This window comes from Oscillospiraceae bacterium (assembly GCA_015065085.1).
Taxonomy (GTDB): domain Bacteria; phylum Bacillota; class Clostridia; order Oscillospirales; family SIG627; genus SIG627.
This window is the reverse complement of the sequence record SVQW01000007.1, coordinates 57,672-108,713: the sequence shown is the minus strand read 5'-3', so window position 1 is coordinate 108,713 and position 51,042 is coordinate 57,672. Positions and strand designations below refer to the sequence as shown.

The window sequence follows — 51,042 nt, the reverse complement described above, 5'->3', positions numbered from 1 at the left end:
TTCTGCCTGAAATGGAAAAAACAGAGCTTCCAATTGGCACATCACTCACACCATATCAGACAGACGGAAAAACTTTCGTTGATTTAAAGACAGAAAACGGCTCAGTTGTAAGGCTTAATATTGATGTTTCCGATTGGCCGAGAAAAGTAAACGGTATTCCCGAAGATGAATGCTTTGAAGAATTATTATATGCGGGGTGATTTTATGAGAATGGTGAAAAATATTATGAAGCTTATGGCTATTATCACAATGTTAGCATCACTCTTTGGGTGTGCAACAGAAAAACCGCAACCGCTTGACAAAACTGGTATGGTGTATAAGGACGCGGATTACAGAAGCATATATGCAAATGTATTCGACTTTGATAATTACGATGGTCAGCCGATGTTTGCGGTGGCATTTTTAGGATATGGTGACAGAATGGAGTTCCGTCATACGTATATTGAAGGAATTTTTGCTGACTTGGATGATTTTGCCATAGAGCAGATTGGTCACATTGATTACGAGGGCGATGAATGGTACTTAATCGTGCCGAGATATAAAGAGGATGTCGATATAACAAATCTTGATACAGGCGAAGTACATACCATATATAACGGCGAAGCATTTACCGTTAAATGTAATCTGTCCGATTTGCATTCGAATATTGAAATCAGCACAGAGCTGAATTTGAGCGGACATAAATTCAGCCCTCAAATCGGCGGTGATGGAAAGCTTATTAAAAACCCCGATGTGTGGGATATAACAGATTATGGAGTAATGGATGAAAATTTATATGTCCAGGAAGGAGAATAAATTATAAGATTATTAAAAGCAGGAATTGGAGCACTTGGCGGAGCACTCGCAGACTCCTGGAGAGATTATTTTACTGTGAGAGTATGGATAGCGACACTCTTGTTGTAAATGGATACCTGAAGATCCAATTAACCCTCCGAAGTTCTGCCCTGAGTGCGGAGATGTTTTTGACGAAAGCGATAAGTAATAATATTGGAGGTACCATTATGAACTATATTGGTAAATGGCGATTTCATTCTATCGGCGTAATAAACGAGTCAGGCGAACTTATATATTTGAGCGCAGAAGAATATCTGAATTCTCCGATGCCTTATATTGACGAAACAGATGAAGATGCAGTTGCCGATGAAATGCGTGAAAGAAAGCAAATTACAAGTTCGTTGATTGAAATTTGCGATAACGGAAAGCTCTTGATGCTTATTCCTATTCCAAAAGAAGAATATGAAAGTTATCTTGCTGAATTGGAAAGCGGAGGAGAAAAAGAACTTCGCCCCGGTATGATTTGCATGAGCTGTTCTGCTTGGGAAGAAAGAAACGGAGAGTTGTGGTTTGATTCCGGTATTGAAGGCGAAGCATTTGGTGAGGCTACGGATACTTGGGCAAAAGCTATTGATGAAAACGGACTATTCACATTTATGACAATGCGATATGAAAAGGAGTGAAAAAGTTATGGGTATTTTTGATTATTTAAAAAATATAGCTGAAAGCACAATTCGCAAAGAAACGACAAAAGTTGTAACTAATGCGGTAAATTCTATCGGCAAAGGTAAAAACAGGTCTGAATGCTTTAGCTTTACTGCTATTCCACAAAATTTAAGTGAGCTTCAGGCTCTTCCCGAAGCAACGCTTGATACCCCTTTCAAAACTGCGGCACTTACTGTACTTGCATTGTGCTTGTATAAAGATAATCCCGACATCGTTTTAGAAATGCTTGACTTTCTCAAAGGTCCCGAAAGCGTAAGTCCTTATGAAAAGCAGTTTTATAAAGACAGGCTTTATGAAAAAGAATATATACCATTTTCATATTTTGACGGTGCAACACCTGACAACGGTTATACTCCGTCTCAACCTATGACAATAGCAATATATGAAAATCCGTATTCCTTTGATAATGAAAATTGGGCAACCCTTTGGGTTAAAAGTGGCGGTGCTGACAATATGCGTTCTGTAAAGCTTCGTCAGAAGCCTTCAACCGGACAATGGTTTTTAAACGATATTCAGTGTCTTTCTGAAATCAGACTTCCAAAAGAAGCTGATCCGTGGGCATAGCTATGGATAATAAACTTATCGGATGTTGGGTAAGCGCAGAGCTGTCCTTTTGTGCATATAATTTTCTGTCTGAAGGAAAAGGCTTTTATTCTTTCGTTTATGCAAAAAAAGAATTTACATATACAGATAACGGAGATAGTGTAACAATTCATTTTTCAGGTGATTTGATGCCGAGCACATTCAAATATTCCATATGTGAAAATATATTATCTATCGAGGACAGTTTTGGGAATCTTGTGAGATACAAAAGAAATAAGGAGTGATTTCAATAATGAAAAAATTTTTGGGTGTTTTATTAAGTTTAATAATGATGCTGTCATTGGTTCCGGTGATGGTTTCCGCAGAATCGGAATACATAGAGGTCGGCACAGTCGAGGACTTTAAAAACATTTTAGCAAGCAACGGAGACAAGAACATTATCGTTACCCGTGACATTATTTACACTTGTCAGGTAAAAGATGCAGGGTCTTACTGGATAACGCTCGGCAGTGGTGAAAAAACTTTAAATCTGAACGGCAAATCCGTTGAACTCAATGCCGAAACAGGTGTGGAAACCACTATGATAAGAGTCCCGAACGGTGCATCGCTCGTTATCAATGACACGAGCGGAGATGATTCTGGTAAATTGTTCTGCTATGGAAGAATGGAAACACCCAGAACTGATATGGGTCCAAGATATTTTAACGATACTGTAAAACACAGAAATGTTTTGGAAGTTGACGGCGGTGCCGTAACAATCAACGGCGGTACACTTGAGGCAGGCCGTTCAAAAAAGATGTGGATATATGACGGCAGAGATGTCTATGATTTAAGGCATATGCTTGATTATACTATACAGTTCGGAGTTCTGGGATTGGCAATCGGTGCAAGATTTGACGGATATGCATGGCAACAAGTAAACGGCGACTGCATCACAGTAAAAGACGGAAGTCTTTTGATAAACGATGGTATTTTCCTCGGCAGAGGTTTTTCAAGTCTTGAAACATATGTCAAAGATAACGATAACGATGTGGACGTTGAATTTGGACGCTCTGCGTGCTTAAGACTTCTGGGCGGTAACACAAACATCAACGGCGGTACATTCCACGGCAAAGGAAATGCTGATGTTCTCGGAGCCACAAAAAATGCCAATGTAACAGTTAAAGGCGGAACCTTCAGCACAAATCACCTGCGTGTTTTATTGGTTCCGACCATAAATGTTACACTGACCGGTTATTGGGAACCCTATGTTATAGGACACGCTCAAAGATATGGCTACAAGTACCATCCTGCATCTGATGTGGGAAGTGTAAGACTTACTTCTGATATGCTTGACCCGCAGAGAAATACAGCAGAGCTTAACGGTGAAACCTTACCTGTAAGCGAATGGTCAAAGCTTAATGGTACCGGAAATGACGGCCCGGCAACAGTTGTTGTCACGCACCATATGTCAAACGCCGACAGAAGAAGCTTTATGTCGGGCAGAGATGCCAGAAAAGAAATATCAAGACTTAACATTGACGGAACAAATGCTTACGGCATGACTCTTTCCCCCGATGTTCTCTCCTGCAACGCAGATGGCATCAGAAGCTATTCTGTTGAATGGTATCATAACGATGAGCCTTGCGATGATGAAACAACAATGGTTGCAGGAAAATATCAGGCAAAGGTTGAGGTAATGCTTGAAAGTGACTATGTTTTCTCCGCTTCCCCCAACTTCTCGATTATGGGCGACAGAGTAAGCGACTATGAACTTTCTGCCACAAAAAGAGCGGTAACGCTTTGGTCAAAGGTTTATAACTTAGAATGCAATCATTCATATAATGAGGACGAACACCTCCATTTTGACAACGATAAGCATTTTATGCAGTGTTCGGTATGTAACAAAATTCTTCTTAGTGAAGAACACGTTTTCCTTGACGGCGAAAAGGCAGATAACGCAATAGTCTATAAGTGCCGCACCTGCGACTTTTCCTACGGTGAGGCAGATGACGGCAAAGTCAGAATAGATCGTGTGCATATCGATATTCCGAACCCTAAAACAGGATATTCACCTGAATACTTCGGCTTAATCAGCGGAGAAGGCATAAGCTTTGCCGATGGCGGTGATGAATTTACAAAGAACGGTATCCGCTGGGGACTTTACGCAAATGACTTCGGAGTTGCAGAGGACACCCTTCTTGCAAGCGACAGCGCATACCGTGTCACAATCTTCCTCAGAGCAGAAGACGGTTACACCTTCAGTAAAGATCATAATGCACAGTATAACCCTGTTGTAATTGTAAACGGTGAACAGGCAGAGTATGAAACAGATGGTACTCTTATGACCGTAAAACACATTGAAAGAACATCAGCAGTTACCGTTTCTTCCATAACTATGACAGGTCTTGATTTCCCCGAAGCCGGAAAGAAAGCAGACAGAGAGCCTGTATCTTCAGAGCCTAACTATTACGAATGCGACAACATCAGCTGGTACGAAGACGGCGAATATATGGGCTATGACGACACCTTCAAGGAAGGCAAGGCTTATACAGTAGAAATGTATATAGATACAATCCGTTCGGGTTGGGATTATACTGCAAAATTTGCTGAAAGTGTGAGTGCATCGGTTGATGGATTTTACGTAGAGAGTGATGATATCGAACGGTTCCACGATACCTCCGTTCGTATCAGCTACACATTCCCCATCCTTGAGGAAGAAAAAGTAGAAGAACCGGAAAAGCCTACACAGACAGATAAAACGCAGGAGACAAAATCCAATCCTTTTGTTGATGTGATAAAGGGGCAATATTACTATGATGCTGTTTTGTGGGCAGCAAAGGAAGGCATTACGGGAGGGACAAGTGCAAACACATTCTCACCGGATGCAAATTGTTCAAGAGGTCAGGTTGTTACTTTCCTCCATAGAATGATTGGTTCACCCGAGCCTGCGGCAATAACTTTGCCGTTTGTAGATGTAAAAACAAGCGATTATTTCTACAAACCTGTAAAATTGGCATTCGGCAGTAAAATAACCGGCGGTACAAGTAATACTACTTTCTCTCCTGATGAAACTTGCTCAAGAGCGCAGGTTGTTACTTTCTTGTGGCGAACAGCTGGTCAGCCTGAACCGAACGGAAAAAATAATCCTTTTGCCGATGTGAAGTCAGATAGCTATTATTACAAAGCTGTTCTATGGGCAGTAGAACAAGGTATAACCGGCGGAACAAGTGCCACTACCTTTTCACCTGACAACAACTGCACAAGAGCACAGGTCGTAACATTCCTTTATCGTTTTATCAATCCGGGTAAATGAGAGGTGGTAATATGTCACGAATTATAACAAGTATTATCTTGCTTATGACAATGGGATTTTGCGGATGTGGATTGTTCCGACGTAATACCGACAATATTGATGGTGGTGTTGTAACACGCAATTCAGGCGATGATTCACCAAAGGTTATTGAATCAACTGAAATTATAAGCTATGGTTCCGAGTTTTCGTTTATATCTTCATTTTTTGATGAAGAAAGCGAGCTTGCAGGCAAGGTTTATAAGTTGAGCGCTGTGATGGAAGATGATACAGTAAAAGCAAAATTTGATTGGCACGATCGAGCCGGAAACGGGGATAAATATGAGTTTCAAACAGACTCCTCTTTTATGACAAAACTTCAGGAAATCGTGTCAAAATATGATTTGGCAAAGCATAATGGATATACCCACCATGTATCAGGACTTCCCGATATGTATGGTGAACAGATTGATATAAAATACGCTTCCGGAGAATCTATATATGCGCATGATAACCAGGATGGATTTCTTCCAATGAAAGCTATGGAAGAATTGATAGAGTTATTTTCTTCCTTTAATAATGTAATTGAATGGGAATAAAATGAAAAATCCCCGAAAGCCTTGAAAAAATCAAGGCTTTCGGGATTCTTTTTTTGTTCTGCGTACTAAAAACGTACTAATCTATGAAGCTTTCAAGCTTTTGAGCTATCTCACCTTGTTTGTTGGGATACAAGTGCGAATATGTATTAAGCGTTGTCTGAATGTCTTCATATCCCCATCTTTCGCTTATTGCAAGCGGTGCAATTCTGATTTCAATAAGCTTGCTTGCGTTCACCTTTCCAGTCGGTGTAATAAAACTTAAAAATCCAGCTTCCGCGATTACTTTTAAATACCGCCATTATAATTCTCCTTTCGGGTGTTTTGTGACGGTATTTTATCATGTAAAAAAGATTGTTTCAAGGATTTTGGAAGAAGTTGATAATAAGAACAATTGGTGGAATATATAGAATTACAAGACTTCAAAATTTAACCAATTATATTGGCCGGAATTATTTTAGCTTGCAGTACTAAACTTCATATTAGTAGAGTAGGTTTTTGTTTTTGCAGTATTGAATCGAATTGACATAGTTCTTCCATCAAAATACTCTAATAACTCAGCTTTATTCTTTATATCTTTCATTTCATCCGAGCTGAGTTTATATTGAAATGTAATGGTAACCCTTTCAACACCACCGGAAACAAGTGTTAATGGTAAATCCGGGCAGAAATATTCATGGATTCTTTCGGCATCCTTGAAGCCGCTATGAATTTTGTATAATTGTAATTTTGTCAAGGGAACAGTATGACGAGAGAGATTGGCTACAATCACTTCTGCTTTGCATTCAACTAGACTATTATCAAAATCTGTAGAAACAATTTCAATATTTTCCCCTATAACTTCTAAATTCTCTCTATATTCTAAATAATAGGTTGTAACCAAAGAAACAACAGAAACGATTAAAGCCAATATAGAAATATAAGTTTGTTTACGAGCTTCCATTTTTACCTCTCATATGTAGATTAATTTACGTAGTTACATTTTTATCGTCATTTATTAAGTGACAATTGATATCGTTTAATAATTCCGCGACAATTATTTCTTCTATAGCAATTTTTTCTTAACAAGAATAATTATACCATACAATTACTATATTTGCAATAAAACATTTTCATGATAATAACAAATAATTATAGGTGAATTTATCGTATCATGACCAACGAAAAAGCTGAGCAATGGTTGGACGATTCCATATGGCACATCTTACACTCAAAATGGACTTTTGTTACGAAAGCTCTTTTTTTCTTTTGAACTTTTTGGTTATTCATATTCCCAAATGTTAAACAGTCACAAGGACTCTTTTTTTCCTATAAGGGCGCCAAACTGTGGCTGTCGAACCGGCATGTATTTGATTGAATTTGATATCTGTCGTTCCATGCATTTCGCAGATACTATATTGCCATAGCAAAGCTCCGCAACCCAAAATCTGATCTTGCCAATTATAGTAACCCGAAATCTGTATGAAAAGATGTAGCAGAGTTTCAAAAAGGCAGGTTTCTACAAAAACAATATGTTAGTACTATCAACGGCACAAAACTCAACAAAGTTTACACCGGTAATCCAAACGATATTCCAACTGTCGCCAGTCTTTGATCAAACACCACGCCGAAGAAATAATTTCGGTGGGGGTAAATCACATAATTCAAACATTAAATGAAAACAAATGTGAGTCATAGACTATTTAATAATATTTTATGATTTATCTTTGCTTCGAAAACATAATTGACAACCATGTGGTTTTACAAAAAAAGACTCTGATCGTGTCAGAGCCTTTTTGTATCAGAAGCATTTTAAATTAATTGTATCAGAAGGGGCAAAAAAATCAGTCTTTATACCACACTCCTTCTAAAAGAGTCTTTACATCTTCAGGCGAAGCTGTCACCGTGTCAAGATAATGATAAACTGTTTGAGCGTTTTCGGTGTATTTCACATATCCACGTGCGACAATTTTGCCACCTGAAAACTTATCGGGGATATTTGTCACTACGGCAGTATATGTAAAGCTGTCTGAATCGTAATCGTAGATATTTTTACAGGGTACATCAGCAACATCCATGTCACCGCAAAGGGCATGAGTAAGATTTGTAGCGGTAAGGCTGTTATCCTCCAGTACAAAAACGGGAATTACCAGTGTGCCGAAGCTTACATTGCTTATACCATCGGCAAACACAGCGCCCAGTGTGTTATAAGTATTTCCACCTGTCAGAGAAGTAAGAAAACTATTGTTAACATTGAATTTATTACCGAAACGCAGTCCGGCTATGCCGTCGTTTCTCATCTGTGCACCAATCATTTCACCGCTTATCTTGCTTGCGCTTTTAACGGTTATTGAACCGTTTACGACATTAAAATTTACGTCTTCGTCATCGTAATTGAATGTAGAGTTCTGTACCACGGAGAGATTGATTGGGTATACTCCTGCCACAATGTTTTCCGGCACACTGAAAGTGAGTGTAACTATTGTTCCATTTTCCGTAAAATCTTCCTCAACAGTACCGTTGTTCCAATACAGAGGATAAGGGTTTGCTTTATCCTTGGGATGATTCGCGTGACCCCAAATTCCACCATCGGCAACAGCAATCAGTGTAAGTGAACTGTCAAAGCTCACATTCATTTTTGCAAAAATCAGACCGGGATTGTCAGTTACATTGATTTTAACCTCAGCGACAGTTTCGCCCTGTTGAATTTCCACTTTTTCAACCGTAATCACTCCGTTTTCGGCAGCAAACGCATGCATGCTCACCATCAGTGCGATAACAAAAATCAAAAAGGAAAGTGCTAAAATTCTCTTAAACATATTAATTCTCCTTTACTTAACATGAGGCAGGGTTTCATATCCCGGCCAGCTTGCTATGTGTCTTGATAAATCTCTTTCGTCGCGTGCAGTTACTTCGCCATCGGCATTGACATCGGCAGTATATGTATCAATATCCTCGTAACCGGGCCAACTTGCGATATGTCTGGAAAGGTCTCTTTCATCACGTGCGGTTACTTCGCCGTCTCCATTTACATCGCCTATGATTTTGGAGATAACATTGATACCGCCGTTGACGGATTCAAAGTAGACCGTATCATCTGCATAGTTGAATGTATCAGATGTGACTTCTTCTATGCTTATCGGATAGAAACCGTCGGCTACCTCACTGTCAATTTCAAATGTCAGGGTTACCGCCGTGCCGTTTGAAGTGAAATCGCTTTCAGCCGTTCCGTTATTCCAGTATAAGGTATATGGAGTTGTTTTATCCTTGGGATGATTTGCATGACCCAATATACCGCCGTCTGTAACATTTACTAAAGTAAGCTCATCACCGCATGTAACAATGAATTTTGCAAATATGATACCAGGGTTGTTCTTCACGGAAATTGTTACATCCACTGTGCTTCCTGCGCGTGAGGTTTTTTGTTCTACAACAAACTGAGGTGCATTCTCGTCAATTACTTTTGTGACTTCAAGTGTGTATTGTGCCTGAGCTGTGTTTTCGTGTTCGTCCAAGACCTCAATTATGATATCGGTAGAGCCAACCGCTTTTGCTGTGACGGTAAAGGCATTTTCGTTTGCTACCCATGCCATATCAATGATATCTTCGTCGTAATACAGGAAATACATGGATTCCCATTCTGCATTTGTAGGAAGCACCGAGCATGTAACCGTATCGGTTTCTCCAACCTTTAAAGAGGTTTTGTGAGTGCCGAGGACAATGCTTTCGGGCTTTATGTAGTTTTCTTCCCAGATTGCATAAAGTGTTGTTGATATGTTGTCGATGTATGAGCCTCCGGGCTGATATGCAACAGCACCTGTTTTGGAAATAGACCAGCCTTTGAACGTATAGCCATCGCGTGTGGGTACCGTACTGCTGAGAGTAAGTGCTTTGCCGTAAAGCTTGTATTGCGGCTCTGGTGCGCCCGTTCCACCGTTGGCGTTATAGTCAATATAGTACGATGTTCTGAATGCAAGAACTATACCGGTGTTACCTGCCCGAATTGTTCCGCTAATATTTCCGGAAGACACACCCTCGTACACCTTTCCTTTGGCGGGCTTTATATCTTCAATGGAATATGTAGAGCCATATGGATGCTGAACATAATAATCCGTTACATCATCTGCGACTTTTACTCCGCCTACGTATATATCAACAGTTCCGAAAGTGACATCGTCACTTCCAACAAGGCTACCCATGGATACATCATCAAGCATACCATTGAGACTCAAGTAATAGTTGCCGGGGCGCCATTGTGCATAAAGAGTATGATCTGCACTCGTATTCACAGTAGAACTACTTGTTATTTGTGTTCCTCCGCTCGAAGAGGTATACCAGCCGTTAAAGCTGTATCCCGTTTTTGTGGGTGTAGGCAGTGTACCATAGGTTGAAGTATACGTTACAACTTTACTTGAAGTCGAATTTGTTCCGCCATTGGCATCAAAATATACTGTCAAATTTGTTGGCAACCACACTGCGTAAAGCGTTGCGTTTGCATTGGCGGTATAGTTTGCACCTGCTCCGTATACCACAGAGCCACTTGCGGAAGTTGACCAACCTTGGAATATATATCCTGTTCTTGTAGGATAGGCGGCACTGAGAGTAAGATTTACACCATGTGTTTTTGTCTGCACAGCAGGTGCATTTGTGCCGCCGTTGGCGTTGTAGGTAACAGTATATGTGCTGGGTGTCCAGTGGGCATAAAGCGTTCTGTCACCCACTGTACTCATAGTTGTTGCACTTGTTGCCTTTGTTCCGCCGCTCGCTGCGGTGAACCAACCATCAAAGGTATATCCCGACCTTGTCGGAGTCGGTAACGTGCCATATGTTGAACCATATGTTACCGTCTTGCTTGCAGTAGGAGTTGTACCGCCGTTGGCATTAAATGTTATGGTGTATGTGTTCGGTGTCCACTGCGCATAAAGAGTATGATCTGCGCTCGTATTTACAATAGAATTGCTTGTTATTTGTGTTCCTCCGCTCGAAGATGTGTACCAACCATTAAAGGTATACCCTGTTCTGGTTGGTGTAGGGAGTGTACCATAGGTAGAACCATTGATCACCGTTTTGCTCGATGTAGGTGTCGCTCCTCCATTGGCATTAAAATAAACAGTATATTGTTCTGTACTTTCAAGCGACCAAATTTGATTAGAAGCTTTGGTCGTGCTTTTTAAATATATTTTATTGGTCGATGTATCTCTTGTAATAGAAAGATGCGTTGCATCTCCAGGGTGTATTAGATATCCATTATTACATTCTTCAAAATACCAGCGCTGTGATGGATCGTTTGTGTTGCTGTACAATGTCACCTCGTCGCCGTCTGAAGTATAAGAGTAGTTCAACCAAAATGCATTTAACACCAGATTATTTTGAGTGTATGAAGGTGCTATTTTGTAATAATTACCATCTTTGGTAAAAGTAAATTTCATGTTATTATTGATCGTGCCGTTGCTTGCGTTAATGGAATTTTGCTGTTGAGCATCAACCAACGCATTCATACGATATCCATTATTGTTGAGGTAATAATCACCTTGGACTATTGAAGAATATGTAATTGTTTGATCTGAAGAAGTATCATAATTGTAGGCGCGTACAACATTGAATGTATATGCAGAATTATTATAGTATGTTTCGTAATGATTTTGTACTTTACATCCATTGCTTGCGCTACAACCCGTTCCATTGCTGTCTAACATGCGAAATCCATTGGAATCACCGCTTATATATATAACAGAGTGTACGGATTCTCCATTTTTCCATACCCTCACATAATCCCCAGGGCGTGCAGTATTAATTAACTCTGCAAATGACAACCGTGATGAATTTACTTGATATCGGATGTTTTCCGCCTTGTCAAGCTTAAATATGTACCAAAACGCAACATTCATAAATCCATGGCAAGACCATTGTTCCGTTCCGTTTGGTATAGAAACGGTTTGTCCGGATCCTATCCCAAACATAGTTTTAAACCAATCGGTTGTAATGATGTTTCCGATTTTACAATTATCGCACGAATCGTGGCAACCATTAACGCTGTTACTGTTTGGAGATGATGACGTGCATTTTGTTTTATATCTTGTGAAATATGTTCCTTCTAAAAGTTCAGTTAATTCGTTTATCCTTTCTAAAACTTGCGACTGTGTTACAGTAGTAGCTGAAAGCGTTGCTGTCTGTTCTGCGGTTTCCGCCCAAACAGGCATGCCGATATTGACAAGCATCATAACTGTCAACACCAATGATAGAATTCTTTTTTTCATTTTTTTATTTTTCCTTTCATATTTTTTAATTTTTGAATTTTCTGAATTTCAATTTCTGTTTTGAGGTCATCTAAGATCTTTTGCACCGTTTGTTCACCAAATGACAACCCTTTAAATTTTTCAATTACACTTTGGATTCCAAAAATACTAAGTTCAACTGCCGGATTTTCAACATTCAATATTCCACCCATAAGCATTAATATGTCAGAGCCAAAAGAAAGTATTATTTTTCCAGTTTCAAGCAAATATTTTCTGAATAGATTAAAATAGTAGTTTCCTAATTGATTATTTTTCAAAAATTCCAGATAATCATATATTTCATTCCATTCAGTTTTAATTTTTGATTCTCCGGCATAATAATCTACTTGTATCAATTCTGCATTTGTACTGCACATATCTTCGAAAATATTCCAATCCGCCTCAGTTAAGATGTCTTTATATGCTGTTATTTCAAAAGATGCGTTTGTACCCATTACAGATAACGAAAGAATATAGTTATAGTAAATATCTACTATGGCTTTACACCTTTTCTGATTGCTGTCTACATTTTTGTAATAATATGCACGGTTGTTTTTTGATTGAGGTGATGCCGAAGAAATCAATTCTTTCAAACTCTCAAATTCATCGGCATCACTAACTAAACTTATATGACATAATAAGCAATCGGATAGTTTTTCCCTACGTTCAATAGCTATATAATGATTATATCCTCGTGTACGTTCCAACGATGTAATAAATTCTGACATATATTGTATTGCTATGAGATTATCATCATTGCATACGGAACCATGGGCTCTGCCCTCAAGTATAGAAATTACATTTTGCCGATATTCATTTTGATTTTTGGGATCATCGTCGATATGTGAAAACAAAAAACCTTCACTTTTAATACGATTAGCCAGATGTTGTGTAAAAGGTGTATTATGTTCATACTTATAAAGCGAGGTATTTATATATCTATCTTCAATAAGTCTACGAAAGCCGGCATCTCCAATGGATTCAAGTATGAATTTTGAATCCAATAACTGCGATTGCGAAAGAACTATACGATTGCCTAACAACAAGTTTGACATTATTGATGCTTTTGCAAAACTATGGGAATACTTGGCATTTTCATAATACTTTTTGTTAAAACGTATTGTATCCAACGTATCAAGATACATCATTCACACCCCTTTATCTCATAACAACATAATTGACATTATGTGGTTGAAGTATGTCTCAGAGGCGTTATCGAGAGATGACAAACGGTATTGTTGCCATAAAATCACATCGTCAGGGAAATATAATGCACGCAAAACAGACCAATGAAAAATTTTCTTTTCATTGGCCTTGTCACTTATTGCATTTTTATCCACAAGTCATTTCAAATATTATATCATACTTGATATTTGTTGTTTTTTGTGGGAATCTATTGACAATTATTCACTATTGTGTTAAAATATGTAGCGTGATAAGTCTGCAGAGTACAACATAATGTCAATTATGTTGTTAACACCTCAAAAGACCGAGCTTCTGTATTTGCTGTCTGTGAATTTCGCCGTTTTCCTGCGTATAAATGCGTGTAGTGTTTACGCTTGAATGTCCGAGGATATCAGCAAGTCTTACAATATCCTTTTGAATGGAATAATATGTCCGGGCGAAAAGGTGTCTTAGGTTATGCGGAAACACTTTTGACGGTAAAACCTTAGCGCTTTCACACAGCTTTTTCATATCAGACCATATATTGCTTCTGTCAAGCGGCTTGCCGTTTTTGGTAACAAAAACAGCACCGCTTTTTATTTTTTGCTCTTTTACATACTGCTTTAATACTTTGCATAGCTTGGACGGCAAAAAAATAACTCTTGTTTTTCCTTTATTGCTTAATTGCGCTTTGCCGTCAGACAGAGCTTCTACCGTTATATATTTCAGTTCCGAAATGCGAATACCGGTAGAGCATATACTCTGCATTATTAGATTTAAGCGCCAATTATTTTTGTTTTTTGCCGCTCCCAGCAAACGCTCATATTCAGCTTTGGTCAAGCTTTTATCATCATTTGCGAAAAGCTGTTTTTGGATTTTGACAGTTTTTACTTTAAGCTCCGTCCACCCCAAAAAATCAAAAAAACTATTCAGTGAAGACAGTACCGAATTTACACTTGAAGGAGCGTAATGTTCAAGCAACTTGTTTTTATACTCGAGAACCATGCTTTTTGTGATCTGGCAATTTTTATTCGAACTATAAAAACACAAAACATCTCTAACATATTTTTCGATTGTTGCCTTTGCTTTTTCATCATTAATCAAATATTGTTCATACGTTTTCACCATATCATTTGTTATAATCTTCATTTCAAACCTCTTTCAGTGTTATTAACCATCAAGAGCACAAAAAACTCCCACGGTATTTAAAATTATACCATGGGAGTTGTATCTTTATCCTTAAATTTGTCGCTTTAATTAAAAATCGATTTGATATACACCCAGAAAGTTAAGCAATTTTAGGGTGTATATTACTTGGATAAAATTCTCAAAAAACTGTTTTTATTATCTGATAAACGGCAATTTGTAATTTATTTTAAAATCACGCAATATATTACCCAAAACTACCAAAATATATCACTAATTCGCAATTTAATAAGCGTTTCACAAATGTCCACCATATATAAATACCCATTAAAAATAAACCGGACAATATTCCTGCATGTAATCCAGACAAAACTCCCGGTATCAAAGCACTAAACAAACCAAAATGACCTTCAAAACGTACCCCGCTTAGAGCATTAAAAGCGACAGTAATTATCAGATACGTAAATGATACAATATACCACATTTTAGAAGCTTTTTGAGCATAACTCATAAATTCGAATATCACCGCGTTTATAACGGATTCGACACAGCTTCTTGTGTTAAATTCACCTACTACAGCCGCTTTTTTAATGCATTTCGCAGTTTTTAGTTCGTCTACTATCAAATGTTTTAGTAGATATATATAGTGTTCCTGTGTGCAGTCGAGAGTCTATACACGCATTATCGCGTGCCGGGGTTCCTTTTTTCCATTTTTTGTTCTCGCGTCTGAATATGACACGTTATGAACACTCACACCTGTTTTTTCAGGTACTCCGGCGTTTTCATTTTTTCAAGCTTGGCAAAAACCGTTTTGTATCATAATTTCTCCATGAATATCGGGTATTACATATGTCGCTGAAGAATCTTACAATCTATTTTTTATTATATCTCTTATATATTCCAGCACAGCATCCGCAAGTTCTCGCCTATAAGGTCTTTCTTCAGAAACAACTCCTTCATATACCGGCAGAATGTTTTCGTTTTTTGCCAACCTATTCAACATCCCTACATCCATAATGACTATATTGTGTTGATTAGTTCTGCTTCTGTCAAGAGTTTCACGCATATCTCTGTATACTTCCGCTTCCATGCATTTGGCAGAATAAACCTTTAATTTCATTTCCATTTCATATATTCTGCGGTGATATTCTTCAAAACCACTCAATGCGTCGTTTGATTTCAGATCATTTATTTGTTCTGTCATATCCATCGTACAGATACAATAATATTGGTAATCAAAATAATCAGAACATCAGTGGCAATATCTTCTAAACAAAATTATTTAAGATGCAAGCCACTGCAACGAGTGGGAATAGTACTAAAAGCACTGAAACTCCAGTAAGTAAAGGATTTTTAGTGTTGATAATGCTTTTTGACAACACTGCTGTTGAATCACACATACAAAAAACGGTGAGGGAGCCTGAATAATTTCCATCCGGCAGAAAAGAACGGCGGAGAAGCCGCCGTTCTTTTTGGAATAGCGAGGACACATGCAAACGGAAACAGGTAAAAAATATCGGAACAGTGGTAAAATATTACAAAAATATTGAAAATATAAAAAAACTGTGGTATAATTTTCACAGCATAGTCGAAAGTTTTGTTTTTGATAAATACGGATGGTCAATTCTTATTTTGGAGGTTTAAATTGCATGAAAAACCTGAAAATCTTTAAAAGATCAACTGCATTGCTGCTCGCTTTTGCAATGCTCATATCCTGCTTGCCGATACCGGTACTCGGGATGATGGATGAGCTTTCAGAGGAGGCTTTAAGAGTTTCCGATGAGTTTGCCGCGCAATATCCGCACGGTCTTCTGGATATTGTGAATCAGAACACCATAACGGAGGAAAGCTCGGGCGAGATACATTTTTACGTTGCCCGTCGCGGCGGAACCGACGGCGAAGTGGATGTAAGTGTAAAAGCCATAGAAATGACCGCAAAATACGGAGAGGATTTCGTATTTATCGAGGACGGCTTTTTCTCGGAATATGAGGTGGAGAAAAAGGTCGATTCCCCTACCCTTCTGGAAAGCAGTATTGCGGATTTCGGTGACGAGCCCGTTACCGTTTATGAAGAATCTGAGATTGAAAATACCGAGGTATCAACCGACGTTTCATCAGAATACGCAGACACTCCCATAAATGAGGAGTCTGACGATGATGTGCCCGAAGCCATCGTGCCGGAAGAAGCAGACGGCTTTGACGAAAGCAGAGAATATGCTTCCTCACTTCATCAGATGCGCGATGAAATATTGAATAAAAACACAAAGTCCGAGATAAGAGCCGACTCAGACCTGACAAGGCTTTTCGAAGTGGAAGACAAGGAAAGTGTCTTGCGTGACGAGGCTATGAGTGCGGTTATGCCCGGCGCCTTTGTGAATCTGCATTTTGACGATGGCGAAAATTATAAAGTAATCAAAATAAAGATCATAGACGACAGCATCGTAGAGGCTGAGGAAGCCTTCATGTTGGGCCTTTTTGATTGTGACGGAGCGGAGCTGGGAAACAATGCAACCTCAAACGTCTGCATCGTGGACAACGAGCAAAAGACCGAAGAAACGGAGTTGTATTTCGAACAGGAATACATAAGTGCCTACGATCAGGACTCCGAAGTGCGTCTGAAGGTAGTGCGCTCCAACAATATAGAAACATATCAGCTTTTGCAGGTTCAAACCATGGGAAATACCGCAGAAGCGGATGTGAACTATTCCTCACTTGTTACCGAAGCCGTTTTGCTTGCGGGACAGGAATATAAATATATCGATATTCCCATCAAAAGAGCGGGTATAACAGAACCGCTGGATTTTGAAGTGCGCGTAAGCGGAGCAGGATGTAACGATATCTGCGCAACGGTTACGATATATCCCGACACCTCTGACAGCGGAATTGCTTTGCTGAGCAGTGATATCCGGCTCATGGCGGCAAATGATGCCCAGCCTACTGTCACAATAAAAGGAAACGCATATAGAGGCGGCTCCTATGCCGATTCCGGAAGAGTATACAAAGACGGTAACTCAGGTGTTCTGGAATTAAACTCGGATAACCACCGCTGGGGACATTTGTATTACGATGTGGATCTGCGCGGAATAGAAAAGGTCCGCTTCAGCGCAAGGGGAACCTGGGCAGACACACGCTATCCGGAAAGAGTAAAGCACAAAATATACATTGAGGGCGGCAGCAAAACCATAGAAAAGCAAAAGAACTGGGGCTGGGAGGAATTGGAATTCGGTAAAAATGAAATTCCACACAAGCAAACCTCCTTTGTTGCAAACGCCGATTCAAGGTATTGGAATGACTCAAGACTCTGGATAGACTGGATAACCTTATATAAGCAGCAGATAACTCTTTCCTACGAACAGCCTGATACTTTCAAAATACCGATATATGAAAGCACTGACAAAATACTTGGCTACTATATGGAAGACGGTTTGGAAAAGATCGTTGCACCGCAGGCTTCCATAAGTGCTTTGAACAAAGAAAGCAGCAGACCGAATAAGTATTACAGAGACGACACGGTAACGTTAAATGCAACACTTTCCTCCGACGGAAAAAAATACGGAGCATATCTCAAGGGATATGAGCTGTACAATCCCACTACGGGAAAATATACATATTTTGACGGAACCGAATTGACGTTGACACCCGAAATAATATATACCTATGTTTACGGCGACGGAAAAACCTACAGAGATACACTTAAAATAAAACCCGTTTACGGCAGAAGATCCGTCACTCCAAAGCTGACCGTAGGTAACTATCTGCCGCACAAGGGAACGATGACCTTCGGAGGCAATGTTCTTAACCCAGGCAGTATCGATGGCGGTGGCATATTGACCGGATATACAAGTGTATGGCGCTATGAGTATATTTGGGATGACTTCACGCTCCTTTTTTATAAAAGCTGGTTGAGTATCGAAGAAATAAACAATCCGCCCGCGTATGTTGAATCTCAAACAATTCTGGGCAGCCCTACATATAAAAATACAGACTGGTGCGTAGGTGACTATATTGCCGTCACACTGACTCCCGCAAGCGGTTATACCGCAAGTGCGATAAATGACCTGAACGGAAATAAAATATCGATTGGAACATCCAATACAATGTATGTTCAGCTCAAGGAAAGCGGAAACGGGCTCTTCCCCGTGTTCAACCGAAACGACTGCGGCGTTACCTTCATGTACGAGGGCAATACAGACGGTCTGTACGTTTTCCATGATAAAAAGCTTCATGCGGACAACGCGTTCCTTGACATGTTGTACAGATATACAGGCGGTCTTACAAACTGGACAAACGACGAAATACCTGTATTCACCGGAAGACTGAACGACAGAATAAAAGAAAACTATGACATGTTGCGTGAAAGAAACATGTTAAACGGTCAGAAGCTCTCAAACCTTGCAATAGGCGATGTTGTTACCGTATATGCGGAAGCGCCCGACGGATATATACCTTACTGGTATGTGGACGATAACCAGAAAACCATAACGACCGAGGGCGACAAGCGCTATGCGCGTCATTACGGAAACAGCTTCTCCTTTGAAATGACCTCAAATGACGTTACGCTTTATTGCGGAATGGAAAAAAAGACCGCTTCCGATTACGTTATGACAGGTAAGCTGGTCAAGCCCAGCCGTACATTAAAGGGCAACGGTTATGCGGCGGTAAATCCCGAGATTCCCGCTTCGTATATGACAGTTCCCGGCGCATCTCTTTCCGTTATAAACTTTGACGAACGGTATAACAGTGTCGAAATAGACGGAATAAAGTATTATTCATCCGTTATAAGCGATGCAGACGGTAACTTCAAAATGTATATACCGAATGTATCCAACAGAGAGTATTTCTCCATAAAATATGCCAACGGTGTGCAGACAAAAGCAACCACCCTTCTTGCGGCAAACGGCAAAACGTACTACATCGTTATACCCGCAAACGATGAGAACTACACCGTAAACAGTATTGATTGCTACACAGTGCTTGGCGATATGGCGGAAAACAACGGACTTATAAAAATTCCGTATTCCTCCGCGGGAGCAAACCGCACGTTTATGGTCGGTGCGGTCAGCGCCAATGAAAGCTACGGTATCAGTGCCGTAAAGCTCAATTCCTACCGCAAGGACGGCTCAAGAATAGTAAGCATAAATATGACACAGAGCTCTGCCGTGGGCCTTGAAACAAACTGGAGAGCAAACGTCAATATCGCCGAAGCTCTTGATGATGGCGGACGTATAACGGTCGAAGTATTTGACAAAAAAGGAAACAGCAGAGGCGAGGTTGAGAGCGGATACGTTCTTGAGAAGGAGCTTCCGCCTGCAAATATTTCCTTTGCGGGTATGCCGGATGAATTTTCCGAAAAAGGACTTGACAATGTACCGATAATCGGAAATAATGTGCCTACGGTTCCCTCTTCAAGCTTTTCCGAAGAGCTGGATGAAAAGACAATGGAAATTGCCGTAGGCCAGGGCGAAACGCTGAAAAAAGCAATATATTCCCAGCTTGAGGAATTCAACAATTCCGACAACTGGTCAAAGCTCATGTATCTGACGGAATACATATCGGATACATACAGCACAAACGTTTCCAATTCCAAGACCGAAAAGAAGGATGAAGACAGCGGTTCCGGAAAAAACACAAAATTCCCGATCATGTTCGACTTCGGTATGTACATGAAGCTTGACAAAAATGATGACGGAACATTATCATTGAACTATGTTTTCGTCACACTCGGCTTAAAAGCAATGTACACCGCCGAATGGCAGTGGGTAATCGGCGGTATACCGCTTTATGTAACTATTTCCGCCGGCGGAAGCGCAAGAGGACTTATCGGTATTAACGGTACCAGGGATTATTTCAATACCGGCAATGTTAAAGATGAAGCATTCTATGCACTGCTCGGCAAATACGGTCAGGACGAAATAGCAAACAAGCATTACGCCGAGGATAACCTTACTGATCAGAGGCTGTTTGCAGCACTGTATAATCAGTCCAATCTTACAAAGGATAAATCTCAGGCGGCGGACTTGCTTAACGTATTGTTTGATAATCAAAAGAAGGAAGACACGGTAAATGCCATAGACGCTCTGCTCAACAGATATGATTTCTATTATATCAACGAAGAGATCTTTGAAGAAAAAATGAGCGAATTTTCCTATGACCTGCAGAACCGCATCAATATGTACAAGCAGCTTGTGACCGTTTCTGAGAGCTCTGAAACGGAAGTTCTTGAGGATACGGGAAGCGGCTCAGAGGATACCGAGAGAGAGCCGTTCAAACCCGATTTCCTGGTAGAATATGATGCGACAAAGGTAAAACAGGCATGGATACACAGATTCAACATGCTGTTGGTACTCGAAAGCCTGCCGAAATATCTTAACGAAGGAAAAACCACATACGATATCAGCTCTGAGAACTTTTTCGGTCTCGGCGGTGGCGATACACCCGGAGGTGGACTTGCCGCAACCGGCATTGTAACTCTTCAGCCCTCCTTTGCGGTAGGTGCGGGTGTCGGAATGCGCGGTGCGTTTTCCATCGGTATATCCGGACACATTGATTTTGTGATAAACTGGCAGCCCTGGTCGGAAGCAAGAGGTACTGTTACCTTCGCGGTAAATGCCGATATCGACCTGCTTATTATTCCCCTTTCCGTAAGACTTGTAGGATATACCGTGGAAATGTTCAGAACAGACGGATATCTTGATAACGCCTTCGATGTGGAATCCGGCGGCTCGGGTATGCTGATGTCGCTTATGACCTTGTCAACAAGAGATACAAATTCATCTGTCAATACATCCCCCGCACGACGTGGCGGCGAAAACAAGCTGGAGGCTATGCCGCCCATATCCTTGTTCAGCTCGTATGACGACGGCTTACAATACATAGAAACAACCATGGATTATCAGACCGAAACCACAAAGCATCCTCAGCCCGAGATGTATCTGCTTCCCGACGGAAACAAGCTGATAATCTACATGAATGACAATCTTGACAGAGCTTTATATGACAGAAACAGCGTTTACTATTCTGTTTTTGACAAAAACACGGAGGAATGGTCCCCTGCTCAAGAGCTTGAAGAGGACGGAACACTTGACGGAGATATAGAATCCATACAGCTTGAGGACGGCAGAGTTATTGTTGTATGGACCGACAGCGACAGAACCTTCGGCGATGAGCTTCCCGAAATGGCAGATCTTGTAACATCACAGAACATCAGCCTTTGTATTTTCGATGAACACGGAAACAAGGGAGATATTCACGATATTACAACCCTTGCGCAGTACGGATATTCTGAGCCCTCCATCTCCTGTGCAGACAATGTTTTAACCATTGCATACAAGATCACCGATTATCATACAAGTGGTGTGGAATTCGACTATAATGACATTGAAAGCACATATCAGACATTTATGTCAAGCTCCTATGAGTCACTTGCAATAACTGAATTTGACATTGCAAACGGTCAGATAATAGTTGATGACAGCTCCGAATACGCTTTGTATGAAGAAAACAGCGATATCGACCTTAACGGTATGCGCTTTGTCGATACTGATATACAGGGACTTGAAAACCCGAAATTATACGATGTGACCCAGGCATCCTTCGACGGAAAGACCTATCTCGTATATACAATGGATACCGACAACAACGCCTCCACAAAGGATGACCGTGAATTATTCTGTATAATCCGCGAAAACGGTGAAAATTCAAAGCCTGTAAGACTCACCGATAACAACGTCAATGATTCAAACGCAAATATCGTTACCTGCGATATAATGAATAAGATCTATTTCGGCAGCGGAAGCAATATATGTACTATCGACCTTGAAGCCGTTACTGCGGAAAATTGGGAAGATAAAGGCAGCTATTGCGTTATGAACAACGCTTCTCAGCAGTCGGATTCCGTTCTGGAATACGAAAGCGAGGAGGCGGCTGACGGATTTGAGATATTCATGGGCAAAAACGGCATGCTTTATATGCTGTGGACAGAATTCAGGACCGTTTCGGATGAAGACGGAACCACTCACAAGAGCCGTGGATTGTATATGAAGACCTACGACCCCATGTTCATTACTGCAGAGTATGAAGATGAAGAAAACGGAGCCGAAACAGGATATATCGGTTCATGGGGCCTTACAAATGAGATACTTACCGAGCAGGACCTTTACATCAATGAGCCTGCGCTGGTGGTAAGCCCCGACAATGAGTATTCGCTGGCATACAGAATCTTCGGAATGGAAGAGCTGAATGACAACGGAGTTACTTACGAAAAGGAGCAGGACACTTCTATCCTTTGCGTTTCGGACTTCATACTCGTGTCCTCCATTTCGGCAAAAAAGACAAATCAATATCCTGTGTATCCGAAAGAGGGAGATTTTGTAAGCCTTGACTTTGAGTGCGAGAATTACGGAGTAATTCCTTCCGATATGATACAGTTCAATTACTATATCGAAACAGACGCAGATATTGAGGGCTATGACCAGATCAACGATTGCTGGTGGGAAAAGGGTGACGGAGTGAACAGTGCAGCGGGCAAGTCGTTTGCACTGATAAAGGATTCCGCATTGTACGAGGGCCACATGGCGACCGGCTCGAAGCTTGGCGACTCGGTGCAGTTCATTATGCCTCCCTTTGAAAAAGAGGTCAGCATATATGTAATGGCTTGGGAGGATGATATTTATACCCCCGAAATATCCAAAATCCCCGTAAATATTGCACCCGAGCTTGAAGTACACGATCTCAAGAGCTTCCTCAGCGATGACGAAACGGAGCTTACAATACAGGCAACTGTGCGTAATACAGGTAACTACCCGGCAGAAAACATTGTACTGAAGCTCATTGCCGACGGTGCATACGATGCGGGAGATATTCTTTTCGACAATGAAAACACCGATTTTGGTGAAAATTCCGTAAACAACGTCATAGGCGAGATCGAAATACCCGTTCTTGCTCCCGATGATACTTACGAGCTGGACTATACCATAGTCAGCGGAGATGAGGAAGCGAATACAAGAGCTACGCTGATTAAAAAATCAAAGCTTACCGAAAAATACTTCACCAGCGACGGCACGGGAACATTTACCGTTTCGGCGGAATACAACACTCCCGCCGCCGATAATGATCCGTCGCTATTTGCCACTATCAAAAAGAAATCCAAGGTCCTTGGCGCCACACATACGCATGCAACCGACACGGCAGCTCCCACACTTAAAAATATAACTGTTGAGGATCCCTCTTCTCCCGTACAGGCAGCAAGACTGCGCTCGGCGGGCAATATGACCATAGAGCTTGCTGCAGGCAAAACCAAGACACTCAACATAACACTTGAGCCGTACGGAAGCGACAAATCATACAGTCTTATTTATGAAAGTGCAGACAATTCCATTGCGGAAATAAATTCGTCCAACGGTGAAATATCGGGTATAAGCGAAGGCAACACCACAATATATGTCAAAGCTGTGAAAAACGGCGCAGGCAATATTGTGCTTGTGGATACGCAGACCGGAGATTTCATACTGAATGACGGCGAGATATGGGACTTTGAAAACGACACCTCAGAAATCGGTGGCGAAGTCGTAATGACAAAGGAAATATCGGTAAATGTTACCTCTCCTCAGGAAATACCCACAGCTCCTGCCGTTGTAACGATACGGTGCACCGTCAACTTTGAAACAAACGGCGGAACCGTAATATCCGCCGAAAATATCAAATCAGGCTCCCGTCTTGAAGAGCCGACGGCACCGACAAAGGACGGTTACACCTTTATCGGATGGTTTACCGATGAAGAGCTGACTTACGCGTATGATTTCGATGACAAAGTTACAAACAACTTTACTCTTTATGCGAAATGGGAAAAGCAGGAGCAGAAAAAGCCCGAAACCGAATGGAAAAACACGTTCACAGATGTCGCCGAAGATGCATGGTATTACGAGGATGTGAAGTTTGTCAACCTGAATAAGCTCATGCAGGGCACTTCCGAATCGGAATTTGCTCCGAATGCCGAGCTTACGCGTGCAATGCTTGTAACAGTTCTCTGGAGAATGGAAAATGAGCCTGTTGTCAACTATATCATGCCGTTTGAAGATGTTGAGGCGGAAAGCTGGTATACCGAGGCAGTCCGTTGGGCGGCATCTGAGGGAATCGTAAACGGATACTCCGAATCGGAATTTGCACCGAACAACAGCATCACAAGAGAGCAAATTGCGACAATCATGCACCGCTACGCAAAGTATAAGGAATATGACGTATCTGCAGGAGAAAACACAAATATTCTCTCTTATGACGATTCTGAGGATATTTCGGAATACGCTGTGGCAGCTATGCAGTACGCAGCCGGCACGGGACTGATAAGAGGCAAGACTGAAAGCACCCTGAACCCCGCCGACTTTGCAACAAGAGCCGAAATCGCCGCAATACTTCACAGGTTTATAACATCCGAAAAATAAAAACATCAACAATTCTGTGAAAAGATGTTCGGAATATTCCTTTGTTTGTGGCTGATGAAGCGGACAGACTTATTGGGTTGGCATTAGAAAAGTTAAGGTGATTTTTTTGAAAAAATGTTGTACCAAAACCGTACTAAAAATTCTGATACTCAAGGTATCAGGCTGAAAATACGAGAAAATTATTCCCAAAACTCGTTCCAAAACCTTGGGGACACATTATAAATGCGCTCCGGACTAGAGTGGGAATAAGCCCACATCCCCGAAAAGCCTTTTATTTCAAGGTTTTTTAAGGTTTTAAGGCTTAGAAGAAATGATTTTTGACGCACATTTGACGCACATTTTTTGAAAAGCCCTAAATTCAGAAGCAAAAATGCTCTGCTGAAAACAAAACAAAGACAACGAACCCACAGCAGAATCTTCTTGCTGTGGGTTCTCAATTTTTGTGATATAATTAGTTCGATAAATAAGAATTTGTAGGTGAGTATATGAAAAACTTATATATAGTCGGTGGAACAATGGGAGTTGGAAAAACCGCCGTCTGTCAGCAACTTAAAATGAATTTATCAAATAGTGTGCTTCTTGATGGTGACTGGTGCTGGGATTCCAATCCGTTCCAAGTAACCGACGAAACAAAAGCAATGGTGACGAATAATATTTGTTATTTACTCAATAATTTTCTGAAATGTTCTGCATACGAGAATATTATTTTTTGTTGGGTGATGCACGAGCAGAGTATTATCAATTCCATACTTGAGAAGCTGGATACACAGAACTGTGAGGTGAAATGCGTTTCGCTTGTAGCGGATGAAAAGACTCTGTGCGAAAGATTGGCAATGGATATAGAAAGAGGTATTCGTTCTGAAGATGTAATTGAGAGAAGCATAGCAAGAATACCGATGTATCAAGCACTCAATACCATTAAAATTGATACCAACGCCAAAAACGTGGCCATGATTGCCAATGAGATAAAGCTGTTGTAATACCGTTAAATTCCAATTTGTCGAACAGTTAATGGTCAAGAAAAATGCTCCGGCGAATTTTCGCCGGAGCATTTTTATAAGCATCAATCCATATACTCATCTTTGTATATGTCAATATATTGTGGAGCGTTTGCGTATAGGATTTATTCTTGTTCGGAATCCCATACCGATTTTATTTTACCCTTATCCCCAACGACCATACCACACATATCCATTAATGCTTCAACAGAATAAAATCCCATTGATTGGTTTTCACATATATGACAATTCACCGCACCGCTTATTTTTCAATTCCGAAAAAGCCCAGTGACAATTCCGAACCGTACTTTTCAAAAATACCGTCACCGTGCTCGGCGATAAGCTTCATCATGTCGGAAAGCTGAGTTGCAACATGAAGCTTGGATGTTTCATCAGACACATTTGCCGTAGTGGTGAAGCCGCCCATATTGTAATTCTCAACAATATTCTTTTCAATGGTCCATCCATCGGGCGTAAGAATTTTTTCATCCGCTGTGACTTTGCCCTCTATTTTCGCTTTTAATAATTTACCTTTAAAGCTGTATGAGGAGGCATCGGGGGATATTGTAATATCAAGATATGTATTATCGCTTTTTCCCGTTGTCTCCGGCTCACGGTTCATCAATACGCTGAGCAGAATGTTGTCATCCTCATCACTGCAGCCCAGCGATATTAAAAACAGTGTGGCTCTTTGATTTTCATATTCTTTTTCAAAAAAGGCATGTGTTACCTTGAAACTGCCGTCGACATTCTCACCGTTTGCCTTTATGAAGTCAACATAGTTCTTGTGAGTAATATTCTCGTATTTATCCTTCTCCTCGTCGGAAGACCTTTCGCTTAATACTGCACTCTTGGATGACACAGTTATAACACCGCTGTCCATGAATTTTTCGCCGGTCGAAGCATTTATTACATCTGTAACAAGCTCAATTTCCTTTATATAGTTTATATTATTTTCTTTAAGCTTCTGTGCCTTGATTACTATATCCGCATTACCCTTTTTGCCGGAAGAAAAATCAGCCGAAAAGCTTGTATCAATCAGATTTCCGTTGACATATGCATGTTTGGCACGCAGTGTAATATCATCAGAATTGCCGTTTTCAACATAAAGCCTCAGCATCAAATCACCCTCTGCGGTGTACTCGTACTTTTTGAAGTTTATTTTGATTTTGCTTTTGTCATATAAAACAAGCGTATCACGCAAAGGTTCGTTGAGTTTTACGGTGTTTGTTTCCCCGTCCCAGCCCACACTAAGTCCCAGTGAGCTTGCTATTCCGCGGACGGGCAGATAGGTCGTGCCCTCAATTATAAAAGGCTCGATATAGTTACCGTTAACATCGGCAGGCTTTATTTCTTCGCCGTCAAGCGTTATTTTTATGTTGTCATACAAAAGAGTTTTTTCAATGTTTCCAACGCTTGCCGAAGCAATAGAAAGCACAACGCCCACTGTAAGCATCAATACGGTGAATATTAACGTAATTCTTTTCATGAGTGTTCTCCTTTCAATTATTTCAGACCGAAAAATTCAAGATTCAGGCGTGAGTCTTTTTCTGCAAAAAAGTTGTTTACCTCTTTGACAACAACATCAAGCACCTGCTTTGCAAGCTTTTCTGCCATTTCATCCAGCGCTTTAAGCGACTCTAATCTTGTGTACTTCTGATCTATATCATCAAATTCTTCGTTTAATTTAACCCCTTTGCTTGTAACAGACATATCGGAAAACTTGATTTCTCCGTCCGCACTCCATGAAATACCGTTCAATACGGAAGATATTTTAAATTTATACAGCTCTTCGCCCTGTACATGATTGATTTCCATAATAACAGGTGCGGGAGCGGTAGTTTTCTGCACAGGGTCATATACTTCGGTAATAACGGCGGCATCAAAGTGCAAATCCTTATTGGGAATGCTGTAACCCGCGCTCACCGTTCCCGTATGGCAGTCATGGCGGTCGGAGAAGTTATATTCCTTGCTGTATCTGCCCTTTTTAAATTCACCGTATGCCTTGAAAAACTGTTCAAAGCTTTCGTGAGTAATATCGCCCTCGGGGTCGCTGTAAGACACCTTTGGCTTTTTGTCTGAAGGCTCGGCACCATCAGGAGTTGCGGTAAACTCCTTGACAGAACATATATCAAACTGTGTTTCGGCATCCTTCAAAGAGAATATGAATTTGATTTTATCCGCTCTTTCAATACCGGGGACAAGATGTCTGATATTAACATTCCTGCCACTTATAATCATATATTCCTTGTGCTTTTCAATGCTTTTGCCGTCTGCCAAGCTCACGGTCACATCGAAATATATATCCTTCTTACCGGAGTTATTCACAGAAAAAGACATCGCGACACCGCTTTCGGTAACCTCAAATCCGTTATACACTGCCTTTATGCCGTCATCGTTAAACAGAATGGATTTTTCATCATTTTTAGGCTCTGTAAGGCTTACCGTGTTTGTTTCGCCGTCCCAACCCACACTAAGTCCCAGTGAACTTGCTATTCCGCGTACGGGCAGATAGGTTGTACCCTCAATTATAAAGGGCTCAATATAGTTACCGTTTACGTCGGCCGGCCTTATTTCCCTGCTGTCAAGTGTGATTTTTATATCATCATACAAAAGGCTTTTGTTCACGGTTGAATCAGAGGCGGGCACACACGTAACAGCCACCGCAATCATCAAAAGTATAAGTGGAATTAAAAGTGTTTTTTTCATAGAAATCTCCTTCCAAAGTTTGTATATATTATATATTAATCCGGGCTTTTTGTCAATACGGAATACACAGGAGCCATATCAAAAAATACTTTAACTGCAAAGCATTGCATAAAATATTCAGCCTGTTTTGGAAATATTAACAATTTCAAACTTGAATGCCATCACATCATGCTATATACTTAAAATGATAACAAAAATACATTTTTTGAGAGGTTTTGAGGTATGGCAAACGTTACAAGACAAGATGTGGAAAAGGCTGTTCTTCAGCTTGGAATAAGAAAAGGCGACATTGTTATGGTTCATTCGTCCTTCAAAAGCATGGGCACCGTTGAGGGTGGCGCGGAAAGCGTTATAGGCGGTTTCCTGGATGCTGTCGGCACCGAAGGAACTCTGGTTCTGCCGGCTTTCACCATGAAGGACTTCGGCAATGCATACAGAGACTGGCACATGAACAAGCCCTCGGATGCGGGCTATCTTACCGAGTATTTCAGGACCCGGGAGGGCACATGCCGCAGTGACCAGGCAACCCATTCCGTTTGTGCTTTCGGCAAAATGGCTGAGGAGCTCACAAAAACCCACGGTCACACTCACAAGCGCTTCGGCAATGCGGGCGAAACACCATTTTCAGCCGACTCTCCCTTTCAGAAAATGTATGATAATAATGCCAGAATCGTTATGCTGGGCGTAAGCACACTGTACATAACCTTCCGTCATTTTGCTGAATACTGCTACATGGAAAAGGAGCTTGACAGCATAAAGGCTCATCCTGATTTCCAAATGATGAAGGACCAGTTGTGGGCATTTGGAAAGAAAGGTGTATGGCCTCACCTGCACAACCTTGTATTAACCGGCTTGCTCAACGAAAAGGGACTTGTTTACCGCTCAAAATGCGGTAACGCCACCTTTACAAGCGTGCCCGTAAGAGAGTTTGTTGACCTTGCAATGCAAAGACTTCAGGACTATGACCCCATCGTTCTGCGTCGTTGTGACAGCGTGTGGGATACCGATGCCTGGATAAAGTGGACCGAGCGCGTACGTGAAATGCGGGAAGAACTCAAATAATGTAACAAATACATAACAAAACTGCTCCGATTATTAAATCGGAGCAGTCAGTGTGTCGATAAACCTATCGACACACTGTGAGACTTTCGAAAAGTCAGGGATATTTTGCCGATTTAAGCCTGTCGGCGTACAAAGGTACGATAGGGCTTGAAGCGGCAAAAAGCGACAAACAGCAGGTGATATTCGATGTATCACCTGCTGTTAATTTGTTCTTTGATTTATTTTTTCTTTTTGAAATATAATTTATTTCCGTCGCGGTATCACGACTTTCTCGACAGTCTGGCTGCTCCGATTATTAAGTCGGAGCAGTTTTTGTCAGTTAATGCTTTAAAAAATTTATTTGATTTCCAGCTTATACAGTCTGTCAAAGGGAGATTTTTCGTCAAAGGTTCTTACCTCTTCTACAAATTCCCAACCGAACTTCTCGTAAAGCCCTACATGGCTTGTATAAAGGAACAGCTCTTTAATTCCCGCGTTTTTGGCGTTTTGTGCAACAGTCAGCATAAGCTCACGGCAAATGTTCTGTCCTCTGAAAGACTCATCTACATAAACATTGAGAAGCCATGGATATATATCAGGTCTGCCAAACAAATCATCCGTCATGGACAGCTGATACATACCTGCCGCCTTACCGTCAACAAGTGCAACAAAGGTCTGTGGCAAACGGTCTTTACAGATGGAATGCTCGAACAGATATCTCACCTGCTCCATGGTTTTACCGGTCTTTTGACCCCACCAATTATAGTTCCATTCAACCACTTTGTCAAATATTTCATTGTCTTTATTTTCAAGTCTTATTATTTCCATTTGTAATACCTCCGTTATCTTAATATCATTTATTATAATACCATAAATCTGAATAAAAATCAACACTTTCGGCAAATCTGCACCATTTATTGTATTATTTTCGTCAATCAAAAATAAAAAGCAATTTGAAAAAAATACCTTGTATCCCGCTTGATTTTACGCACATAATATTCACAGCGGCGAAAACACCGCCGCGGAAAGAACACCTTAATTTACAGAACTTTCCACGATTATATGATGCTTTTCCGACACACAATATGTGTGTAAAGCCGAATGCAGCGGTAAAACAGCAGTTTTGCCTGACATGAACAAATTATTCATCTGCATACAAAACGTACTTAAACGCAAAGCCGTTTAAAGTGTGTTTTGACGGCTTTGCAAAGAATGTGTCTGAGACACTCAATTAAAATTCAAGGAGATTTTATCATGAACAACAAGAGACTTGTTCCCGAAGCTAAGGAAGCTATGGATAAATTCAAGATGGAAGCCGCAAGTGATGAGGATGTCACCGATACATATTAAACCAAAACCAAAATACTTATTAAACCGGCCCGACAAACAAAATTGGCGTACTGAAAAGACAATCAGTACGCCGTTTTTATCGGCAAAAGTGAATTTATACCGGGAGCGATTTGAGGGAGATACAGTGTTTATCTCCTAATTGAATATGGCTTTATTTGCGTATAAATGTCCGGCGGTTTGTGCCAAGTGTGTCGTTAAAGGGGAGAATGTTACGCAAGAGTAGTGTGTTTTCCTCCTCACTGTTTCCGCACCAGCACATCATCGTTATATATTTTCAATGTGGAATTGTCGGATTTGCATGACAACACATAACAACCATCTCCTGCATCCCTCCAACAAGTATCAATTTCGTCTTTGTAAGAATCATTCTTGGTTGAAAAGTCATCTTCGTCAACAAGGTAATAGTCATATTCCAACATTTCTGCACCTTCGTATGCTCTGATTGTTATATACTCATTCAGATCATCGTTAAAAGAAATGCTATAACCGAGATTTGTTTTCCCGAAAATCGGTTCTGCTGCAACATCTTGTACCGTCAGTTCATTTGTATGTCGGTTCCGAATCTCTTTATGTTCACGGATTCTGCCGAGAAGCTCACCGCCATCGGTTTCAAGCAATACTCCGTATTCCCATAGTGATGTACCCGTCTCGTCCCGCAAATCATTTTTTTGAAGGAATTGCTTGCTGTTTTCAATTGTTAAAGCTCCGATATGTATGCCGTATTCCTTTTCAAATGCTTCTAAAGCCTCAAGGTCATAGACCGATAGATCCGTTTCATCCGAAACTGTAATTCCGGGCTTTTTTACAAAAATAGGCAAACGCACATCGGTATTGTGTATAAATGCCTCGAGATCCTCCGCATCTGACGGCAATCCGAAATCAAAGGAATACACATACGGCACAACCGTTATCGAATCACCGTCATTAACAGGTGCCATAACGTGACACTCAAATGCATAATCTGCTTTTGTGCTTTCGGGTATGATTCCGATAGCTTCCAGGGCTTTATCAAAGTAGGCTTTAGCAAGTGCGTTAAACTCATTTTTTGTTTTATCATCCGGTTCAAAGTACACTTTACCCGTCACGGTGTTAATGGCAAATGCTTTGGATTCTCCGTTGTGCTTTGTCTTCCCCGTTGCATAATCTGTCAGATAATTGTTGCCGTCATAATTTGTCCACGCAATATACGCAGTACACTCTTCAATAGCTGCACCCGGTTCATTCTCTTCAAGCCAGGTCTTCATCATCTCTGTGCCTTTGGCAGTAATTTTATCGGCGTTTTCCTGCTCATACATAGGCTTGTTCGGGTAACAGCCAAAAAGGCAGACACAGACAAGCATAATAAATGCGGTAACAAGTATTCTTTTTATACTGTATCTTTTATTCATATTATGTCACCCAAATCCAACCGAAGTTCATTCTTCGAGAGCTTCATTATATTCACAAATGCTTTCGGGAGCAACTGATTAATACTTATCTGCAAAGCAATCACTGACATCTTTGCCGTTTATGGTATTTATGCCGTCGTGGGATTGGATATCCACACGGCATCTCTGCCCTGCTTCAAAAATGAAATCAACGTAAGACGAACCATCGGTATAAAGCGGCATAAGTGTTGTACCTACCGGGAGTGTGAGTATTTCGCCGTCAGGCAGCATCTGCACCTCTATATCGCAAAGCGTAATTTTTTCGCCGTTATCTTCGTTAATTGTAAAGTATTCGTCATCTGTTTCGAGAAGTGCCGTTGTCTTGTTTATGCTGTAAGTCTTGTACGCGGTATTGGGGGTATCGAGAAGATAAATATAGCGTTCAAGCTTCATATTGGAAGGGTTACTCGGAATATCTCTGTAATAACCGCCGTATTCGTTGTTTTCGTAGTCGGAAAGCTTTTTGAAACCAAGCTCAACGGTTTTGATTTTTTTAACTCCGCTTCCGTTGAGGTCGTAAACATTTATATAATTAGAGCCGTTTTCCGTTCCGATTTCACCGTAAAGATAATATTTTCCTTCAAGACAGACAAGTACGGGTGTAAATTGTACTCCGTAAAGTTCGTCTTCGGTGCATTCTCTGAGATTTAAGCTTATTGCAAGCCGGTCGCACTGGTAATCCTCCGAGCCGTAACTGCCTGCAAGGATAACATCACGCTTACCGTCGCTTTTATCTCTGTCAAATTTGAACTCTTTGAAATTCGAAAGTTCAACGGCATACGATGAGGGAGCATCTGTATACTTCTTGTCTATCATTTCGGGATGCTCGTCAAACCACAGCTCAAACTCGATAAGCCCTGCCGCATAAGAAGCGATTTCATAAGGGTTAAAATATATATTTATCTTGTTGTAGTCAATTGACCAATTAAGCCCATTGTCAAAGTGCTCATACAAATCCTCGCGTTTTTCTTCGTAAAACTCGCCCTCGTAATTTTCAAGGAGATAACCGAAAATCAGCGTGTAAAGAGCATCCTTATCTGTTACAACATCGAAAAGGTCTATTTCTTCACCTGTTTCGGGACTTAGATTCGTGCCTGCTTTTGCGTAATATCCGTGAGCACCGCCCGAATAGCTTTCGTATTCTCCGAGAATACTGACAACCGCTTTATCTGCACGGAGAATGTATTTTTCGGTGTTCGCATACAGCGTTGAAGAGCCTTCATAATCTGTGTATTCACAGAAAGCTTGCATCTGGGAAGTAGCGGCCTCATCTTCTTCATTATTCAATGCAGCAAGTGCATCGCTAAGCTCGGGGTACTTTTCAGCATCCTCGTCCGAGAGCTTGATATTCTGCCATTTTACCATGCGAAGAGGTTGTTCTTCGCCCCAATCGGCATCAAACCGCTGACACTTGGAAAGTGATATAAGTCCGAAACCGCTGTTATTTTCCACACTTATTACAGGGGTGTTGTCGGGATTTTCATCAGGCTTAATATCCGGCGTGTCGTTACACCCTGCAAAAAATATTGTAATAAGAGCCGTAGCAAGCATAAGGCATAGTTTTTTCATGAATTTCCCATTCCTTTCAAGTATTCGTTTTCCTATCAACGCAGGACACAGAAAAAACGAAAACGCTTTATGTTTTTCATTTTTTCTTCATTCTGCCTTGCGGCAAGGAGTGCCCAAAAGGACACTCCTTGCTATGATTTGTTATTCTTAGGTAGTGGGAGTAGCAGAAGGTCTTGTTGTGGAAGGTCTTGCTGTGGAGGGTCTTGTTGTTGTGGAGGGTCTTGTGAATAAAGATTTGACCTCTGTTACCGTAAAGATACCTATCTTTCTGCCTGCAATTTTAATTTCAAAGGTCTGACCGAGGAATCTGGGAAGCTTATCCTTGAGTACGACCTTGACATCTTCAAGAGTTGCGCCCGGCTCAAGTCCTTCGGCGGGAAGTGTTATTGTACCTGTTTCGTCGTAGGAAGCATAATAGAACTGTGCCTGATATCCGCTTTCTATCTTGCTTGAAAGTCCGCCGTCTGACTTGGAAAGAAGTGTAAGTGTACCGATAACGGTAGTAGTGATTTTATAATCGGAATCAGCCTTTATAAGAGCGTTGCCCCTTGCTACGGCTGTCTTTTCAACAGAGGGAACAAGAAGTCCGACGTTGTCGCCTGCAGATGCCTCATCTATGATCTTATTGAACATTTCGATCGCCGTTACAACAGCCTCCGTCTTTGTGCCGTCGGCAGATACGATATATACCGTATCGTTTGTCTTTATCTCACCGTAGGTGATCTTGCCTGTAAGAACGGTACCTCTGCCCTGAATACTGAATACATCCTCAACATACATAAGGAAGCCGTTGTCCTCCCATGTTACTGTACATTCTTCGGATGTAACGGAAGCCCCCTCCGCATCGGTGATTACACAGCGATATTTAACATTTCCTGCACTTACCTGACTTACGGATACTTCATTTTCCGTTGCGGAATCTATCTTTGACCACGAAGCGGATTTTTTGTATCTTGCATAATACTCCCACTGATATGTGTATGGAGCTTTACCGCCTTCCGCTGTAACCGAAAGCGTTGCCGATTCACCAGTCTTTACTGTGGTACCCTCGGGCTGTGTCTTGATTGCAAGAGCTATTGAGGTGGTAGGCTTTGTTGGTGAGGAAGGTCTTGCGGAAGCAGAAGAATCTTCCTCGGTCTCTTTGTTCTCTTCCTCTCCAACAAAGGTGAGCGTTGCCACTTCACTTGTTACAGTGTTGCCTTCAGCATCGGTAATCTTACAGGATATGGCTTTGATTGAGCCGGCCGATGCCAACGTTATTTTAAACGTATCAGTTTTTGCACCTTCATATTTACCTTCTTCATCCACAAAGTCGGATGTAACCGATTTTGTAATTGTAACAGTCTTCTGCCACTGATATGTGTATGGCTCTTTGCCGCCTTCAACTTCAACTTTAAGCTCGGCTGTTTCGCCTACGTTTACCATAACAGATACGGGCTGTGTCTTAATTGCAAGAGGCTTTGTTTCTTCGGGTTTCTGCTCTTCGGGTTTCTGCTCTTCGGGTTTCTGCTCTTCGGGTTTCTGTTCTTCCTTGCCCGTAGAGAACTTAACTCTCTTTGTATCGTCCATCATTCTGGAGAGAATTGCCGCAACTTCACTTCTCTTGATGTTTTCGTGGGGCTTGCAGCTGTGAATTTCGTCAGAGCCCTGGAGAATACCTGCACGGTAAAGCTTGTAAACTTCAGGTGAGTAAGCACTTGAAGTAGGAACATCCGGAATCGAGTTGTCCGGAACATTGTTTACTGCTTTAAGTGCTTCATCGGGAAGAGCGTGAGCGAAAATCACCATATAGCCGGCTCTGGTTGCTTTTTCATTGTAGTTGTACTCTTTTGTGATGATACCGTTATCTACGCAGTAATCAACGTAGGTATCATACCAGTTTGCAGTACCGTTTTTGAGTGTTACAACACCCTCCATATAAAGCTGATGCATACAAGCAGCGAGCTTTGCAGCTTCTGCGTATATGAGGTTATCATTGGGAGCGTATACTCCTTCTCCCTTACCGTTGATAAGTCCCATATCAACAGCGCTCATTACGTCACCGTAAAACCAGTCGGTTTCTTTTACATCGTTAAATTTGATTTCGGCGGCACTTGCTGTGAAAGCAAATGCTGTTATGCACATTACGAGTGCAAGAAACAGAGATGTAATTCTTTTCATAATATCCTCCTGTTAGTTTTCTTTGCAAGGCGATACCGAAATGATACCGCCCTGCTTTTAATTTCAGCGTTTTTCCTTAACAGTAAATGTACCGTATGTTCTGCCACCTTCCCTGACGGTTATCTCTTGACCGATATAGAACACACCTTTGAAATTCTTAAAGGTTACAGTAACATTTTCCTTTGTTGTACCGGGATTCATAGTGCCGATTCCTGAAATTACGCCTGTAATGTCGGTGCCATTACGATAGAACTGAGGAGAATAGCCGTCGGAAATGGCTGTTCTTCTGCCGCCTTCTTCTTCGGTAATAAGTGTGAGCGTTCCCACAAGAGTATCGCTTACCATATAATTTGTCTTGGCATTTACAACAGAGTCGCCGCGTGCTACCATGGTCTTGTCAATTTCAGGACCGAATTGCAATCCAATATTATCACCTTTTTCGGCACTGTCTAAAAGCTTACGGAACATTTCGATTCCTGCAACGGTTGCTTTTGTCATTTTGCCGTCTTTAGAAATAACTATGATACTGTCGCCCGTATTTACCTTGCCCTTTATCACACGTCCGGTTGCAACCACGGCATTTCTGCCGGTAACGTAGAATACATCCTCAACATACATAAGGAACTCTTCGTTTTTAAGCTCTTCCTTATCTGCCTGTTCGAATTTATTCTTTGCACCACCGGAGGATTTTTTTGTAACATTAACAGCTTTTGAGATTACTTTATCGCCGTTTGAATCTGTAATTACGCAACGGTAGCGATATTCGTTTTCAAATTCCTCCTGATGTACATTGAAGGAAAGAGTTTCCTGCTTTGCACTTGCGATCCAGCTTACTGCCACTTCTTCCCAATCTTCATAGTAATCTCTCACCTGCCAGCTATATGTGTAGGGAGCCTTACCGCCTTCTGCTTCTACTGTAAAGCTTACAGCGTCGCCTGTTTTAGCACTTACATTTACAGGCTGTGTCTTTATTGCAAGAGCATTTACTTCCTCCGGCTCTTCTTCGCCTAAACTAAACTTAACCCTCTTGGTTTTATCCATCATACGTGCAAGAATTGCTGCAACCTCGCTTCTCTTGATGTTATCAAGAGGCTTACAGTTGCGCTCGGCATCCGAACCCTGAAGAATACCTGCACGGTAAAGCTTGTAAACGCCGGATGAAAATGCACGCATCATAGGTACGTCGGGAATTGAATTGTTGGGAACATTGTTTACTTCCTCAAGCGCCTCGTCGGGAAGTGCGTTGGCAAAAATCACCATATAGCCTGCTCTGGTTGCATTTTCATCGTAGTTGTACTCTTTTGTGATGATACCGTTATCTACGCAGTAATCAACGTAGGACTGATACCATGGGTCACCGTTTTTGAGGGTTATCTTACCTGTTGTGTATAACTGATGCATACAAGCGGCAAGCTTTATTGCTTCTGCGTATGTAAGATTGTCTTCGGGCTTGTATTCTGTTTTAGACTTGCCGTTTACAAGACCGAGTCTGACTGCATAGAGTACATCGCTGTAGTACCAGTTGGAATCTTCCACATCCACAAATGTATTAGTGTATGCTTCGGTAATATAGAAAGGCTCGCTGACTATGTATTCACTGTCAGAATAGTAAGCGGTAATTGTATATGCTTTTTCGTGTGCAGATGTGAATTTGTAGCTTGTAGCGGTTGCATCAAGTGCCACCGATCTTGTCATACCTTCTCTTGTCAGAGAAAGCTTCACGGGTGTAAAGCTTGTCTGCCATGTTACTGTCAGGTTTTCACCTGTCTTTATCTCTCCGCCCTTGGGCTGTACGGTGAATGCAGGCTTCTCAATGGGAACGAACTCCATATTCGCAAAGCATTCGCTGCTGCTGTAAACTGTAGTTTCAACTTCTGCCTTGGTTCCGTTGACAAAGGCGGTCATTTCGGATGCAGTATTTGCAAATACGTAGCCGCTGTTAGCGGTAAAGCGAAGTGTTACCTGGTAACGCTTGCCTTTCTCAAATACAGATCCTTCAGGCATAACGTACCACTCTGCTTTGTTGTTATCATAGTACTGCCATACAATCTTTGTAATGCCCGCACCCTTGATTACGGTAGTTGCAACGTTTACAGGAAGATTTCCGATAATAGGGGTAGTCACGTCATTTGCAGTAAGTGTTGTTATTGCACTGCCTATGCCTTCTATTGTCAATGCTTTGGAGAATGTCTTTTCCGTATCAGCATACATCGGATTGCTTTCGCTTGCGTTGTAAATAATCTTTACATCATAAACTCCGGGTAACAGCTTAGAATCGACATAGTCGTCTAAAACTACTTTATTATTTGAAATTGTCTTCTGTGTACTGCTTACTGTGATACCCTTTGCATTGACAAAGTAAACCTTGGCAACGCCGTCAATCGGGGACATTTTTGCAATATCCCGGACATTATCTCTTCGTTCCCGGCGCACACCATTCCAAAAAGCATCAAATGTAAAAGTTATATCAACAGGCTTATTATAATCCGCAGACCTTGTACCCGTGTAATTTATCTCAGGACGGAATCCCTTGAAAACCTTGAAGAATACTTTCTTACGGATAGTTGCATCTTTCCAGAGAGGATTGTCGTTGTCCACCCACTGTGCAGCACCGTCGATGCTCTTTACATATTTAATAAGGCCATCGTCAAGAGAGGTTTTGTAAGAAAGCATCGGTGCAGAACCTATCTTTCTGTAATTGCTGTCTTTTACAAGCGAGCTGAGGTCATACTGGACATATTCATCTTCAAGATGGTTATCAGGTACTAAATGAATTGTATCTGTCAGCTGAATATTGCCGTTATAGGGTGTTATCCACATTTCGTAGAGATACCATTCGTCGCTTCCGGTGTTATTCATTCTGAAGATAAGCTTGTCAAGCGGAATAGGCTCTGTTTTTCCGGTGGACTTGTTGTACTTTGTAACAGGAACGATATATACGTCATCATCGCCCTTTTCAAAGTCGTTATAGGCGGGCTTATCAAGCAATACGGATTTCCATACTTCATTTGTTGAGCCGTTAAACGCTTCGAGATAAACATCCGAGTCTGTACCGGGGTAAGTACCCGAGCCTGTTTTTATGCGTACCTTAAGGGTTGTAACATTCTGTGTTTTGGTATCCTTATTATTTTTTGCATTCAGTGCCTCCTGGAATCCGAGCTTCCATTGTCTGTCAGAGTCCATATCGTGGTTGCCTCCAACACTAATTGGGTCGGTCAGAGCAACACCTAAATGCATGGGAGTAATGGAGATATTATCACATTTCCAGAAATCTCCTGCTGTGCCGTTGTCCTTCTGCTCAATATAAACATCAAGTCGGTCAAGTCTTACGGGTTCCGGAAATTCAACAAAATACTTGTCCTTGTCACCTGCTTCAAAGTCATTGTAGTAAGACTTGTCAAGCAGCTTGTACTGAAGACGACCTTTTTGACCATTGCCGTAATCTTTGACAATTACCGCATAAATATCATCATCTGTTCCTGCATTGACAAGATCTGAGGTAGATATTTCAAGCTCAACGCCGGTAGCTGCAACATATGTTGTTTTCTGACTGTTGTAAACCGTCGGAGTCTTTCCGGAAAGCTCTTTTACAAAGGTCTTGAAGTTGTCAGGCCCCATAAGTATGAGTTTGAACATAGCCATTGTGTTATAGAAGGCTTCAAAGTCGGAATCAATGACATTGTCAAGAGCGCCGCTGTCATTGTCGTTGATAATACTGCTGAGAGAGCTTCCGCTAAGTAATCTCTGCTCTTCGGCATACTTATCCATATACTGCTTGAATTCCTTGAAATTGTCCTCTCCCTGCATATAAGGGTTATAGGAGCTGTCAAGCTGCTTAGAGGGGTCTGAAAGTCTGTTTAAAATCTTTTCCTTTAATTCTTCCTCGCTGGGTATACCCATGTAGTTAAGGAAGGCTTCCTCAATCAGCTCTTCAATCAATTCGTCAAGGTCGATCAAATCAAGATCAAGCATTTCAAGGAAATCGTCGATTGCCATCGGGAAGTCAATCATCCAGTCAGGAACACCTGTAATATAAATACCGTATTCCAAGCCCCATGCCTTAATTTCCTCTTTAAGAACGGTAAGCAAATCAGGATGCTTTTCCGCAACAAGTCTTGCGGCAATTTTGTCAAAGGTCTCTACAAGTGCATAAATTGCCTTGTCCTGATCCTCAACCCAGCGGTCAAGATATTTTGTAGCCGCAGCTGAAATGATGGGATCCGGATTGTCTCTCCATTCGTTTGCTTCGTTGTAAAGCTCTGTACGCCAGTCAATAAGATATTCAAAGTGAGGCGGAAGCTCGGCATATTCATCATAAAGCTTTGTGTGACCGCTGTAAAGACTGCCGTTTCCTATCCATGCGTCGGCAACAAATCTATCGGGAGCATCAACTTCAAGATACCCGATACTGTCATAGAAGTCATGGTTCACCAATTTGTCCATGTAGCTTTCAGAGGACATATGGCTGATAACATTATTAAGATTTTCACCTGAATAGTTAAGGTTCACAACTTCACTTAAAACATCCATTACTGCAGGGAAAGATCCACCCGAAAAAGTGTTGATAAAGTCATGACCAAAAAGATCTCCGCAGTAGTGAAGCATACATCCGAGTGTGAATGCAAGTGCTTCCTTGCGGGCCTCACATTCCTTTGGCAACATATTTAACGAGTCGCACAGCACTGTAATCCATTCGCCCGAAGACACACCTTCCTCATAAGGATGGATAATCATCTGACCGGCTATAAGATCGGGATAAAAATCAGGTCCTAAAGAGCCTGCACGGAATGCATCGGGATATGAGAAAATTGCATCCTGAAATTCCTGCGGCATTTTGTATGAATAAGTGTCGCTTGTTTCATCTCCGTCGTAGGGAGCACGAACCGTAACGTTTGCCTGTCCGGCGTTCTGCTTTGCAGAACGTTCTTCCTCCAGCAAAATAATGTTTGCGCTGTTGGCGTGTGACTTGTTGCTCCACGCAAAAACGTTTATAGGGAGCACGTAAACAATCATCAGCACAGCCAACAACAATCCTACTAATCGTTTTCCAACTCTTTTCATTGTTATGAGCCTTTCTTAATAATGATTATTGTGGAGGAATCATATAGAGATTCCACGTCTCGCCCTTCTGTTTAAACCATACGCAGAGTGAATAGTTTTTATCATCCTGCGAAAGCCAGGTATAAACACGGGCGTTTTGTATTTTGTCGTAATAATAAACCGTTGCTTCACAGCCGATTTTGTCCTTGAAATGCTCGTAGGTAAGAAGCTCGTATGCCGTACCCTTGAAAACGTATTTGCCTTCAAGCCATTCGGCGTGAGTCTTTTTCAACACCTCGGAGGTAGTCATTTGGTCACAAATTTTCTGCGGCTCTGAAGATGATAGATCCGTCTGTGTCGCCGTTTTTGACAGATCGCCGCCTGCCATGGTTGAAAGACCTGCCGCAAAAAGACCTGCGCCCATAAGAGCTATAAGGGAGCCTGCAAGCCCCGAAGCGTTTATTTCGCTTGAATCAAAATCAAGCTTCAGCTCTTCTTTAAGCCCGTTCAATATTTCATCAACATTGATATCCTCTGCCGTGGTCTTTTCGGATGTGTTTTCTGATTCTTCTGCAGGTTCATCCTCTGGTTTTTCCGGCTCTGTCATAAGGTTGGTGGAACCCGAAAAGTTCAGTGTCCATTTTCCGTCGTTATCCTTATCGGTGAACAGCGCAGAAAATTTAGCGGTTTCATTGTCCTTTGCGATCCAGGTGTATGTTCTCGCATTATTCTTTGTGTCAAAGAAATAGTTGCTCGCATCAACACCGATGTAGTTTACAAAGTCCTCATAGGTGTACTTTGACTGTTCGCTAAACGAGAAAAACATAGTATTTCCGCCAAGATATTCATTTACCGTTTTCCACAGCTTGTATGCAGAAGTTTTTTCTTCTGACATTACCTGAATTTCCGAGGATTCATAGTTAATGTTGTTATTGCTCACTATGCAGTCTCCTTTTTATGCTTTGCTCTCCCACAGCGAAAACACTGTGGGAGACTATTTTATTTAAACGATATCGCCGTTATCAAAGGGGTCTCCGCACTCGGGGCAGAACTTGGGAGGAGTAGTACCCTTTTCGGGCTCCCAGCCGCATTTGTCGCACTTGTACTGAGGAACACCCGCAGGCTTTTTAGCTCCACATTCGGGACAGAATTTGCCCTTGTTCACCGCACCGCAGGAGCAGGTCCAGCCTTCAGCCGCTACGGGCTCGGGCTTCTTGGCTCCACAATCCGGGCAGAATTTTCCGGTAGCAGTCGCTCCGCAGGCACATTTCCAGCCGTTCTGCGCAGGTGCTGCGGGAGCGGGATGTATGGTTCCTTGAGGCTGCTGTTGCTGCTGACCCATAGAGAAGAGGTTCTGCGCATTCATGCCGCCTGCGTTCATTGCCATACCCATGCCCATAAAGCCCTGCATTGCGCCGTTTTCGTTTGCAGCAGCTGTACGCATTGCATCTGCCTGTGCTCCTACAAGACGTGAGCCTGCCATCATGGGATTGGTGGTCATTGCGTTTTCTTCCCACTCTGTAATCTTCTTTCTCTGATCTTCGGGGATAGAAAGTGAATTGATTGTAAGCTTTACAAGCTCGATACCTCTTGTTTCTGTCCAGTCGGGTTTGAGCACCTCGGTAAGAGCGTTTCTGATCTCAAATGTGTGTGCAGGGAGCTCGTAGTATTCTATCTTCTGTGCCGCAACGCTTGCAAGAGCGGGCTGAAGAGCATCCAGAAGAGAGCTTCTGAGGATGTCCTCCCACTCGGATTTCTCGTAGGAGCCGGAAACGTTACCTGCTATGTTTGTGTAGAACAGCAGGGGGTTTGTCATCTTGTAGGTATACTCACCGTTGCATCTTACGTCAACCGAGAGCTTGAGCCCCATTTGCTCGTTGATGACTACCTTGAAGGGAACGGGAGTTGCCGTTCCGTACTTATTGCCCATAATTTCCTTTGTATTGAAGTAGTAAACTCTCTGATCCTTGGCTGTGTCGCCACCGAAGGTAAAACGCTTACCGATTGTCTTGAAGGTTTCCTTTATACTGTCGCCAAGGTTACCTGCAAAAATTGAGGGTTCTGTCGAGGTATCGTATGTAAATTCACCGGGTTCTGCACAGAATTCCACAACCTTGCCCTGCTCAACAATCATCATTGCCTGACCGTCAGCAACCGCAATAAGTGAGCCGTTGGAAATAATATTGTCCTCGCCCTTTGTATTGGAGGAACGAGAGCCTGTACGCTTCTGTCCCTTCACCATAAGTAAATCATTATCTATTGCATCGCAGTAGAAAAACTCCTTCCACTGATCTGCGAGTGTGCCGCCAAGGGCACCCATTCCTGCTTTAATAAGTCCCATAATGAACTCCTTTCGTTATTTGAAATTATTGTTTATAAGCGTATTATTCGCCTGTTTTTTCGTTTTCTTTTATCTGTCCAACCGAGTATGGATTCTTATTTTCTTTTGGTTTGTCAGGTCCCGAGCAACTCGAAGCCCAGCTTATAATGTCCATCCAAAGAATGATACTTAAAAGCCAGACACCGAGTGCTATCCAGAACCAAAGCAGTTTCCAGCCGAAAATAAAGTGCATTGCAAGTAAAATCCACGCCGGGATTGTCCATTCTAAGTTGATCAACATATTGAAAAGCAGGCAGGCGAAGAAATTGCCGATTCTTTTCATAAATCAATCACCTTTGATCCGAGGTTATGCCCAGGGGTCTGCGGATTTTGGCTTGCGGATGTCGGGAAGCAAGAACTGCTCCCACAAAAGCCACTGACCGTCGCCCTTCATTCTGAGCTGTACTTCTCTGGGTGTATCAGCACCACTGCTTTTGATTATCAGCTTCTTGTAACCCTGATTTGCATCCGAGTAGGGATTGCTTTCTACAGTAATAGAATAGGGCTCATCGGGTGTATAGTCATTTTCCGGTGTTGCACCTTTGAAATAAGAGAAAGGAACGTAGGTCTTTTTGTCACGAAGTCTGTCGTCAATGAACGAGATTTCGTAATTGGAAAGAGGTCTCGGACCTTTAAGGAAGTTGAGCATCTCGATACCGATGTTCTTGTCTGCCGCGTATACGCAAAGTGCAACTACTGTTAGCGCGGCTGTCTTGTAAGGATCATCAAGCTTTGCCTCCGGAAGAGCCTTAAGCTCGTCAAGACTTTCGGGGAGCTTTGCAAATGTAAACTCTTCCTTTTTGTTTCCTGCGTTACTTACGGCACTTTTTACAGCACCTGTTGCGGCATTTGCAGCCTTGTTAAACAGCTTATCAAAAATTGACATAAATTTTTCCTCCTTAAACAGATTTATTTGCCAAGCTCCTTGGGAGCTGAAACTCTTGCACTTGGATCCATCATACGAATAAGAATTGCGGCAACCTCGCTTCTCTTAATGTTGTCGGAAGGCTTGAACGTTCCTTTTACATCAACGCCTGCAAGGATACCTGCTCTGTAAAAGGTGTAAATTGCCTTATCCTGCGCAAGCTTTTCTTCTTTTACATCGGGGATAGAGCCTGAAGGAATCTCGTTCTTTTCCGCAAACGCTTCTGCGGGAAGTGCCTTTGAGAAAATATAAGCGTATTCTTTTCTCGTTATATTTTCGTCTGCCTTAGGTGTAAGGTCCTCATCGATGATGCCGTTGTCGAGTGCATACGTCATATATGTGCTGAACCATACATCTGTACCGTTCTTTATATCTTCTGCAGGATTTCCTCCGTTGTAAAGAATGTTCATACACACTGCAAGCTTTACTGCTTCGGCGTATGTCATATTATCCTCGGGTGCATATATTGTAGCAGACTTACCGTTAATAAGTCCCATCTGGTTTGCACCTGCAACTGCATCGTAGAACCAATCTGTCTCCTTTACATCTGTGAACGGGAATACATATTCTTCTTCAACACCTTTGGGAGCAAGGAGCACTTCAAAGATAATAGACTTTGCCGTATTACCTATCATTGCAGTACATCTGTAATAATAGGGTGTCATCATATCTTCCTTGGGGATAGGACCTACTGTGACGCTATCACCCATGCTTAACGGTGCTCCGATTGTTTTTCCTTCCTTGTCGCATCTGAACCACTGGAAGTCTGCGAGCTTCTCTGTTCCTGTTACCTTTGCCTTAAGCGTAACCTTTTCTTCCCATGAGTAAATTATGATTTCCTGTTTGCCGTCTGCAACAAGGTTAAACTTTTCTTCGGGATATTCTTCATCGTCTTCTTCATATTCGGGAACGTAGGTAACCTTGAATATTACGCTGCCGTCGCCGCCGTAGATGCTTGCCGCACCGAGGAAGTAGTGGGGAACGTTTACCTCGTTGACATTTATGTAATAGTTAAGAGTATCGGTTTCGCCTATCACGTAATATTTGTAATCCTCTGCATCAAAGCTTCCGTCTTCGTTGCAGGGACGCCATACATAAGTTACATCCTGCTTACCCTGTCCTTCAACGCCGAGCTTGAGAGTGAAGTCGCCGTCCTTTGTTACAATTTCCGTTTCGCCCACGGGAAATACCTTGAAGTCCTTTGCCGTACTTTCGGTTACGGTTACCTTTACAATGGGAGACTCCGAGAAATCGGAGGTGTACTCTGAATCATCAAATTTGCAGGTCATAATGCAGTAATAGTAATCTGTGCCCACCTCGTAGGTGTGAGCTTCAAGCTGCTTCTCGTGACCGCCCTCAACCATTTCGCCTGTGCCGTAAACGGGTCCCTCTGCCTTGTACCACTGATAATTGATGTTGCTGCAAAGCATAAGATCCATATTGTGTGTGAAGTCAAGGATCACCTTTTCGCCCTTTTCGGCTGTGACCTCTTTGTTATTGTAAGTTATGTCGATTCTGAATTCGGGGGTTGTTGTACCGGATACGACTGTTCCGGATACATACGTACCGTTTACAGTTCCGGTTACGGTTTCGGTTGTCGTGCCTGTTGTTCCTGCGTTTACCACAACCGTAGGCTTGAAAGTTGCTTCTGCATAATACTTTTTTGTTTCAAACTTTCCTTTTACGCCGCCGCCAGATGATGTTTCATTCACAAATTTTGCTCTTTCTCCGTTTATGCTTACAACGCCCTGTTCTGCAAAATCATCGGCATATACGAATTCATCTTTCTTGCCAAACTCAATTTTTACTGTATATTCCTTGTTTGCATCGGCTTTTGCATCATTCGGTGTCCATGTAACTGATTTTACTACGATACCGTCTGTTGCGGAAAACGCGTTTGTCGGAAGAGGTTCGCCTGCAAATACGCCGGGCATTGTGAAATCAGCCCATTTGATTGTTTGACTGTCAATCGCGTCAACCTTGTATGTGAAGGTGTATTCCGCTTCTGTGGAACTGATGAGCTTTGTGTTTACGCTGTTCATCTTCTGTTCCATCCAGTATGCGTAGCCGTTTGCATTAAAGGTGTTTTTCGGATCCTTAGACTTTACTCTTACGGTAATTCCAACCGTGTCACCTTTTTTAAACTCTGTAAGCTCTTTGTTGAACATTGTATATTTTACGCTTACGAGCTCAACATCGCTATTTGTCGTAACGGTCTTGTCGAGCGGACCGCAGTGATAAGGTGCGTCAAGGTCCTTGAAGGTTGTTGCGTAGATTTCACCTTCTTCGAAGGTAACCGAGACATATACTTCCATTTCACTCTTTGATTGATCGTGTACTACATAGGGTTTATACTTTTTGCCCTTATACTCAATCGTGTAAACATTGCTTTCATAGCTCTTGCCGTCGTTTGTACCGCCCCAACCGAAGAAATATCCTTCCTTTGGCTTAAGCGTGATACGGACTAAATCAATAGTTGTTCCTGCACGATAGCTGGGAAGCTTGTCGCCAACGTAGTAGTCAGCCATTTCCTTGTAGAAGGTTGCTTCCTCAACATAGCAGTTTTCAACATTTACAACTGTAAATGCAGGAAATTCCTTGCCGCCTGAGAACGCACCGGAATCAAGCTTGATGTTGGTTGTCTGAATAGGCTCCGTTGATACATTTATTTTTATTGTATCGGTATGTGATGAAGTTTTGCCGGTTCTTTCAAACTTTTGGTTGTGCTTGATAGTAAGAGTCAGCGTGCCTTCTTTTACAAAGGTAACCTTTTCACCACTTACTTTAACCATTGACGAATCGCTAAAAGAATATGTGTAAGTATTCTGTACGCCATAATCGCTTGATGCAAGATCTGCCGTGTAACGCGATGCCGGAATATTGGCAATCTGTCCGACCTTATAGTTTTCGGTTTCATTCATAAAAACATAATAGGATGAACAGCTAATCGCCGCACTTGCCGATATCGCCATAAGGCAGGTGATTGAAATTACTGCGATAATAACCGCAAGTATTTTGCTTGTTTTTTTCATAATGAAATCTCCTTTTCGTTTATTTTATCTTTTTCACAAAAAAGTTTTACAAATGTTTGCGTAGCGCTTGTCTTGACTAAATCAAAATAATGTGATATAATACTAAGAAATAGCAGAAGCGCCAAAGTGATATTCCTTTGTATGATATTACATATCATGCAAGCCCCTCTCGGCTCTTACTATCTGAAATCAAGATGTGTTCCCTCCCTTATGCATTCTTTCAATTGTAATTATATATATTTTCTCGGATTTGTCCCCCGACTAAACACCAGAAAGTTTAGGAAAATATAAAAATAATTTTGTTTTTTTGAAAAAAGGTATGGGAAAAAGTATGGGAAATGGGTGGCTACACTGCCCGAAGGAGGAAAAATGAAGAAAATACTTGCAGTTTTAATGCTTTCTTTGACAATGCTCGGATGCATAACAGGTTGCGGTGAAAAGTCAGAGCTGTCACCTAATGATCCTGTAACTCTTACCTTGTGGCATGTATACGGCGAGCAGGCAAGCTCACCAATGAACCTGCTTGTAAATGAGTTCAATCAGACAGTAGGTCGCGAAAAAGGAATAATCATAAATGTTACTTCTATGACAAACGCATCCGAAGTAGGACCGGAATTACTTGATGCACAGACCGGTCATCCCGGTGCTCCGGAAATGCCCGATTTGTTCTTCTGTCACAATAACAACGCAGAGGCTCTCGGCAAGGATAACCTTGTAAACTGGAACGAGCGGTTCACGCAGGAAGAGCTTTCACAGATCGTACCGGAGTTTCTGGCGGACGGAATGGTTGACGACAGCCTTGCGGTATTCCCGGTATCAAAATCCACACATCTTCTCTTTATGGCAGACGGTGTATTCGGGCGTTTTTCTGCTGACACCGGTGTTACATACGAAACTCTTTCCACATGGGACGGCTTCTTTGAAGCGGCGGAAAAATATCATGAATGGTCGGGCGGCAAGGCTTTTTGTGCGGTAGACTATCCTTTGCGCTGTATCGAGCTTTACGCAATGTCGCAAGGCGCTGACGATTTTTATAAGGACGGCTGGTACGACTACTCAAATGAAACCTTTAAGGACTGCTTTATGAAGTTTGCTTCATCCATATCCAAGGGACACATTATGGTATCCGATCTTTATTCAAACACCCAGGTCATGACGGGCGAGGTTGCCTGCGGTATCGGCTCAAGCGCTTCAATTCTTTACTATAATGATACAATCACATACCCCGACAATACAAACGAGCCTATGAATCTTAAGGTACTTCCTCTTCCGCAGGCAGGAAACGGCAAGAATCTTGTTACCCAGGCAGGTGTAGGACTTGCTTGCTGCAAAACCACCACTCAAAAGGCTGAAGCTGCATCAGTTTTTGTGAAATGGCTCACAGAGAGCGACAGAAATCTCGCTTTCGTTTCGGAAACAGGATATATGCCGATAAAAAAGGACGCCTTTAATAAGATTAAAGCTTACGAATTCAAGGATGAGGGATACAAAAGTCTTTATGAAGCACTCGGACATACAGCAGAGAATTGCACTGCGGTAACCGAGCCCAATTTCCCCGATTATTACACTAAGGTGTATGATTTTTACGGTGATGTCCGTATCGGACAGCGTAATCCCGATTTATATGAAAATTCCGAAGCCCTTGCCGAAGCGATATGGAAAATGTTTACTTCGGTAAATTAAATTCGGTAGATTAAACGGAGGAGAATATGCGTTTTTCCAGGTTTCTTTCCAAAGGGAAGCTGAAAATGAGAGACAGTCTGTTCGTATATATGATGATTCTGACTGTCGTAATACTCGTTGTAATCGCCTTTGGAATGATTATGCTCGGAACCTTTGCAAAGCCCTCTGATACTTTTGCAAATACTTTAAAGCTTCAGATGGAGGTTTTTGAAAAGGAAATCACCTCACATCACGAGGAGCTTGCAATGAGAGCTGCAAACCTTTCATCAGAAGCCTCAAGAATACTGTCACACTATCTGAGAACAAATGGACTGGATTTCGAAGATCTTGATGACTCTCCCGAGCATATTGCAGATATACAAAGATTGCTTCTTGATCTTTTAAAAGATGAAATTCTCAAATCGGAAAGCTCGGGCATTTTCATTATGCTGGATACTACCGTAAACAGCAATTCAAACAAGGATGGACATTCAAGATCCGGTCTTTATGTTCAGCGAGGCTCACAGAACTTATCCGACGAAACACTTCTTCTTTTCAGAGGTGATGCCGCTATAGGAAAAGAAGCATCGGTTATGCCTCACAGAAAATGGCAGCTTGAATTTGATACGAGGTTGTTTCCTGATTACGAAGAGATACTTAAAATTGCTCCGGATGTTCCCCTTGAAGCAGCATACAATTTCACAGATATTGTAACTATTCCCGGAACAAGCGAAAATGCGACTTTGCTGACGGTACCGATTCTCGGAACCGGCGGTAATGTTGTTGGAGTATGCGGCTTTGAGATAAGCGAGCACGCCTTCAAAATGAAGCACGCACAGTCTACAATTCTTGAGCATCTAATGTGTCTGTGGCTGACATCAAGAGACAACATCAGTGCCGACAATGCGATGATTTGCGGAACCGAGGACGGATATTTTCTTCCTCCTGCAGGTAATATAAAAATCAGTAAGGCTGATGACGGACTTTTGGTGTTCGAAACAGAAAACGAAATATATATAGGGCTTGCAGGCTCACCCGAGTATGACACAGAGGGCAAAAATGTGCTTCTTGTCATGATGCCGAAAAAGGATTTTGACAAGGCTGTCTCCACAAATGCTGTACAGATTGTTGTATTCTTAATACTTCTTTCCTCTTTCGCCATATCGCTATGCCGTATCTTAAGCAAACGTTTTATGAAGCCGATAATGGAAGGCCTTGAACAAATAAGAAGGTTTGAACATTCCCAATCCGATTCAAGATTTTTGGAAATCAGCGACCTTTTTGGTTTTCTTTCGGATAAGGACAAGGAATACGAAATCGCCTACGAGGAGCTTTCGGAGGAAAAGGAAAAAGCCGAAACCGAGCTTGCAAGGGTACAGGGCGAAATTGAAAAATTGTCATATTCTCGCAAAAACGAGATAAATCCCGAGGATTACGAAAATTTTGCCATAGGCATTAAGACACTGACCAAATCTGAACGTAATATTTTTGAAATGTATCTTGCAGGGAAAACAGCTAAAGAAATTATTGAAATAACGGGCATTAAGGAAAGTACACTTAAATTTCACAATGGCAACATTTACGAAAAGCTTGGTGTTTCCTCAAGAAAGCAAATGTTAAGGTACGCCGCACTTTATACTCAGGATAACGGAGGTAAAATATAATGACACTTGCCGACCGACTGAACAAAATAATAAGCGAACAAAAAATCACAAAGCGTGAATTTGCAGCCCGTCTCGGTGTTACCGAAAACTATATATATATTCTCACGACAAATGGGCGTTCCCGTGAGAATGCCAACAAAAAAATATCTCCTGTCCTGGCAAAGCTTATTGCCCT

General features: G+C 41.7%; 32 protein-coding genes and 1 pseudogene (2 of these 33 running past the window's edge). 14 read left to right on the top strand and 19 right to left on the bottom strand.

Annotated elements, in window-relative coordinates; genetic code table 11:
• The first annotated feature begins 204 nt into the window (after window positions 1-204).
• The 6 genes from E7588_06455 (at window position 205) to E7588_06430 (ending at window position 5,913) form a co-directional block, all read left to right on the top strand.
• Window positions 205-795, top strand: coding sequence for a hypothetical protein (locus E7588_06455; GenBank protein ID MBE6688903.1), 591 nt, complete (start codon window positions 205-207; stop codon window positions 793-795).
• Between the two features lie 206 nt (window positions 796-1,001).
• Window positions 1,002-1,457: a hypothetical protein gene (locus E7588_06450; GenBank protein ID MBE6688902.1), complete on the top strand. Its 456-nt coding sequence runs from the start codon at window positions 1,002-1,004 to the stop codon at window positions 1,455-1,457.
• Window positions 1,458-1,551: 94 nt separating this feature from the next.
• Window positions 1,552-2,064 (top strand): hypothetical protein, encoded by a 513-nt coding sequence (locus E7588_06445; protein MBE6688901.1) that lies wholly within the window; start codon window positions 1,552-1,554, stop codon window positions 2,062-2,064.
• A 2-nt stretch (window positions 2,065-2,066) separates the two neighbouring features.
• Complete coding sequence (locus tag E7588_06440; GenBank protein ID MBE6688900.1) at window positions 2,067-2,327, top strand: hypothetical protein; 261 nt, start codon at window positions 2,067-2,069, stop codon at window positions 2,325-2,327.
• Between the two features lie 8 nt (window positions 2,328-2,335).
• Window positions 2,336-5,338, top strand: coding sequence for an S-layer homology domain-containing protein (locus E7588_06435; GenBank protein MBE6688899.1), 3,003 nt, complete (start codon window positions 2,336-2,338; stop codon window positions 5,336-5,338).
• 11 nt (window positions 5,339-5,349) lie between these two features.
• On the top strand, window positions 5,350-5,913 hold the full coding sequence (locus tag E7588_06430) for a hypothetical protein (GenBank protein ID MBE6688898.1): 564 nt from the start codon (window positions 5,350-5,352) through the stop codon (window positions 5,911-5,913).
• A 76-nt stretch (window positions 5,914-5,989) separates the two neighbouring features.
• Here the strand turns inward: E7588_06430 and E7588_06425 are convergent.
• The 7 genes and pseudogenes from E7588_06425 to E7588_06395 all read right to left on the bottom strand — a co-directional run bounded on the left by E7588_06425 (window position 5,990) and on the right by E7588_06395 (window position 15,684).
• Window positions 5,990-6,145: pseudogene (locus E7588_06425) on the bottom strand (site-specific integrase).
• Between the two features lie 222 nt (window positions 6,146-6,367).
• Window positions 6,368-6,853 carry a hypothetical protein gene (locus E7588_06420; protein ID MBE6688897.1) on the bottom strand — a complete coding sequence of 162 codons (486 nt, stop codon included), beginning with the start codon at window positions 6,851-6,853 and terminating at the stop codon, window positions 6,368-6,370.
• 880 nt (window positions 6,854-7,733) lie between these two features.
• Window positions 7,734-8,708 (bottom strand): hypothetical protein, encoded by a 975-nt coding sequence (locus E7588_06415; GenBank protein ID MBE6688896.1) that lies wholly within the window; start codon window positions 8,706-8,708, stop codon window positions 7,734-7,736.
• Window positions 8,709-8,720: 12 nt separating this feature from the next.
• Window positions 8,721-12,146: a hypothetical protein gene (locus E7588_06410; GenBank protein MBE6688895.1), complete on the bottom strand. Its 3,426-nt coding sequence runs from the start codon at window positions 12,144-12,146 to the stop codon at window positions 8,721-8,723.
• Window positions 12,143-13,312, bottom strand: coding sequence for a hypothetical protein (locus E7588_06405; protein MBE6688894.1), 1,170 nt, complete (start codon window positions 13,310-13,312; stop codon window positions 12,143-12,145). The genes E7588_06410 and E7588_06405 overlap by 4 nt, the downstream gene beginning before the upstream one ends.
• 325 nt (window positions 13,313-13,637) lie before the next feature.
• Window positions 13,638-14,477 (bottom strand): integrase, encoded by an 840-nt coding sequence (locus tag E7588_06400; protein MBE6688893.1) that lies wholly within the window; start codon window positions 14,475-14,477, stop codon window positions 13,638-13,640.
• Between the two features lie 862 nt (window positions 14,478-15,339).
• The gene (locus tag E7588_06395; protein ID MBE6688892.1) at window positions 15,340-15,684 is read right to left on the bottom strand and encodes a DUF3232 domain-containing protein; all 345 of its coding nucleotides are present in this window, start codon (window positions 15,682-15,684) and stop codon (window positions 15,340-15,342) included.
• A 406-nt stretch (window positions 15,685-16,090) separates the two neighbouring features.
• On the opposite strand from E7588_06395, the gene E7588_06390 reads away from it, so the two are divergent.
• Together E7588_06390 and E7588_06385 are read left to right on the top strand one after the other, a co-directional pair.
• Window positions 16,091-24,910, top strand: a complete 8,820-nt coding sequence (locus E7588_06390; GenBank protein MBE6688891.1) for a hypothetical protein — start codon at window positions 16,091-16,093, stop codon at window positions 24,908-24,910.
• Between the two features lie 485 nt (window positions 24,911-25,395).
• Window positions 25,396-25,890: a nucleotide kinase gene (locus E7588_06385; protein ID MBE6688890.1), complete on the top strand. Its 495-nt coding sequence runs from the start codon at window positions 25,396-25,398 to the stop codon at window positions 25,888-25,890.
• A 280-nt stretch (window positions 25,891-26,170) separates the two neighbouring features.
• Here E7588_06385 and E7588_06380 read toward each other — a convergent pair whose 3' ends face one another.
• Window positions 26,171-27,397 (bottom strand): copper amine oxidase N-terminal domain-containing protein, encoded by a 1,227-nt coding sequence (locus E7588_06380; GenBank protein MBE6688889.1) that lies wholly within the window; start codon window positions 27,395-27,397, stop codon window positions 26,171-26,173.
• 17 nt (window positions 27,398-27,414) lie between these two features.
• Window positions 27,415-28,617 (bottom strand): copper amine oxidase N-terminal domain-containing protein, encoded by a 1,203-nt coding sequence (locus E7588_06375; protein ID MBE6688888.1) that lies wholly within the window; start codon window positions 28,615-28,617, stop codon window positions 27,415-27,417.
• Window positions 28,618-28,839: 222 nt separating this feature from the next.
• Between E7588_06375 and E7588_06370 the strand changes: the two genes are divergently transcribed.
• Window positions 28,840-29,679 carry an AAC(3) family N-acetyltransferase gene (locus tag E7588_06370; protein MBE6688887.1) on the top strand — a complete coding sequence of 280 codons (840 nt, stop codon included), beginning with the start codon at window positions 28,840-28,842 and terminating at the stop codon, window positions 29,677-29,679.
• 336 nt (window positions 29,680-30,015) lie between these two features.
• Here the strand turns inward: E7588_06370 and E7588_06365 are convergent, their stop codons facing one another.
• Window positions 30,016-30,486, bottom strand: coding sequence for a GNAT family N-acetyltransferase (locus E7588_06365; protein MBE6688886.1), 471 nt, complete (start codon window positions 30,484-30,486; stop codon window positions 30,016-30,018).
• Between the two features lie 366 nt (window positions 30,487-30,852).
• Here E7588_06365 and E7588_06360 point away from each other — a divergent pair, with 366 nt between their 5' ends.
• Window positions 30,853-31,008 carry a small, acid-soluble spore protein, alpha/beta type gene (locus tag E7588_06360; GenBank protein ID MBE6688885.1) on the top strand — a complete coding sequence of 52 codons (156 nt, stop codon included), beginning with the start codon at window positions 30,853-30,855 and terminating at the stop codon, window positions 31,006-31,008.
• 236 nt (window positions 31,009-31,244) lie between these two features.
• Here the strand turns inward: E7588_06360 and E7588_06355 are convergent, their stop codons facing one another.
• The 9 genes from E7588_06355 to E7588_06315 all read right to left on the bottom strand — a co-directional run bounded on the left by E7588_06355 (window position 31,245) and on the right by E7588_06315 (window position 47,541).
• A complete protein-coding gene (locus E7588_06355) occupies window positions 31,245-32,396 on the bottom strand; it encodes a hypothetical protein (GenBank protein MBE6688884.1) in 1,152 nt (383 codons plus the stop codon).
• 78 nt (window positions 32,397-32,474) lie between these two features.
• Window positions 32,475-34,004 (bottom strand): DUF3298 domain-containing protein, encoded by a 1,530-nt coding sequence (locus tag E7588_06350; protein ID MBE6688883.1) that lies wholly within the window; start codon window positions 34,002-34,004, stop codon window positions 32,475-32,477.
• A gap of 147 nt (window positions 34,005-34,151) precedes the next feature.
• On the bottom strand, window positions 34,152-36,164 hold the full coding sequence (locus tag E7588_06345; protein ID MBE6688882.1) for a hypothetical protein: 2,013 nt from the start codon (window positions 36,162-36,164) through the stop codon (window positions 34,152-34,154).
• 63 nt (window positions 36,165-36,227) lie between these two features.
• Window positions 36,228-41,225 (bottom strand): hypothetical protein, encoded by a 4,998-nt coding sequence (locus tag E7588_06340; GenBank protein MBE6688881.1) that lies wholly within the window; start codon window positions 41,223-41,225, stop codon window positions 36,228-36,230.
• Window positions 41,226-41,250: 25 nt separating this feature from the next.
• The gene (locus E7588_06335) at window positions 41,251-42,144 is read right to left on the bottom strand and encodes a hypothetical protein (protein MBE6688880.1); all 894 of its coding nucleotides are present in this window, start codon (window positions 42,142-42,144) and stop codon (window positions 41,251-41,253) included.
• Between the two features lie 63 nt (window positions 42,145-42,207).
• Window positions 42,208-43,545, bottom strand: a complete 1,338-nt coding sequence (locus E7588_06330) for an SPFH domain-containing protein (protein ID MBE6688879.1) — start codon at window positions 43,543-43,545, stop codon at window positions 42,208-42,210.
• Between the two features lie 43 nt (window positions 43,546-43,588).
• Entirely contained in the window at window positions 43,589-43,867 is a 279-nt protein-coding gene (locus E7588_06325) for a hypothetical protein (GenBank protein MBE6688878.1), read from the bottom strand.
• A 24-nt stretch (window positions 43,868-43,891) separates the two neighbouring features.
• Window positions 43,892-44,470 (bottom strand): hypothetical protein, encoded by a 579-nt coding sequence (locus E7588_06320; protein MBE6688877.1) that lies wholly within the window; start codon window positions 44,468-44,470, stop codon window positions 43,892-43,894.
• Window positions 44,471-44,493: 23 nt separating this feature from the next.
• Window positions 44,494-47,541, bottom strand: coding sequence for an S-layer homology domain-containing protein (locus tag E7588_06315; protein ID MBE6688876.1), 3,048 nt, complete (start codon window positions 47,539-47,541; stop codon window positions 44,494-44,496).
• Window positions 47,542-47,910: 369 nt separating this feature from the next.
• Between E7588_06315 and E7588_06310 the strand changes: the two genes are divergently transcribed.
• Window positions 47,911-49,224, top strand: a complete 1,314-nt coding sequence (locus E7588_06310) for an extracellular solute-binding protein (protein MBE6688875.1) — start codon at window positions 47,911-47,913, stop codon at window positions 49,222-49,224.
• A gap of 26 nt (window positions 49,225-49,250) precedes the next feature.
• Window positions 49,251-50,867 (top strand): helix-turn-helix transcriptional regulator, encoded by a 1,617-nt coding sequence (locus E7588_06305; protein ID MBE6688874.1) that lies wholly within the window; start codon window positions 49,251-49,253, stop codon window positions 50,865-50,867.
• Window positions 50,867-51,042, top strand: the 5' portion of a protein-coding gene (locus tag E7588_06300; GenBank protein ID MBE6688873.1) for a helix-turn-helix transcriptional regulator. 46 nt of this gene lie beyond the right edge of the window; 176 of the gene's 222 nt are visible here — the first part of the coding sequence; its start codon is at window positions 50,867-50,869; its stop codon lies beyond the right edge, outside the window. Before E7588_06305 ends, E7588_06300 begins: the two co-directional genes overlap by 1 nt.
• Window positions 50,979-51,042: the 5' end (the start) of a hypothetical protein gene (locus tag E7588_06295; GenBank protein ID MBE6688872.1), read on the top strand. It continues 1,094 nt past the right edge of the window; only the first 64 of its 1,158 coding nucleotides appear in the window; the start codon lies at window positions 50,979-50,981; its stop codon lies beyond the right edge, outside the window. The genes E7588_06300 and E7588_06295 overlap by 110 nt, the downstream gene beginning before the upstream one ends.

Bases quoted from the DNA above. Each gene is read 5' to 3' on its own strand.
- E7588_06355 (MBE6688884.1), bottom strand. From the start codon at position 32,396: ATGAATAAAAGATACAGTATAAAAAGAATACTTGTTACCGCATTTATT.
- E7588_06420 (MBE6688897.1), bottom strand. From the start codon at position 6,853: ATGGAAGCTCGTAAACAAACTTATATTTCTATATTGGCTTTAATCGTT.
- E7588_06455 (MBE6688903.1), top strand. From the start codon at position 205: ATGAGAATGGTGAAAAATATTATGAAGCTTATGGCTATTATCACAATG.
- E7588_06400 (MBE6688893.1), bottom strand. From the start codon at position 14,477: ATGAAGATTATAACAAATGATATGGTGAAAACGTATGAACAATATTTG.
- E7588_06435 (MBE6688899.1), top strand. From the start codon at position 2,336: ATGAAAAAATTTTTGGGTGTTTTATTAAGTTTAATAATGATGCTGTCA.
- E7588_06345 (MBE6688882.1), bottom strand. From the start codon at position 36,164: ATGAAAAGAATTACATCTCTGTTTCTTGCACTCGTAATGTGCATAACA.
- E7588_06415 (MBE6688896.1), bottom strand. From the start codon at position 8,708: ATGTTTAAGAGAATTTTAGCACTTTCCTTTTTGATTTTTGTTATCGCA.
- E7588_06340 (MBE6688881.1), bottom strand. From the start codon at position 41,225: ATGAAAAGAGTTGGAAAACGATTAGTAGGATTGTTGTTGGCTGTGCTG.
- E7588_06385 (MBE6688890.1), top strand. From the start codon at position 25,396: ATGAAAAACTTATATATAGTCGGTGGAACAATGGGAGTTGGAAAAACC.
- E7588_06430 (MBE6688898.1), top strand. From the start codon at position 5,350: ATGTCACGAATTATAACAAGTATTATCTTGCTTATGACAATGGGATTT.
- E7588_06310 (MBE6688875.1), top strand. From the start codon at position 47,911: ATGAAGAAAATACTTGCAGTTTTAATGCTTTCTTTGACAATGCTCGGA.
- E7588_06350 (MBE6688883.1), bottom strand. From the start codon at position 34,004: ATGAAAAAACTATGCCTTATGCTTGCTACGGCTCTTATTACAATATTT.
- E7588_06370 (MBE6688887.1), top strand. From the start codon at position 28,840: ATGGCAAACGTTACAAGACAAGATGTGGAAAAGGCTGTTCTTCAGCTT.
- E7588_06320 (MBE6688877.1), bottom strand. From the start codon at position 44,470: ATGTCAATTTTTGATAAGCTGTTTAACAAGGCTGCAAATGCCGCAACA.
- E7588_06315 (MBE6688876.1), bottom strand. From the start codon at position 47,541: ATGAAAAAAACAAGCAAAATACTTGCGGTTATTATCGCAGTAATTTCA.
- E7588_06450 (MBE6688902.1), top strand. From the start codon at position 1,002: ATGAACTATATTGGTAAATGGCGATTTCATTCTATCGGCGTAATAAAC.
- E7588_06440 (MBE6688900.1), top strand. From the start codon at position 2,067: ATGGATAATAAACTTATCGGATGTTGGGTAAGCGCAGAGCTGTCCTTT.
- E7588_06375 (MBE6688888.1), bottom strand. From the start codon at position 28,617: ATGAAAAAAACACTTTTAATTCCACTTATACTTTTGATGATTGCGGTG.
- E7588_06405 (MBE6688894.1), bottom strand. From the start codon at position 13,312: ATGATGTATCTTGATACGTTGGATACAATACGTTTTAACAAAAAGTAT.
- E7588_06395 (MBE6688892.1), bottom strand. From the start codon at position 15,684: ATGGATATGACAGAACAAATAAATGATCTGAAATCAAACGACGCATTG.
- E7588_06365 (MBE6688886.1), bottom strand. From the start codon at position 30,486: ATGGAAATAATAAGACTTGAAAATAAAGACAATGAAATATTTGACAAA.
- E7588_06305 (MBE6688874.1), top strand. From the start codon at position 49,251: ATGCGTTTTTCCAGGTTTCTTTCCAAAGGGAAGCTGAAAATGAGAGAC.
- E7588_06325 (MBE6688878.1), bottom strand. From the start codon at position 43,867: ATGAAAAGAATCGGCAATTTCTTCGCCTGCCTGCTTTTCAATATGTTG.
- E7588_06330 (MBE6688879.1), bottom strand. From the start codon at position 43,545: ATGGGACTTATTAAAGCAGGAATGGGTGCCCTTGGCGGCACACTCGCA.
- E7588_06380 (MBE6688889.1), bottom strand. From the start codon at position 27,397: ATGAAAAGAATTACGTTAATATTCACCGTATTGATGCTTACAGTGGGC.
- E7588_06410 (MBE6688895.1), bottom strand. From the start codon at position 12,146: ATGAAAAAAAGAATTCTATCATTGGTGTTGACAGTTATGATGCTTGTC.
- E7588_06390 (MBE6688891.1), top strand. From the start codon at position 16,091: ATGGTCAATTCTTATTTTGGAGGTTTAAATTGCATGAAAAACCTGAAA.